Origin of the sequence: Microvirgula aerodenitrificans DSM 15089, from assembly GCF_000620105.1 — a bacterium.
Taxonomy (GTDB): Bacteria; Pseudomonadota; Gammaproteobacteria; order Burkholderiales; family Aquaspirillaceae; genus Microvirgula; species Microvirgula aerodenitrificans.
Genome location: NZ_JHVK01000005.1, coordinates 228,166 through 285,379 on the forward strand (window position 1 = coordinate 228,166; position 57,214 = coordinate 285,379).

Below are 57,214 nucleotides of genomic sequence, written 5' to 3' on the forward strand. Positions count from 1 at the left end.
TTTCCAGGAAATCCGCTGCGCCCATCTTCAGCGCGGCCACGGCCAGCGGCACGTCGGCGTGCCCGGTCAGAAACAGCACCGGCGGACAGCGGCCACCGGTCGTCAGCCGTTCGAACAGCACCAGGCCGCTGATGCCGGACAGACGCATGTCCAGCACCAGACAGCCGGCGGCGGCAACTACCTCCGGGCAGGCCAGCACGGCTTCGCCGGACTCGAAGGCGCGGACCCGGAAGCCATTGCCCTCGAACAGCCAGCTCAGCGCATCGCGCACCGCGTCATCGTCATCGACCAGCAGCACTTCGCGCTGCTGGCCGGCCTCACTTGCTTTCATCGGAAGCCTCCGTCCGGGGCGGCGCCGGCTGTGGCGCGACCGCCAGTTCACCGATTACGCGTACTTCTCGCTGCGGGAACGGCATTTCGATGCCGTTGGCCTTGAACTTGCGCCAGATGCCGAGGTTGATCGCCGACTTCGGACCGAACGAACCGTTTTCCGGGTCACCGATCCAGTAGCCGACCGTCAGCGTGATGCTGCTGTCGCCAAACGCGATCACATAGGCACCCGGCCCCGGGTCCTTCATCACTCGCGGTGCTTCCTGTGCGGCCTCGATCATCAACTGCATCGCCAGTTCCAGGTCGGTGTCGTAGGCCACGCCAACATCCTGGCTGACCCAGATCGCCCGATCGGAATACGAGGTATTGACGACGGTGTTCGCAATCATGGTGTCGTTCGGAATCAGCGCTTCGGTGCCGTCGGACTGGCGCAGGACCAGATAGCGCGAGGTGATCTCGCGGATCACGCCGGTCCGGTTGTCGACCACGATGCGGTCACCGATGCGCACCGACCGTTCCAGCAGGATGATAAAGCCGGACACGTAGTTGCTGGCGATCTTCTGCAGGCCGAAACCGAGGCCGACGCCCAGCGCCCCGCTGAATACCGACAGCACGGTCAGGTCGATGCCGACAATCGGCAGCGCGATCAGCACCGCGGCCACCATCAGGCCGGTGCGGATGATCTTGCTGATGACGATGCGGAAGCTCAGATCGAGATGGGACAGCTTCATCATCCGGCTGTCGATGATCCGGCTGACCCACAGCGCGACGAACACCACCACCGACACCCAGATCAGCGCATTGACGATCATGAACAGCGTCAGCCGGTTCTTGCCGATATGGAAGCTGACCGAATCCAGCCACTCGAACAGCGCGCCATCGAAGCCGAGCATGTAGGAAATAAAGCCGACCCAGAGAATGGCCGACAGCGTGTGTTCGGTGCCCTGCTCGATCTTGCCCTTCGGCAGCACGCTGCGCACCACCGCCGTCGCCACGCGGATCACCATCATCCAGAACAGCAGCACGGTGCCGATCAGCAGCACGCCGAAATGCGGCTGCTGGAACAGGCGGATATTGATCACGGCCGCCGCCGCGCACAGCAGTCCGGCCGACAGTGGCAGCACGATGCGCTGGCACAGATACGGCAGCAGCCGTTCCAGCCGCTGCGGGTTGCCGGCCAGCGCGCGCTTGCGCGTCCAGCGCGACACCAGCACGCCGAGATAGACGAAAGCCAGCACCAGCGCCAGTTCGGCCAGCCCGCGCGGTCGGGTCAGCAGGGCGACGATCAGGTCGAATTTGTCTGCCTGCGCCTCCATCAACCGGTCGATGGGCGCAGCGTACTGGCTGAGGGGATCGGGGGTGGGCATGCGGGGACAGGGGCTCCGTCAGGAATATCGTGTGAAAACAGGGAAAATGCGGCGCGCGGGGCCCCCGCGCGGCCGGTTCAGTCAGCGACGGCCGGCCGGAGCTGGCCGTCGTCGAGCCGGTAGATGCGGTCGGCGCGGGCGGCCAGTTCCATGTCGTGGGTGACGATGATCAGCGCCGTGCCGAGCCCCTGATTCAGCTCCAGCATCAGCGAGTACACACTTTCCGCGGTATGGCGGTCAAGGTTGCCGGTCGGTTCATCGGCCAGCAGGCAGGCCGGATGGGTGACCAGCGCCCGGGCAATGGCCGCGCGCTGGCGCTCGCCGCCGGACAGCTCGCCGGGACGGTGCGTCAGCCGGTGTCCGAGTCCGACCCGTTCCAGCATCGCGGCCGCCCGCTGCTCGGCCTCGGCCTGGTTCAGGCGCCGGATCAGCAGTGGCATGGCGACATTCTCCAGTGCGGAGAATTCGGGCAGCAGGTGGTGGAACTGGTAGACGAAGCCCAGCGACCGGTTGCGCACCACACCGCGCTCGCGTTCGCCAAGGGTGGCCAGATCCTGCCCGGCCACGCTGACGCGGCCGGTGGTCGGCGAATCCAGTCCGCCAAGCAGATGCAGCAGGGTCGACTTGCCGGAGCCGGAACTGCCGACAATGGCGATGCGCTCGCCGGCCGCCACATCGAGATCGATCCGGGTCAGCACCGGCGTTTCCAGCCCGGTATAGGTCTTGCCGAGTCCTTCGGCGCGCAGGACGGGTTCACTCATAGCGCAGGGCCTCCGCCGGTTGCATGCGCGCGGCGCGCCAGCTCGGGTACAGCGTGGCGAAGAAGGCCAGCAGCAGCGCGATGATGGCAATGGTCGACACATCGGCAAACTGCACGTCGCTGGGCAGATGGTCGATCATGTAGACGTCACTGGACAGCAACTTGGTACCGAGCACGGCTTCGATCACCGGCACGATCCGGTCCAGGTTCAGCGCGATCAGCACACCGCCGGCGACGCCGGACACGGTGCCGATCACCCCCGACAGCGCCCCCTGCAGCATGAAGATGCGCATGATCGACCCCGGACTGGCACCCAGCGTGCGCAGAATGGCGATATCGGCGCGCTTGTCGGTCACCACCATCACCAGGGTCGAGACCAGGTTGAAGGCGGCCACGGCGACGATCAGCGTCAGGATGATGGTCATCATGCGTTTCTCGATCTGCACCGCGCGGAAGTAGCTCGCGTTCATGTCGGTCCAGTCGGTCAGCACGACATTGTCCGGCACGCGCGCATACAGGTCGTGCTTGACCTGCGGCGCCTGCATCAGCTCGGTCAGCTTGACCCGGACGCCGGATACATTGCCGCCGAGACGGAACAGCCGTTGCGCGTCGGACAGGTCGATCATGGCAAAGCCGGAGTCGTATTCGAACATGCCGACCTTGAACAGGCCGGCCACGGTAAAGGTCTTCAGGCGCGGCAGCATGCCGGCCGGCGTGAACTGCCCTTCCGGCGTAATCAGGTTGACCTTGTCGCCAACGCCGACACCGAGGGCGCGCGCCATTTCCACCCCCATGACGATGCCGAAGCCACCCGGCTTGAGGTCGGTCAGCTTGCCGACCACCATGTGCTCGCCGACATCGACCACGCCAGGCTCCTGCGCCGGATCGATGCCGCGGATCAGCGCGCCGCGCACGCTGCCGGCCGACGACAGCAGGCCCTGGGCGTTGACGAACGGCGCCGTGGCGACCACGCGCGGATCACCAGCCAGTGCCTTCTGCACCAAGCCCCAGTCAGCCAGCTGGCCATTGACGCCGCTGGCTTCCAGGTGCGAGGCCACGCCGAGCATCTTGGTGCGGATTTCCTTCTGGAAACCGTTCATGACCGACAGCACGATAATCAGCGCCGCGACCCCGAGGGCAATGCCGATGACCGAGACCAGCGAAATGAAGGAGATGAAGCTTTCCTGCCGTTTGGCGCGCACGTAGCGCAGGGCAATCAGGGTTTCGAAGCTCATCGGGCGCTTTGATACGGGTTGACCAGCGCGCGCATCATGTCGGCCAGGAAATCGCGCACCTGGTTTTCATCGCAGCCCATCAGGACCGCGTCTTCGAACGCATCCTGGGCAACCTGGCGCAGCTCGGTCAGATTTTCGTTCATGACCTTGATCTTTTCCACGCAGGCGACCGGCTGGCCGTCCGGGGCAAGCCAGACGGGGAAAACGGGACCGCTGTCATTCATCACGAGGCTTTCTTGCTGTCGCCGTGGCCGGAAGCATGCTTGCCGGTCGCGGCATGGGACTTGGACTTCTTGTCGGCCGAGTCTGCGCCGGACTTCTTATCGTCGCCTTTCCTGGCCGATTTTTTGTCCGACTTGCCGTCGTCGGCCTTGCTGCACTCGGCTTCGGCCTGCTTGCGCTGCTTCGCGCTCAGGCCCTTCTTCGGCGGCGGGCAGGTCGGGCCGTCATCGGCCTTGCCGTGCTTGCCGGCCTTCTTCCCGGCTTTCTTGTCCGCTTCCTCGGCCTTGCTGCACTCGGCCTCGGCCTGCTTGCGCTGTTTCGCGCTCAGGCCCTTCTTCGGCGGCGGGCAGGTCGGGCCGTCATCGGCCTTGCCGTGCTTGCCGGCCTTCTTCCCGGCTTTCTTGTCCGCTTCCTCGGCCTTGCTGCACTCGGCCTCGGCCTGCTTGCGCTGTTTCGCGCTCAGGCCCTTCTTCGGCGGCGGGCAGGTCGGGCCGTCATCGGCCTTGCCGTGCTTGCCGGCCTTCTTCTCGGCCTTCTTGTCCGCTTCCTCGGCCTTGCTGCACTCGGCCTCGGCCTGCTTGCGCTGTTTTGCGCTCAGGCCCTTCTTTGGCGGCGGGCAGGTCGGACCATCGTCGGCCTTGCTGTTCTTGCCGGCCTTTTTCCCGGCCTTCGTGTCCGCTTCCTCGGCCTTGCGGCATTCGGCCTCGGCCTGCTTGCGCTGTTTTGCGCTCAGGCCCTTCTTTGGCGGCGGGCAGGTCGGGCCATCGTCGGCCTTGCTGTTCTTGCCGGCCTTTTTCCCGGCCTTCTTGTCCGCTTCCTCGGCCTTGCGGCATTCGGCTTCGGCCTGCTTGCGCTGTTTTGCGCTCAGGCCCTTCTTCGGCGGCGGGCAGGTCGGGCCGTCGTCGGTCTTGCTGTTCTTGCCGGCCTTTTTGCTGCTGTCCTCGACTGCCGACGACGCGATGACGATGTCCGGGCTCTTGCGCAGCCGGGTCCTGACCGGCGGCGGCGTCTCGCCGTCACCGGAGAAGCGGGCGATGGCATCACCGCCGCTGTCGCGCTTCTTCGACGAGCCCAGATCATCCAGCAGCTCGGCACTGGACACATTGCCCGCCCCACGCGCCACGCGCCGGGCGCCGTTGTAGCGGCTGGCCCAGTAGCCCGAGCTCATGTTGACGATTTCGATATTCTTGCCGGTACGCGGCGCATGGATGAACTTGTTGTTGCCGATGTACAGCCCGACGTGCGAGTTTGCAAACCCGCGCGTGTTGAAGAACACCATGTCGCCCGGGCGCAGTTCGTCGCGGCCGACCGACACGCCGAGGCGTGCCTGTTCCGCCGCAGTGCGCGGCATGTTGACGCCGGCGGACTTCTCGAAGATGTAGCGGATAAAACCGGAGCAATCGAAACCCTGGGTCGGCGAATTGCCGCCAAAGCGGTACGCTATGCCCATCAGGCTCATTGCCTGGAGGATCAGATCCCCCATCGCGTCCTCGCCCGGCGCGGACAAACGTGGCTCCTGGCGGTTCTGTGCGGCGGTGTTGCTCGCCCGCGCGGGCTCCGCAAGGGCAACGACGGAGCACGCCAACAGCAGGACGGCGGCGGTTCGGGCAATCAATTTCATGGGGGCCGAATGTAATCGACCCACCCCGCGCTGTAAAGACAACAGCCCGTGCTTATATACTTGGACGTCCTTCGACGGGTACCCGAAAACGCATGCTCAAAGAAACCTTCGTCGCCATGCGCGACCTGCCGCGCATGAAAGAAATCTCGGCCATTCTCATCCGGCATGGCCTGGGAGAATTCGCGCAGCGGCTGAAGCTGCCGCGCGTGGTCGAGAAGGGAATCGAGTGGCTGCATGTGCCGATGCCGTCCCCTGACGACTACATTCCGACCCCGGTCCGCCTGCGTCGCTCGCTGGAAGATCTCGGGCCGACTTTCATCAAGCTCGGCCAGATCCTCGCCACCCGGGTCGATGTGTTCCCGCCGGACTGGATCGCCGAATTCGAAAAGCTGCAGAGCGATGCGCCGGCGCTGCCGGAAGGCGATGTGACGCGGCTGGTGTCAGCGGCGCTCGGCATGCCGGTGGCCGAAGCATTTGCCGAATTCGACCCGCATCCGATCGGCGCGGCGTCGATCGCCCAGGTCCACCGCGCCATGCTGATGGACGGTACCCCGGTCGCAGTCAAGCTGCGCCGGCCGGGCATCGTCGACAAGATCGACGCCGACCTGCGCATCCTCGGTCACCTGGCGCGACTGATCGAACTGGAGTTCCCCGACATCCGCCGCTACCAGCCCGGCGAGATCGTCAATCAGTTCGCCAAGGCGCTGAAGCGCGAACTCAACCTGGCCGGCGAGGCGCGCAACATGGAGCGCTTCGCCCAGCATTTCGCCGGCGACCCGCATATCGTGGTGCCGAAGGTGTACTGGGCGCTGACCAACCCGACCATCAATGTGCAGGATTTCGTCGACGGCATTCCGGCCATGCGTCTGGACCTGGCCGAGGCGGCCGGGCTGGACCGCAAGCTGCTGGCACGACGCGGCGCCGACGCGGTGCTGAAAATGATCCTGCTCGACGGGCTGTTCCATGCCGACCCCCACCCCGGCAACGTGTTCTTTCTGGCGGAAAACCGCATCGTTTTCATCGATTTCGGCATGGTCGGGCGCTTGTCGCGCGATCGCCGCGACCAGCTGGCCGACCTGCTGTCGGCGCTGTCGCGCCGCGATGAACGCGGCGTCTACGACGTGCTGATCGACTGGACCGGCAGCGCCCAGGTCGACGACGACGGGCTGAAGGCCGATATCGCCGAGTTCCTGTTCCAGTACGACGGCCTGTCGCTGTCCGAACTGGACCTGACCCAGCTGATCAACGACATCATGGCCCTGATGCGCGAGCACTCGATCGTGCTGCCGGCCGACCTGTCGATGCTGTTCAAGGCGCTGATCACGCTGGAAGGCTTTGCGCGCCAGCTCGATCCCGATTTCAAGCTGGTCGCCCACCTGACGCCGTTCGTCCGCCACATCATTCTGGCGCGCTACACGCCGAAGGCCATCGCCGACAAGAGCGTGCGCGGGCTGCTGGACATGGTCGGCATGGTCGCCGATCTGCCGCGCGACATTTCGCGCCTGCTCGGCACCGCCCGGCGCGGCAAGCTGCGGCTGGATATCGACGTCAAGCGGCTGGACAGCTTCGGTCACCAGATCGACAAGAGTGCGAACCGGCTGACCATGGGCATCGTGACCGGTTGCCTGATCATCGGCTCCAGCATCGTCATGACCGTCAATGCCGGCCCGACGCTGTTCGGCCTGCCGGTGTTCGGCTTTTTCGGTTTCATGATCGCGTTTTTCAACAGCATCTGGCTGATCCTGTCCATCTGGCGGGCCGGCAAGGACCATGTATGACCCTGCGCACGCCCATCCTGACCTGGCTGACGGCCCTGCTGCTGGCCCAGGCCGCCATCGCCGCCCCGTCGCTGCGGACGCTGAAGCTGAAGCAGCAACGGGGTGAGGACGTGGCCGCCGCGCTGGAACCGCTGCTGGAGCCCGGCGAGCGCGTGGCCGGCCTGCCCGATGCAGTGGTGATCAGCGCCGAACCGATCCGCCAGGCCGAACTCGCCCGGCTGGTGGCCCAGCTCGACAGCCGGCGCCGGCAATGGCGGCTGGAAGTCGACACCTCGGCGCTGCTGCCGCGCCGGCACGCCGCCCCTGCCCGGCCGAACACCGGCCGGGTCGACATCGGCGTGTGGCGTCCCGGCGGCCATGGCCGGCCGGGTGTCGGGGTCGACATCGATGCCGGCGAGATTCCGCTTGGCAGTCGCCCGGCGGTCCCGGCCGACGACGGGCAGTGGCTGGTGGTGGCCGAAGGCGGCAAGGCCCGGGTCGATACCGGCCCGCTGCGGCCCGCCCACTGGGTGCTCGCCTACCCTGACGGCCGCTATTCGCCGCGCCAGCCGTGGCAGACCAGCGGCGGCGGTTTCTGGCTGCAGGCGCGCGCCGACGGCGACGAGGTGGTCCTGACGCTGGCCGTCAGCCCGGGCCAGTTACCGGCCGGCCGCAATGGCAATACGAGCAGTACCCGGGTGCGCGGACGGCCCGATGCCTGGCTGACGATCGCCAGCGTAGTGCACGAGGCCGACGGCAGCGACACCCTGGTGCTGGGTCAGGGTGGCAGCCGCTACGCGTCGACCGCCATGGTCCGCGTCCGCCTCACCCGCCCCTGAAGCTGCCCAGCGCTGGCCCCAGCCGGTATAATCCGTTTTTGTCCACGCAATCCGCCCGCTATGGCGCACCAAACCCAATGGAAACCGAACGCGACCGTTGCCGCGATTGTCGAACGCGACGGCCGCTTCCTGCTGGTCGAGGAACAGACCTCGGCCGGCTTGATGCTCAACCAGCCGGCCGGTCACTGGGAACAGGGCGAAACACTGCTCGCCGCCACCCGCCGCGAAGCCTATGAGGAAACCGGCTGGCATGTCGAGCCGACCGCGCTGGTCGGCATCTACGCTGCGCCGAAGCGCGACGAGCCCGAGCTGGTCTACTTGCGCTTCGCCTTTGTCTGCACCGCCCTCGACCATGATGCCGACGCCGTGCTGGATGACGGCATCGTCCGCCCGCTGTGGCTGACGGCTGAGGAAATCGCCGCCAGCGTCGACCGGCAGCGCAGTTCGCTGGTGTACCGCTGTGTGCAGGATTACCTGGCCGGACGCCGCTACCCGCTCGACCTGCTGACCCACACAGGTTTTCCCCCGGACCGCTGATGCCGTCCGTTCAGGGCCCCGCCCCCGACACCGCTCCCCGCTGGAGAACGCATGCCGCCGACCCGTGCCCTGCTGCCCGTGCTGCTGATGGTCCTGAATGCAGCCCTGCCTGCCGTTGCGTCCGCCGACGAGGCGTTGCCGCTGTGCTACGGCTACGGCTGCCGTGTCGACACCCGCTTTGCCGTCAGCACACCGCAGCAGGCGGAAGTGGCGCAGCTGTTTGCCCACGTCGCGACACCGGACGACGAACGCCGCGCCGTCTCGCAGGCCATCGGCCTGCTGGAACGGATCGCCGGCGAGCAGACGCCGATCCGGGACGACAAGGGCGGCAATTTCAGCGACGGGACGTCGCCGGGGCGGCGCGACTGCGTCGACCACAGCACCACCAATGCCGAATGGCTGCTGTGGCTGCGCGACAAGGGCTGGCTGCGGCTGCACACGCCGGCCGGCAAGGCCTGGCGCGCGCCATGGATAGTGGATCTGCACTACACCGCGGTAATGACCGATGCCGGTGGCCGGCAATGGGCGGTGGACAGCTGGTTTTTCGATAACGGACACGATGCGGCCGTGGTGCCGCTGGATGTCTGGATGAAAGGATATTCCCCGTCATGACGGAGAAAAAACGCATCGTCGTCGGCCTGTCCGGCGGCGTCGACTCGTCGGTGACCGCTCACCTGCTCAAGCAGCAAGGGCATGAAGTCATCGGCGTGTTCATGCAAAATTGGGAAGACGACAACGACGACGACTACTGCTCGATCAAGCAGGACTCGCTCGACGCCATGAGCGTGGCCGACCGGCTGGGCATCGACATGGAGATCGTCAACTTCGCCGCCGAGTACAAGGACCGCGTGTTCCAGTACTTCCTCGACGAGTATGCCGCCGGCCGCACGCCGAACCCGGACGTGCTGTGCAATGCCGAGATCAAGTTCAAGGCCTTTCTCGACTACGCCATGACCCTCGGCGCCGACTGTATCGCCACCGGCCACTACGCGCGCAAGCTGGAGCGCGACGGCCGGCATTACCTGCTCAAGGGCGTCGACCCGGGCAAGGACCAGAGCTATTTCCTGTACCGGCTGTCGCCGGCGCAGCTGTCGAAGTCGCTGTTCCCGCTCGGCGGGCTGCACAAGACCGAGGTCCGCCGCATCGCCGCCGGGATCGGCCTGCCGAATGCGGCCAAGAAGGACTCGACCGGCATCTGCTTTATCGGCGAACGCCCGTTCCGCGCCTTCCTGCAGCGCTACCTGCCGACCCAGCCCGGCCCGATGGTCACGCCGGAAGGCCGCACGGTCGGCGAACATCAGGGGCTGATGTACTACACCCTCGGCCAGCGCAAGGGCCTGAATATCGGCGGCGACAAGGCCGGCAATGGCGAGCCGTGGTTTGTCGCCGGCAAGGACATGGCCAGCAATACCCTGATCGTGGTCCAGGGCCACGGCCACCCGCTGCTGCTGAAACCGGTACTGGAAGCCTCGCAACTGAGCTGGACGCTCGGCGAGGCGCCGGCCGATGGCGACTATGCGGCCAAGAACCGCTACCGGATGAGTGATGCCGCCTGTCGCCTCGACACGCTGTCGCCGGAACGCATCCGGCTGACTTTCACCGACCCGCAATGGGCGGTGACGCCGGGCCAGTCGGCCGTCCTGTACGACGGCGACATCTGTCTCGGCGGCGGCGTCATCGTCTGAGCATTCAGCGCCGCGCCAGCACCACGCCGGCCGCCACCACGGCCATGCCGGCGATGGCCAGCGGCGTCAGCCGTTCGCCGAACAGGGCAAAGGCCATCAGTGCGGTGGTCGGTGGTGTCAGATAGAACAGGCTGGCGACGCCGACCGACTCGCCATGGCGGATCAGCCAGTTCAGCAGGCTGATCGCGCCGATCGACAGCACCAGCACCAGCCAGCCAAGCGCAAAGGCGAACGATCCGTTCCAGACGATGTGCATGGACTCGAACCATGGCGCGACAGCACCGGTCGCCAGCGCACAGGCGGTGAACTGCACCACGCCGCCGGTGCGCCAGTCGAAGTGCGGCACGAAGCGCTTCTGGTACAGCGTACCCAGGGTGATGCCGAACAGCGCGGCCACGACCGGCAGCAGCAGCGGCAGCATGTCGTGGCCGATGCTCAGCCGTGGCCAGACCGTCATCGTCACCCCGGCCAGACTCAGCAGCAGACCGGCCCACTGCCGCCGGCCGACCGGAGCCCGGAACCAGGCCGCCACCAGCACGGCGGTCAGAATGGGCTGCAGGCCCACCACCAGTGCCGTCAGCCCCGGCGACAATCCACGGGAAATGGCACTGAACACGCCGGCCAGATAGACCGCATGCACCAGCAGGCCGGTGACGGCCAGATGGGCGACCATGCGCCGGCTGTCCGGCCACGGCGCGCGCATGAGTAGCGCCAGCACGGTCAGCAGCAAGGCGGTACAGCCATAGCGCACCAGCAGGAACGTCAGCGGTTCGGCATAGGGCAGGCCGAACCTGGCGCCGATAAAGCCGGTACTCCACAGAATGACGAACAGAACGGGCCACAGCGGGCGCAACGCGGCAGAGGACATGACACAGGACCGGCAATGACGGCCGGCCATGGTAATGACATTGACCACAGACGGCGAGTGGCGAATCCCCTGCCCCGCAGCCATTTGCCTGCAGGGGATGCAGCGCCGGCCCCACCGTCGCCGCCGGCATGGTCTCGTTCGACATCCCGCTGGCACTCCCCGCCGCTTCCGGACCAGTGGGGAAAATGCCTACTGCCTGTCAATGGGGCTGAGGTCCGCCCAATATTCCATTTCCAGACTGTATTCCACAGCAGAACTTCCAGGCAATGAATGACGGGCCGGCCCGTAACCCAGGCCGACCCGTCATGATCCTGCAGCCATCAATCAGCTCACGCGCATGCCCGGCTTGGCGCCTCTGTCGACATCGAGCAGGAACAGCCCCTGCGAGTCGTCATTGCCGCTGGCGCAGACAATCATCCCCTCGGACACGCCGAAGCGCATCTTGCGCGGTGCAAGGTTGGCGACGACGATGACCTGGCGGCCGATCAGTTTTTCCGGCTCCGGATAGGCGCTGCGGATGCCGGAGAAGATCTGCCGGGTTTCAAAGCCGAGATCGACCTTGAAGCGCAGCAGCTTGTCGGAACCCTCAACCAGACCGGCTTCCAGCACCGTGCCGACCCGCAGATCGAGTTTGGCGAAGTCGGCGATGCCGATGGTGTCGTCCAGCGGCTCGACGCCGAGGCTGGCCGGCGTCACGGCGGCAGGCGTGCTCTGCTTGTTCGCCTCGACCAGCTTTTCGATCAGCACCGGTTCGACGCGCTGCATCAGATGCTGGTACGGCTTGACTGCATGACCCAGCAGCAGCGTCTGCGCATCGTTCCAGTTCAGCGGTGCGACATCGAGGAAGGCCTCGATATCGGTCGCCAGCTTCGGCAGTACCGGTTTCAGGTAAATCGCCAGGATGCGGAAGGCATTGATCAGCACGGTGCACACATCGTGCAGGCGCGCTTCCTCCCCTTCCTGACGGGCCAGCTCCCACGGCTTGTTCGCGTCGACATAGACATTGACCGCATCGGCCAGCGCCATGATGTCGCGCAGCGCACGGCCATATTCGCGGGCCTCGTAGGCGGCGGCAATGCCGTCAGCCTGGGCGCGCAGGGTATCGAGCAGCGGGAGGTCGGCAATCTGTGCGGACAGGCGGCCCTCGAAGCGCCTGGTCAGGAAACCGGCGGCGCGGCTGGCGATATTGATGAACTTGCCAACCAGGTCGGCATTCACCCGGGCGACGAAGTCGTCCAGGCTCAGGTCGATGTCCTCAATGCGGCTGTTGAGCTTGGCGGCGATGTAATAGCGCATCCACTCCGGGTTCAGCCCGCAGTCGAGGTAGCTGCGCGCGGTGATGAAGGTGCCGCGCGACTTCGACATCTTCTGGCCGTCGACGGTCAGGAAGCCGTGCGCGAACACGCCGGTCGGCGCGCGATAGCCGGCGAACTTCAGCGTGGCCGGCCAGAACAGCGCGTGGAAATACAGGATGTCCTTGCCGATGAAGTGGTACAGCTCGGCGTCGGAATCGGCGTTGAAATAGCTGTCGAAGTCGATGCCGGTGCGGTCGCACAGGTTCTTGAACGACGCCATGTAGCCGATCGGCGCGTCGAGCCACACATAGAAGTACTTGCCCGGCGCATCCGGAATCTCGAAGCCGAAGTACGGCGCATCGCGCGAGATGTCCCAGTCCTGCAGACCGCCTTCGATCCACTCGTTCATCTTGTTCAGCGCTTCCGGCTGCAGGTGCGGCTGTGACACGCCGTCGGCGCGCAGCGTGCTGCCGGTGGTCCATTCACGCAGGAAGTCGGTGCATTCGCCGAGGCGGAAGAAGAAGTGCTCGCTGCTGCGCAGCACCGGCGTCGCGCCGGACACGGCCGAGTACGGATTTTTCAGTTCGGTCGGGCTGTAGGTCGCGCCGCAGACTTCGCAGTTGTCGCCGTACTGGTCCCTGGCCGCGCACTTCGGACACTCGCCCTTGACGAAGCGGTCCGGCAGGAACATCTGCTTTTCCGGGTCGTACAGCTGCTCGATGGTGCGGCTGACGATCTTGTCGTTGGCACTGAGCTTGCGGTAGATCTGCTCGGAGAACTGCTTGTTCTCCGGCGAATTGGTCGAATAGTAGTTGTCATAACCGATATGGAAGCCGCTGAAATCGGCCAGGTGCTCGGTCTTGACCCGCTCGATCAGCTGTTCCGGCGTTACGCCCTGCTTTTCCGCCGCCAGCATGACCGGCGTGCCGTGGGTGTCGTCGGCACAGACATAGTGGCATTCATGCCCGCGCATCTTCTGGAAACGCACCCACACGTCGGTCTGGATGTGCTCGACCATATGGCCGAGGTGGATGGCCCCGTTGGCGTAAGGGAGGGCACTCGTCACCAAAATTTTGCGTTGCGTCATCAGGATGTCTCTTCTGGAATCTCAAGCGAACGATTATAGCGACAAAGCACGCCGTACCGGGGAGCCGGGATGGCGCGCAGCCGTGGTCTACGACTGGCTGACGAGGGCCGGCTCGCCGGATTCGCGAGCGCGGGCGGCCATCGCGCGCTGCAGCACGCCGCGCGACAGCCACAGGTACAGCGCGGTCGAACAGGCTGACAGCGCGGCATAACCGACCTCGCCCCACTGCAGATAGGCGAACTTCAGCCCCTCGATGCCGAACACGTACACCACCATCGACAGCATGCCGACCGAGGCGGCGACCGTGCCCTTGGCGATCGGACTGGCGGTCAGCGCAAAACGGTACAGCACCGCAAAGCACAGCCCCTCGCCCAGCGAGGTCAGGCTGATGCCGGCAATGATCCAGAACCACGGCACGCTGGTCAGCAGACAGCCGGCCAGCATCAGCGTCGCGCCGAGCATTTGCGGCAGACGGCCGACCACGACCGAACGGCCGAGTTGCCAGCGGTCGGAAACCCGGACCAGGATCAGGTTGCCGGCAATCAGCGCGCCGAACACCGGGATCTGCCACAGCCCGTATTCCAGCGTGCTCATGCCGCCGTCCTCGATCAGGAACACCGGCGACAGCGCGATCCAGCCGAGCAGCGGCAGCGCCATGAACGGCATGCACAGCGAGGCGGTGATAAAGCCGCGGTCGGTCAGCACCGCACGGTAGTCGCGGCCGATCTGTGACAGCGGCAGCGGGCCGCTGCCGGGCTGTACCGTCTCCGGCATGAAATACCACAGGCCCAGCCAGCCGAGTGCGGCGATGGCGGCAATCAGCACGAAAATCGAGCGCCACGGCCAGATTTCGATCAGCACCGCCCCGGCCACCGGCCCCAGCAGCGGCGCGATCAGCGCCACATTGGCCATCAGCGCCGTGACCTTGATCGCCGTATTCTCGTCAAAGGCTTCCTGCACGGCGGCATAGCCGACTGCGGCGATAAAGCACAGGCCGACGCCCTGCAGCACGCGCATCGCAATAAAGGATTCGATGCCGCCGACCCACAGCATGGCCAGACAGCTGAGCACGAACAGCGCCACGCCGGCGAGCATCACCGGCCGGCGGCCGATACGGTCCGACAGCGGCCCGAGCAGCCACGGCACGGTGATGCCGCCCAGCAGGAAGGCGGTCATCGACGTGGCGACCCACGAAATGTCGACGCCGAACTCGGCCACCACGTGCAGCATGCCGGGCTGGATCATGTCGTTGGCGATATAGACCGCAAATTCGAACAGCACCAGCGCCAGCGGGAAGCACAGGACGGACAGGGTCAGGGTAGTGATTTTCTTCTGCATGGTTTTCAGCCAGTTGCGACGCCCCCGGCATGCGGCCTCCTGATCGGAAGGCCGGGCGGAGCGGGCCCGTGCGGCAGCCAGGCAGCGGCAGGGGCGGTTCTGTACGGGGAAGGAAGGCCGGCGCGCAGCGGGCCTGTTCCGGGAGATATCGAGCCTGACGGCCGCGCGTGACGCGACCATGATGGCGACAAGAAGCGGCGATCCGGGCAGGAGAAGGGCCGGGCTCGCGGCGGCGTCACGGCCTGGACGGGAGTTGTTCCGGGCGGACGTAGCGGGCGATTATACCAGCGGGCACGCAAGCGAACGTTCAGATACGGGACATGTCCGTTCAGTAACCGCCGCGTTCATCCACCGGCAGCGGGCTGGCCGGCACGGCCGGCGGCGAGTCGCTCCGCTCCGACGGGCGGCGCAGACGCCGTCCGTCGCGCTCGACCCGGCGTGGATTGCGTTCGACCCGGCGGTCGACCTGACGCCCGTTGCGTGCCGCGCCATCGTCCGGCACAGCCGCGTCGCCATCGCCGGGCATGCCCTGCACCAGCGGCGCGGGCTGCGGCACCAGCGGCAGCACCAGACCGTTGGCGTCGACGGTGGCGGCCAGCGTCGACAGCATCACTGCCAGCAGACGTGGCATCAGGGCATCCCCGTTTCATTCGCACTGTTTTCATCATGGCCGACCGGCCGTCCCGTCGCCAGTGTACGCTGCCGCCCCCTCTGCCCTCCAGCCCGCGCGAACCGGCGTGCAGCGTAGACGCTGGCGCGATAAACCGAGTAAAGTGCTCGGGTATTCGTATCATCCGCCCGGAATTCACACCATGCTGTCCAAACTGACCCAGCTGTTCAAATCCGCCGACGCGCCCGCCGCCGACCACAGTGGCGAAGCCGAGCTGCTCGATGCCGTCCAGGCCCTGGTCGATCCCGACACCGGCAAGACCTATGCCGAGGCAAAGGCGATCAGGAATGTTCGCCAGTCCGCATCGGCCATCGGCCTCGACATCGTGCTCGCCTACCCGGCGCAAAGCCGCCATGACGCGATCCGCGCCCAGTTCGCCGAGGCACTGGCCACGCTGGCCGGCACGCGCCAGATCGACATCGCCGTGTCCAGCCAGATCACCGGCCACGCCGTGCAGCGCGGCATCCCGCTGCTGCCGGGCGTCAAGAACGTCATCGCCGTCGCCAGCGGCAAGGGTGGCGTCGGCAAGTCGACCACCACCGTCAATCTGGCGCTGGCGCTGGCGGCCGAAGGCGCGCGGGTCGGCATTCTCGACGCCGACATCTACGGCCCGTCCCAGCCGCTGATGATGGGGCTGCAGGGCCAGCGTCCCGCGTCCCCGGACAACAAGTCGCTCGTCCCGGTCGAGAACTATGGCGTGCAGACAATGTCGATGGGCTATCTGGTCGATGACGACCAGGCCATGGTCTGGCGCGGCCCGATGGTCACCCAGGCGCTGATGCAACTGCTGAACGACACCCGCTGGGACGCGCTCGACTACCTGCTGATCGACCTGCCCCCGGGCACCGGCGACGTACAGCTGACGCTGTCGCAGAAGATCCCGGTCACCGGCGCGGTCATCGTCACCACGCCGCAGGACATCGCGCTGCTCGATGCCAAAAAGGGACTGCGCATGTTCGAGAAGGTCGGCGTGCCGGTACTCGGCATCGTCGAGAACATGTCGGTCCACATCTGCTCGAACTGCGGCCATGTCGAAGCGATTTTCGGCGAAGGCGGCGGGCAGAAAATGGCCGAGCAGTACCACGTCGAGCTGATCGGCCAGTTGCCGCTCGACCTGTCGATCCGCCTCGCGGTCGACGAAGGCCGCCCGAGCGTGATCGCCGATCCTGACGGCACGATCGCCGCCATTTACAAGCAGATCGCCCGCCGCGTCGCGGTCAAGGTCGGGGAAAAGGCGCGCGACTACAGCTCGCGACTGCCGAAGATCGTGGTCCAGAACACCTGACCCGCGCAGCGAACATGCGCGCTGTCGCATGTTCGCTCTTGCCGCCGGTCCGCTGCTTCGGCAGAATCGGCGGACTCATTCCGTTGTGGCGCCATGTACCGTTTCCTTTCTCTCGTTGTCGCCGTTGCCCTGTCGCTGCCGGTTCAAGCCGGCTCATGCGATCGTGTCGCGCGCGAAATCAACGCCAAGCTCGCCACACCGGTCAATGTCACCCAGTTCGCCGGTGTGCTGACCGCGCTGGGCGGCACCGGCCAGTTGCCGAACCGCTACGTCTCCAAGCAGACGGCGCGCGATGCCGGCTGGCGTCCGGGCCGCAAGCTGTGGTCCGTACCCGGCCTGCAGGGCAAATCCATCGGCGGCGACCGTTTCGGCAACCGGGAACACCGTTTGCCACCGGCCGACTGGCATGAAGCCGACCTGGACTACCAGGGCGGAAAGCGCAACGGCAAGCGGCTGGTCTATGCCGGCAACGGCCTGCGCTATGTCACCGTCGATCATTACCAAACCTTCACCGAGATCCCGCCATGTCGCTGACCTGCGAGCTGAAAAATGTCCGTTCGACCCAAGACTTCTACACCCAGCTTGCCCGCGGCCTGCAGCTGCCGGCGCACTTCGGCAAGAATCTCGACGCCCTGTTCGACGCACTGACCGGTGACGTGAAGGGCCCGGCCACGGTGTTCTGGCACGAGTCGATCGCCGCCCGCAACGAAATGGGCGAGGAACACTTCGAGGAAATCATCGGCGCGCTGTACGAGGCCGCCGGCGAACGCGACGACCTGCAGATCTGGCTGGGTCTGTAAGCACCGCAACAGCCAAAAAAACAGGGCATCACCTGATCGGTGATGCCCTTGTTCACGTTTGCGGGTCACTCAGCCGGATTTGCCCCCCCGCCGCGCCGCCCCCCCGACCGGCAGCCCGGTGATGATGGAAACTGTCCTCCGTCCCCTTTGCACTGCGCGAACCGAACGCGTACTGGCTCTCCAGCCACATCACATTGATGATCCCCAGCGCCAGCCTAAGTCTCCGAAATACCACATCATTCTAACCTCTGGTAAATCAGCGCAGCTGATTCAGGGCATGATGCCCTGACTGCGCTAGAGCCACGTCCCGTTGTTTGCACACCACCATCCAGACAACTGACGAAGAGACTTTGGGGATAGCTTGCAGCACTGAAGTTGACAGTCAGAAAAGCGTGGCAGACTATGCATTTCATCGAATGATTTTCATTATCAATGATAGTCGCTATGTACTTATCATGCTTTGCCCCTGTCATTACTTTCGCTGCTGGTTGCATAGGCTCCCCCGCATTTGCAGAGCTCCAACTCGCGGTAGAAGGGTTCATGACGGAGAAAAATAAGACTAGGCTTGACATCTCAATGGCGTACGCCAACGTGGAACGCTCAAGCGTGGCTACTGGCGAACCCATCATCATTCAAGTCGGCCCAACCTCTTTCATCGGATTGCCTACTGCCATCGGCGAACGAATTACCAATAGCGACACACTGGTGGCGACAGTCGGTTTGCGTTACGGACTGACAGGCAGGGCTGAGACCTATGTGCGTAGCAGTTACCTCAGTTCCTGGCGTCGTAGCAGCGATAGCTCAGGCGTACGCAACGACAGGGGTAGCCGCTTTACTGACGCCTGGGCCGGAATCAGCTATCAACTCAAGCAAGACAACGATTCGCCAGCACTGATCGCTTTCTCTGAAACGGCGCTGCGCGAGAAACATCATAAAGGTAGCGTCTCATTCAAGTCTGCACTCTATTGACATAGAGAAAGTGTTCTATCAGGATGCCCTACCCATGCAGCTGGCCCCTTTATCCAATAGGGAAATGGCAGAAACAGAAGGAGCCTTTGGGCCTTGGGGGGCACTCGGAGGCGCAGCCGTCGGCGGCATTTTCTATACAGGTCAAGCTATCGGCAGTGGTGAGTGGAATTGGGGCTCATTTGGCACGACTGTTGGCATGGGAGCTCTGACAGGCTTAACGGGAGGAGCCGCTACAAGTTACTTCATTCCACGCATTGCTTTTGGCGCAGGCATTTATGCCGGGCGTAATGGCTGGTAAACCATAGAGAAAAAGAACCATGCTGTTGCCTCTCCGGCAAAGCGTGGTTCATGCACAATATGAAACTTGCGGGTTATTTTCTGGCATTAATTTTGTCAACCATTATTTTATTATTATTTTTTGGAGCCAGCATGACGGCAACAATACCTTTGACAGGCGCATTAATTCTCCATGCAGGCTTTCAAGTGTGGGCCCGCCACAATGGTCATTGGAAATTTTATCCCAACGCAGCAGCCATTTCAAAACGGATGCCAATCTGGCTTTATGAGTGGGTCTCTGCCGTTGGGCTTCTTTTAGTCGTCAGCCTTGCGGCACGCGTATTTTCCTGATGAAAAAAATCATCGTACTTATACACAGGCCAGCCAAACTATATAAGTTTTCTCTAATAGCACAAACCATTCCGGCGCTACTGATACCTGCCTGTCTCGCCGCCGAATTGCCAATTCCCATAATGCCCGACTGGAACGCATGGCCAGTCACCCACAGCATAACGCTTGTGACACCGATCAAAAATTGGAAAACTTTACGCGACTCACGCATCGTCAAACAGAGTTTAGACTATTCTTGTGGCGCTGCATCACTAGCCACGCTTCTGAACGAGTACTACGGTCAGCGCGTGACGGAACAAGCCATATTGATAGCCATGGCAAAAGGCAACGGGCGAGCCAGCTTTGAGGACATGGCCTTGGTTTTACCTCAATTTGGCTTCAAGGCTCAGGGGTTCACTGCAAGTTGGAAGCAGTTGATCAAATTGCGTATTCCGGTAATTGTCTATCTCAAGTATCGCAAGACAGACCATTTCTCCCTAGTTCGCGGCATCGGTGCCAACACAATATGGCTGGCGGACTCGTCTTTGGGCAACCGCACTTACAGCCGCGAACAATTTCTACCCATGTGGACGAGTCACAGCGGCGACGAAAAGCACGCCCAACTGCGTGGAAAATTCCTGGCCGTGCTGCCTGCCTTGGCCGATATCTCGGCGCAGAGTGATTTTTTTGACAGCGCACCGGTCCGGCAAACGAAATCCGCCGTATTGCAGCAGGCTTTTCGACCAGTTCCTTGATAACAAGCAAACTTCTCTCTAGAGAATCATTCTTCCCCGGTCACTCAGCCGGATTTGCCCCCCCGCCGCGCCGCCCCTCGACCGGCAGCCCGGTGATGACGGAAACTGTCCTCCGTCCCCTTTGCACTGCGCGAGCCGAACGCGTACTGGCTCTCCAGCCACATCACATTGATGATCCCCAGCGCCAGCGCCAGCCCGAGTCCCAACAGCCAGGCGAAATACCACATCGTTGCGTCCTCCGGTAATCAGTAACTGTGCGTATCGTTTTTCAGGCGCTCGACCGTCACCGGTCCGCGCATGACCCGATACACCCAACTGGTGTACAGCATGATCAGCGGCACGAAGATCACCGCCACCCCGAGCATCACGCCCAGCGTCTTGTGACTGGACACCGCATCCCACAGCGTCAGGCTCGATACGGCATCAAGGCTGGACGGCAGCACGAACGGGAACAGGGCTGCGCCGGCGGTCAGGATCACCCCGGTGCAGGCCAGTCCGCTGGCCACCACCGTCAGCCGGGGCGCCCGTCCGGCCAGCGCCACGGCGGCGAAGGCGCCAAGGACGCCCAGCAGCGGCAGCGCCCACAGTGACGGCCACGCCGCATAGTTGGCCAGCCAAGCGCCGCCGGTGATCGTCACCGCCTTGCCGAGCGGCTCCAGCGCCTCGTTCAGCGCGCCGATGGCTGTCAGGTGCCAGCCCGGCAGCCGGGCGGTCCACAGCCCGCCCAGCGCGAACAGCACCAGGGTCAGCAGGCCGAACACCCGGGTCGCGAACACGGCACGCCCGCCGACCGTGCTGCCGCCGGTCTTGCTGGCCAGAAAGGCCGCGCCATGCAGGGTCAGCATTGCCACCGACAGCACGCCGCAAAACAGGCCGAACGGGTTCAGCAGGTCGAAGAAGCTGCCGGCGTAACGCACGTGCATGCTGCTGTCGAAGGCGAACGGCAGGCCGATGAACAGGTTGCCGATGGCGACACCGAAGACCAGTGCCGGCACGGCGCCGCCGACGAACAGCGCCCAGTCCCAGTTGTTGCGCCAGCGCGCGCTCGGCAGCTTGCTGCGGTAGTCGAAGCCGACCGGGCGCAGGAACAGCGCAAACAGCGTCAGCATCAGCGCGACATACAGCACCGAGAACGCCGCCGCGTACACCAGCGGCCAGGCGGCGAACAGCGCACCGCCAAAGGTGATCAGCCAGGTCTGGTTGCCCTCCCAGGTCGGACCGACACTGTTGATGACCAGGCGGCGCTCGTCGTCGTTGCGGCCGATGAACGGCAGCAGCACGGCGACGCCGATGTCGAAGCCGCCGGTGACGGCAAAGCCGATCAGCAGCACGGCCATCAGACCCCACCAGATGAGTTTCAGCGTTTCATAGTCGAACATGGTCCGGTTCCCCTCAGGACTGTTGCGGCACGGTGACGTCCGGCGTTTCGCCGTGATAGCGGCCGGTATGCAGGCTGGCCGGTCCCAGCCGGATGTACTTCAGCATCAGGTACATCTCGATCACGAACAGCAGGCTGTAGATGCCCACCAGCCCGATCAGGCTGAAGTGAAGCTGGCCCGGGTCCAGTTGCGATGCCGACAGATGGGTCGGCAGCACGCCGGAAATGGTCCATGGCTGACGTCCGTACTCGGCCACGATCCAGCCCAGCTCGATCGCCACCCACGGCAGCGGGATCGCCAGCACGCACAACTTCAGGAACCAGCGCTGCGGGGCGAGGCGGCGGCGCACCAGCAGCCAGCAGGCGGTGGCGAAGATGGCAAGGAACAGCATGCCGAGCCCGACCATGATGCGGAAGCTCCAGAACAGCGGCGCGACGTTCGGAATGGTGTCGCTGGCGGCGGCACGGATCTGCGCCGGGGTCGCGTCGACCACGTTCGGCGTGTATTTCTTCAGCAGCAGGCCGAAACCGAGGTCGGCCTTGTGCTGCTCGAAGCGCTCGCGCACCGCCGGCGTGGTGTCGCCGGCCTTCAGCGCGGTCAGTGCCTCGTAGGCGATCATGCCGCTGCGAATGCGCACTTCGTGTTCGCGCTTCAGGTCCTTGATGCCGGTCACCCGGGTGTCGGTCGAGCGCGTGGCGATCAGCCCGAGCAGGTAAGGAATTTTCACCGCGTAATCGGTGCGTTCCTCGGCCTGGTTCGGCCAGCCGATGGCGGTAAAGGCCGCCGGTGCCGGTTCGGTGTTCCACTCGGCCTCGATCGCTGCCAGCTTGACCTTCTGCACCTCGCCGGTGGTGTAGCCGGACTCGTCACCGAGCACGATCACCGACAGGATGGACGCCAGCCCGAAGCCTGCCGCCACCGCGAACGAGCGCAGTGCGAAGCCGGTGTCGCGCGCCTTCAGCAGGTACAGACTGGACACGCCGAGCACGAACATCGCCGCCGCCACATAGCCGGCCGCCACGGTGTGCACGAACTTGACCTGGGCCACCGGGTTGAAGAACACCTCGCCCAGGCTGACCAGCTCCATGCGCATGGTGTGATAGTTGAACTCGGCCCCGACCGGATTCTGCATCCACGCATTGGCGATCAGGATCCACAGTGCCGACAGGTTGGAGCCGAAGGCGACCAGGAAGGTCACCAGCAGGTGCTTGTTCTTCGACAGCCGGTCCCAGCCGAAGAAGAACAGGCCGACAAAGGTCGATTCGAGGAAGAAGGCCATCATCCCCTCGACCGCCAGCGGTACGCCGAAGATGTCGCCCACATAGTGCGAGTAGTACGCCCAGTTGGTGCCGAACTGGAATTCCAGCGTGATGCCGGTCGTCACCCCCATGGCGAAGTTGATGCCGAACAGCTTGCCCCAGAAGCGGGTCATGTCCTTGTAGACCTGCTGGCCGGTCATCACGTACACCGACTCACAGATCACCAGGATCCAGCTCAGCCCCAGCGTCAGCGGTACGAACAAAAAATGAAACAGGGCAGTCAGCGCGAACTGCAGGCGTGACAGCTCCACTACCTCGGACACGGGCAGCATGGTTCTCTCCGTTTGCGGTCAATTCTTGTGGACAGGCGGGGCATCGCGACCGGGGGTGCCAAGCAGTTGCTGCTCGATCGCGGACTCGGGGACGGTCATGTGCCGGGCCAGCGGTTCGGAGAACCACAGCACTTTCGCGCCCCACAACAACAACAGCTTCACCGTCAGCACCACCGAGATTTCAAGCCACAGCGGCATGCCGCGCCGGGTCCGGCGCTGCAGGATGGACGGTGTCATGGTCTTTACTCCCGGCTTCCCGGACGCAGCCGGTCAGCGAATTCCAGCACCTTGTGCACCTTGCTGCCGAGCCGCATCAGGCTGGCCAGCGTGTCCGGTGACAAGCGCTGCACGTCGTCGAACCAGCCGGTCGCCAGTTCGATCAGTTCATGCATGTCGCGCATCCGCTCCTGGGCATGGCGCTCCTGCTCGTCACAGGGATCGGCCATCAGCGTATCGCGCAGCAGCGACAGGGTCGGGTCGATCTCGCGCCGGCGTTTTTCCTCGATCAGCGTGCGGAAGATCTCCCAGGTGTCGTCCGGGGTGGTGAAGTAGTCGCGCCGGTCGCCGGGATGGTGCGCCATGCGAACCAGTCGCCAGGACTGCAGTTCTTTCAGCCCCATGCTGACATTGGAGCGCGACATGCCAAGCTCGTTCACGATGTCGTCGGCATTCAGCGGCTTTTCGGACAGGAACAGCAACGCATACATCTGCCCCACGGTGCGGTTCACGCCCCAGCGGCTGCCCATCTCGCCGAAGTGCAGCACGAAGCGTTCGATCAATGGCGTCATGTCACGCGTTCCTGTTCTTTCAGAAATTTGTGAAATCATCGCCACTTTTTTGACGCAGGTCAATCTTAAGGTCAAGCAAATTTACTTGTCAGTCCCCCGGCGCACGCACTTCCCGCTCCGGTTCCTCACGCGGTGATGCTACATTGGACACATCCCGCCATGACAACAAACCGGCGCGGCCAAAGGTCGCAGCACGGATAAACGAGGAGACACGGGTGGAAGAAACGGAACTGAACCCTCCCGGACCGGCGCCGTTGTGCCAGTCCCTGCAGCACGGTCTGCTGGAGCTGTTCGAGCAGCAATTCGTCGGCGCCCTGCTGGTCGACCGCGAGGCGCGCGTGCAATGGATCACGGCGCGCTACGCAGCCCTGCTCGGGCTCGACGATCCGGCCGGGGCGCTGAACCGGCCGGTGGAAGACATCCTGCCGCACAGCCGCATGCGCGAGGTGGTGCAGAGCGGCGAACCGATCGTGCTCGACTTCATGAACTACAAGCAGCACCACTTCGTGGTCAGCCGCTTTCCGCTGCAGGACGGCGACGGCCAGGTGGTCGGCGCATTCGGCATCCTGCTGTCCGAACGCTGGCAGCCGCTGAAACCGCTGGTCGACAAGCTTTCACAGCTGCAGGAAACCCTGGACCGGGTCCGCCGCGACAACGCCGGCAGCCGCCGTGCGCGCTACGGCTTCGACGACATCATCGGCGCCGGTGCCGCCTGCCGCGACATGCAGCGCCTGGGCCAGCGTGCGGCCGCGCTCGATACCACCGTGCTGCTGCTCGGCGAGACCGGCACCGGCAAGGAGTTGCTGGCCAATGCCATCCATGCCGCGTCGCCGCGCCGGCAGAAGCCCTTTGTCGGCCTGAACGTCGCCGCGGTGCCGGAAACGCTGCTGGAAGCGGAATTCTTCGGCGCCGTCGCCGGTGCCTATACCGGTGCCGAGCGCAAGGGCCGCGACGGCAAGTTCAAACTCGCAGACGGCGGCACGCTGTTTCTCGACGAAATTGGCGACATGTCGCTGCCGATGCAGGCCAAATTGCTGCGCGTACTGCAGGAGCAGGAAATCGAACCGCTCGGCTCGAACCGCCTGCTGCATATCGATGTGCGGGTCATTGCCGCAACCAGTCGCGACCTGCGCGCGCTGGTCGATGCCGGCCTGTTCCGCGCCGACCTGTTCTACCGCCTGAACGTGCTGCCGATCCGGCTGCCGCCGCTGCGCGAGCGGTCGGAAGACCTGCCGGCGCTGGTCGATTCACTGCTGGCGCAGATTGCCGACCGCACCGGCCTGCCGCAGCGTAAGCCGGGTGCCGCCGCACTGGCACTGCTTGCCGCCTATCCGTGGCCGGGCAATATCCGCGAACTGCGCAATGTGCTGGAACAGGCGGTAATGCTGTCCGATGGCGTGGCGCTGGACGCCCCGGTCCTGCAGCGCATCCTGCCGGTGGCCGCGACAGTCGACCCGCCGCCGCTGGCCGGCGGCGGCACCCTGGCACAGCGGCTGGCCGAAACCGAACGGCGCGTGATCAGCGAGACGCTGGCGCTGGCCGGCGGCAACAAGACCGAGGCCGCGCGGGCGCTCGGCATCTCGCGGGCAACGCTGTACGAAAAACTGGCCGATCCGCGCCTGTTTCCGGCGCAGACCGGCCCGTCGCTGGCCGGGCTGGTGCGCTAGAAGTCTTTCTTCAGCAGCCGCCCGGCTTCGCCGATGAAGCCGCGGCGGAACGCCAGCACGCAGATGACGAAAATCGCGCCGATGATCACCGTCACCCACGAGCCGAGCGACGCCAGTTCGTTGTGCAGCGCGCGCACGGTGAACGCGCCGACCACCGGACCGAGAATGGTACCCATGCCGCCGAGCAGGGTCATCAGCACCACTTCGCCGGACATGTGCCAGCTGACATCGGTCAGCGACGCCAGCCGGAACACGATGGCCTTGGTCGCCCCGGCGGTGCCGGCCAGCGAGGCCGACTGCACGAACACCAGCAGCTTGTAGCGCTCCACCCGGTAGCCGAGCGACAGTGCCCGCGCCTCGTTTTCGCGGATCGCCTTCAGCGTCTGGCCGAACGGCGAGTACACCGTGCGGTAGATCAGCCACATGCCGGCCAGGAATACCGCATAGACGAACAGGTACAGCGTCAGCGGCACGTCCTGCCCCCCGACCGACACCGTGTGCACCAGATCGAACAGGCCGAACACCCTGCCCTGCGGAATCCCCTGCAGGCCGTCCTCACCGCCGGTCTGCGGCGCCTGCACGCAGAGGAAGAACACGATCTGCGCCAGCGCCAGCGTCACCATGGCGAAGTAGATGCCCTGGCGACGGATCGCCACCGCACCGATCAGCAGGCCGAGCAGCGCGCAGCAGGCGGTGGCGGCGAGGATGCCGAGTTCCGGGCTCAGCCCCCATTCCTTCAGCAGGTAGCCGCAAATGTAGGCGCCGCTGCCAAAAAACGCCGCGTGGCCAAATGACAGCAGGCCGCCAAAGCCGAGCAGCAGGTTGAACGCGGCGGCGAACAGCCCGAAGCACAGCAGTTCCATCATGAAAATCGGGTAGACCGCAAACGGGGCGATCAGCCCGGCGACAACCAGCACCGCCCACAGTGCCGGATGGCGGATATCGAGCGGGAACATGTCAGGCCTCCTTGCCGAACAGACCGGCCGGGCGGTACAGCAGCACCAGCGCCATGATGATGAAGATCACCGTATTGGACAGCGGCGGGTACACGACCTTGGTCAGGCCCTCGATGATGCCGAGGCCGAAACCGGTCACGATTGCCCCCATGATCGAACCCATGCCGCCAATCACCACCACGGCGAAGACGACGATGATCAGGTCCGCGCCCATCTTCGGGCTGACCGAGTAGATCGGCGCCGCCACCACGCCGGCCAGCGCCGCCAGCGCCACACCGAAGAAGTAGGTGAACGAGATCAGCACCGGCACGTTGACGCCGAAGGCACGGACCAGATCCGGTCGCTCGGTCGCCGCGCGCAGGTAGGCACCGATCCTGGTACGTTCAATCATGAACCAGGTGCCGACGCAGACCGAAATCGACAGCACGATGGAGAACAGCCGGTAGGCCGGGAACAGCATGAAGCCAAGGTTCACTGCGCCGGACAGGCTTTCCGGCTTGGCGTTGTACGGCTCGCCGGACACGTTGAAGCCGAGCGCGACAAACACGCCTTCCAGCATCAGCGCGACACCGAAGGTGAACAGCAGCCCGTACAGCGGGTCAACCCGGTACAGCCGCGACAGCATGAAGCGCTCGATCACCAGCCCGAGCAGCCCGACCACGGCCGGCGCCACCACCAGCGCCCACCAGAAGCTCAGTTGCGCATCCGGGTTGCCGGTCCACTGGCCGAGATAGTCGGCGCCGATCAGCGCCACCATCGCGCCGAGCATGTACAGCGCACCATGCGAGAAATTGACGATATTCAGCATGCCGAATATCACGGCCAGCCCCAGGCTCAGCAACGCATAGAACGCGCCGTTGTTGAGTCCAAGCATCAGCTGCGACAACACAGCCTGTGCGGTGATCTCCATCTGTCACCTCCATTGGTATGTTCTGTCGGCCGGACGGGGCGCCCTGTCCCCGTCCGCCCCTGCTGCCGGTGGTCAGGACTTCTTGACCAGCGGGCACTCGCTGCGCGACAGCGGCATGAACGCCTGCGCCCCCGGGATGGTCTGCATCACCTTCAGCATGTCCCATTTGTTCTTCGAGTCGGCCGGCTTCTTGACCTCGACCAGATACATGTCGTGGACCATGCGGCCGTCCTCGCGGATCTTGCCGTTCCGGGCAAAGAAGTCGTTGATCGGGGTGGTGCGCATCTTGGCCATCACCGCGCCGGCTTCGACCGTCCCGGCGGCCTTGACCGCCTTCAGATAGTGCATGGTCGACGAGTAATCCCCGGCCTGGACCATGGTCGGCATGGCGCCGGTCTTCTTGTAGTAGCGCTGGGAGAAGGCGCGGGTATCGTTGTTCAGATCCCAGTAGAAGGCCGTGGTGTACTTCATGCCCTGGGCGGTGGCCAGGCCCAGGCTGGCGATGTCCGAATCGAATACCAGCATGCCGACCACGGTCTGCTTCGGCATGATGCCGAACTCGCGCGCCTGCTTGACCGCATTGGTGAAGTCGGCCCCGGCATTGGCCAGAGCCACCACATTGGCGCCCGAGCCCTGCGCCTGCAGCAGGTAGGACGAGAAGTCCGAGGTCGACAGCGGATGGCGCACCGTGCCGACCACCTTGCCGCCCATCTCGCGCACCACGTCGCTGGTGTCCTTTTCCAGCGACTGGCCGAAGGCATAGTCGGCGGTCAGGAAGAACCAGTTTCTGGCACCGGTCTTCATCATCGCCCGACCGGTACCGTTGGCCAGCGCGAAGGTGTCGTAGGTGTAATGGACCCCGTACGGCGAACATTCCTTGTTGGTCAGCGCGGTCGAACCGGAGCCGTTGTTGATGACGATGCGCTTCTTCTCCGTGCCGAGCTTCTGCACGCCGATGCCGACCGACGAGTTCAGCAGGTCGACGACCATGTCCACGCCCTGGGTGTCGAACCATTCGCGCGCCTTGGCCACGCCGATATCGGCCTTGTTCTGGTGGTCGGCCGACACGACCTTGATCGGCTTGCCGAGCACCTGGCCGCCGAAATCGTCGACCGCCATCTGCACGGCCGTGACCGCGCCCTTGCCACCGATGGCCGAGTACACGCCGGACATGTCGGTCAGCACGCCGATCTTGACGCCGTTGGCGTCGGCCTGCGCCTGGCCGGCAATGGCACCGAGGGTGGCCAGCAGCGCGAGTTGGTGTTGTCTTCTCATCTTGGAGTTTCTCCTGGGTATGGGATGGGTTGCCTACACGCCGAGATAGCGGTTCAGCAGCTCGGTCTTTTCGCCGAGTTGGTCACGACTCACGCATTCCGCCACCCGGCCGTGTTCGATCACGTAGTGGCGATCGGCCAGTGACGCCGCGAAACGGAAATTCTGTTCAACCAGCACGACGGTATAGCCGCGCGCCTTCAGCTCGGTCAGCACCCGGCCCAGCGTCTGCACGATCACCGGCGCCAGTCCCTCGGTGATTTCGTCCAGCAGCAGCAGGTTGGCGCCGGTGCGCAGGATGCGCGCCATCGCCAGCATCTGCTGCTCGCCGCCGGACAGCCGCATGCCCGGACTCTTGCGCCGTTCGAGCAGGTTCGGGAACATCCCGTAGATCTCGTCCAGCCGCATGCCGTCCGAGCGCACCTGCGGCGGCAGCATCAGGTTTTCCTCGACCGACAGATTGGCGAAGATCCCGCGCTCCTCCGGGCACCAGCCGACACCGAGGTGGGCGATGCGGTGGGTCGGCATGTTGATGACCTCGCGGCCATTGACCATGATCGAGCCGCTGCACCGGCCGGTCAGGCCCAGGATGGCCTTCAGCGTGGTGGTACGGCCGGCGCCGTTGCGACCGAGCAGCGTCACCAGTTCGCCACGCGCCACGCTCAGGTCGATGCCGTGCAGGATGTGCGATTCGCCATAGAAGGCGTGCAGCCCGGTCACCCGCAGCATTTCGGTCGCCGCCGGCCCGTGCGGGCTGGCCACGACAGTGTCTTCAGGCATGAGCATGGTCGGCCTCCCCTTCAGTCTGCGTGCCCAGATAGGCTTCCATCACCAGCGGATTGGTCGACACGCTGGCGTAGTCGCCCTCGGCCAGCGTCTGCCCGCGCGCCAGCACGGTGATGCGGTCGGCCAGCGATGCCACCACGTGCAGATTGTGTTCGACCATCAGGATGGTGCGGCCGGCCGATACCCGCTTGATCAGCTGGGCGATCCGGTCGACATCCTCCACCCCCATGCCCTGGGTCGGCTCGTCGAGCAGCATCAGTTCCGGCTCCAGTGCCAGCGTGGTGGCAATTTCCAGCGCGCGCTTGCGGCCGTAGGCCAGCTCGACCACCAGCACGTCGGCGAACTCGGCCAGACCGACCGAATCGAGCAGCGCCATCGCCTGGTCGTTCAGCCGGTCCAGCGTGCGATCGCTGGTCCAGAAGCGGAACGACACGCCGAGTTTGCGCATCAGCGCGATGCGGACGTTTTCCAGCGCAGTCATGTGCGGAAATACCGCCGAGATCTGGAACGAGCGGATCACGCCCTTCAGCGCGATGTCCGCCGGCTTTGCCGCCGTGATGTCGTCACCGTTGAACAGGATCCGGCCGGCAGTCGGCGCATGAAACCTGGTCAGCAGGTTGAACACCGTGGTCTTGCCGGCGCCGTTCGGTCCGATCAGCGCATGGATGTGACCGCGCCTGACTTTCAGATCGACGTCGCTGACCGCGCGAAATCCCATGAAGGTCTTGGTCAGTCCGCGCGTTTCGAGAATGATGTCGTTCACGCCTCCCCCTCTCCGTGGCGGTTGGCTGCCTCACGCAGCAGAAATTTCTGAATCTTGCCGGTGCTGGTCTTCGGCAGCGGGCCGAACACGAACACCTTCGGCACCTTGTAGCCGGCCAGCCGCTCGCGGCAGAACGCCAGCAGTTCGGCGGCATCCGGCGCCGGCACGCCGGGGCGCAGCGCGACGAAGGCGCACGGCACCTCGCCCCAGCGCGGGTCCGCGCGGGCAACCACGGCGCACTCGAGCACGGCCGGATGCTGGTACAGCACCGCCTCGACTTCGAGGCTGGCGATGTTCTCGCCACCGGAAATGATGATGTCCTTGGCACGGTCCTTCAGTTCGAGGTAGCCATCGGGGTGGATCACGCCGAGGTCGCCGGAGTGGAACCAGCCGCCGGCAAACGCCTGCGCGGTCGCCTCCGGCGCGTTCAGATAGCCCTTCATCACGATATTGCCGCGGAACATCACCTCGCCGACGCTGCGGCCGTCGGCGATGACTTCCTGCAGGGTGTCCGGGTTGCGCACCGTGACCGCCTCCAGCACCGGATAGCGCACGCCCTGGCGGCGCAGCACGTCGCCCTGCGCGGCATCGTCCAGCTCGTCGAACTGCGGCTGCCATTCGCAGACCGTCGCCGGGCCATAGGTCTCGGTCAGCCCGTACAGGTGCAGCACCTTGAAGCCGATCGCCTCGGCGGCACGGATGACCGGCACCGGCACCGGCGCGGCGGCCGCATTGAAATGCACCGTGCGCGGAAACGGCAGCCGCTCTTCCGCCGCCGCATTGACGAACAGGTTCAGCACCACGGCAGCGCCGCACATCAGGTTGACGTCGTGCTCGGCGATCAGCCGGAACATGGCGCCGGCCTCGACCCGGCGCAGGCAGACGTGAGTACCGCCGATCGCGGCCAGGCTCCAGACAAAGCACCAGCCGTTGCAGTGGAACATCGGCAACGACCACAGCTTGACCGTATCGGCGGTCAGACCGGCAACGATGATGTTGCCGAGCGCATTCAGATAGGCGCCACGATGGTGGTAGACCACGCCCTTCGGGCTGCCGGTGGTGCCGGAGGTGTAGTTCAGCGCGATGGCGTCCCATTCGTCGGCCAGCGGCGGCGGCGTGAAGCCGGCATCGCCTTCGCGCAGCAGCGCGCTGTACTCCGGCCCCGGCAGCCGCTCGCCGTTGTCGCACTCGCTGTCAACGATGGTGATCAGCAGCGGTGTGTGCCGGGCCAGGGCCAGTGCGGCGCGCGCCAGCGGCACGAACTCGCTGTCGACCAGCCAGGCTTTGGCATCGCCATGGTCGAGCTGGAAGGCCAGCGTCGCCGCATCCAGCCGGTAGTTCATGGTGTTCAGCACCGCGCCGAGCATCGGCACACCAAAATGCGCCTCGATCATTTCCGGGATGTTCGGCGCCAGCACCGCCACCGTGTCGCCGGCGACGATGCCGCGCCACGCCAGCGCGGCGGCCAGCTGCCGGCTGCGCCGCTCGACCTCGCGCCAGCTGTAGCGCCGCTCGCCATGGATGACGGCCACCTTGTCCGGATGAACCTGGGCGGCACGGGCCAGGAACGTGACCGGTGACAACGGCACGTAGTTGGCCGCATTGCGGTCCAGTCCTTGCCGGTACGGTTCTGGCCGTTGGCGTTGTGCGGGCATGGCAGGTGGTCTCCGGTGGTTCCCTGACCCCCTTTAGCGCAACCCGCGTGCCATGCGTGTCCAAGCCATTGTTTTTTCAATGATTTATATCATGACCTGGCAAAAACGGATGGGTTTCCGCTGCCGGAGACGGGCCGGCGTGTCTGCCTGGCCGGACATGCGGCAATGCAGCAACATGAAATGTATTAATAAACAGTCACTTGAGCATGACCGATGTGCAAGACACGGCGTCGACATCGCCGGAACACGCCCGCGTTCTTTGCCTGCCGGCCTGCGCCGGCATAAGCTGGGGGCGATTCTCAATCAGGTTCCTGCCATGCCCATGCTGACTGCGCTGTACCGCTATCCGGTCAAATCCGCCCACGGCGATGCGCTGACCCGCTGCCGCGTCGACGCCCGCGGCCTGCCCGACGATCGCAGCTGGATGGTCGCCGATCCCGACGGCCGCTTCATCACCGGCCGCGAGTGCCCGCAACTGGTCACGGTAGCGGCGACGGTCGACGAGGCCGGCCTCCATGTAGCGGCCCCCGGCCGCGAGCCGCTGACGGTTTCCCGCGCGGCCTTCACCGAGCCGCATCCGGCCGTGGTGTGGCGGGATGGTTTCGAGGCCTGGCATGGCCCGCACGCCGCCGATGACTGGTTTTCCGACTTTCTCGACCGTCCGGTCCGCCTGATGCATACCGGTGACACCCGGCGCCGGGTCAGTGCTTTCCCGGACATTCCGCTGTCGTTCGCCGACGGTTTCCCGCTGCTGCTGATCGGCGACGCATCGCGCCGGCAGCTGGAACACTGGGTCGGCCGACCACTGGAAATGGCACGCTTTCGCCCGAACCTGGTCATCGACGGCGCCGACGCCTTTGCCGAGGACGGCTGGAAGCGGCTGCGCATCGGCGAGGTCGAGCTGGAGCTGGTCAGGCCGTGCGAGCGCTGCGTATTCACTACCATCGATCCTGACACCGGCGTCAGGTCGGCCGATGGCGAACCGCTACGCACGCTGGCCCGCTACCGCCGTGGCGAACGCGGCGTGCTGTTCGGCCAGAATGCGCTTGTGCGCCGTGGCGGGATGCTGACGGTCGGCAGCGCGGTCGAGGTTCTGGAAGCGGCCTGAGCGGCCGCGTCAGATCCGTTCCAGATTGAAAATCTGCCGCAGATAAGCCAGAAACACCGGGTCGTCGCACATCAGCTTGTTTGCGGTATCGGACAGCTTGGCGACCGGGCGGTCGTTGCAGCGCACCAGCTTCATCACGATCTGCAGTGGCTCGATGCCGAGGTCGTTGGTCAGATTGGTGCCGATGCCGAAGCTGACCTGGGTGCGGGTGGCGAAATGACCGTACAGCGCGATGGCGCGGTCGATGTCGAGGCTGTCGCTGAAGGTCAGCATCTTGGTTGCCGGATCGATGCGCAGCTTGTGGTAGTGCTCGATCATCTTCTCGCCCCACACCACCGGATCCCCGCTGTCGTGGCGCAGGCCATCGAACAGCTTGGCGAAATACAGGTCGAAATCGGCCAGGAACGCATCCATGCCAACCACGTCGGTCAGCGCAATGCCGAGGTCGCCGCGGTACTCCTGCACCCAGCTTTCCAGCGCCGCCTTCTGGAACTGGCGCAGGTTCACGTCCAGCGCCTGGAAGGCCTGCAGGAACTCGTGCGCCATGGTGCCGATCGGCGTCAGGCCGAGCCGGCGGGCCAGGTCCATATTGCTGGTGCCGCGGAACACGTCGGGCACGCCGGCGTGCAGTACCTTGACCACTTCTTCCAGCCAGTCGCGCGAGAAGCGGCGGCGGGTGCCGAAGTCGGCCAGCAGGAGCGGCGGCGCATTGGCCGGCAGGCTGGTCTGGAAGGCGCGGATCTTGTCGACCTTGGCGCCGATCCGGCGCCGGCCTTCTTCCAGCGTCGCCTCATGACCGCCGGCAATGCCCTGGCGGCGGATCAGTTCATCGAAATACAGCTCGTTGACGATGGCCAGCACGTAGATCTCGAACATCATCGCCTGGACCATCGGCCCGCGCGCATGGATGTCGAGCCGGCCATCGGCGCGCGGCGTCACCGAAATGAAACGGCGGTTCAGATGGAACAGTTCTAGGTAGTCGACGTAGTCCGGCTTCAGATAGCGCAGGCTGCGCAGATAGGCGATTTCGTCCGGGGTGAAACGCAGTTCGCACAGCGCATCGAGCTGGCGGTTGACCGCCGGCAGCAGCTCGGCCATCGGAAACGCCGGCGTGTTGCGGCAGCGGAACTGGTATTCGGCCTGCACGCCGGGGAACTGGTGCAGGACCACTTGCTGCATCGTCAGCTTGTAGAGATCGGTGTCGAGCAGCGAGCGAATGATGGGGTCGGACATGGGATGGCGTCGGCAATGAAGGGAACCGCCACCGCCCGTCGGGCGTCAGCGGACCGTAACGGTACCACCTCCGCCGCCGGCGTGCCGTGCCGAGCGTGGTACCGGGACGATACTGCTGCGTTTTCAGACGATGCCATGCCGGTTTTCAGCATTGCCTGCTGGCCGATTCCTTGCAAATCAGCGAAAGTGATGACGCATCCATCAGACGGGGATGCCAGCGACCGTCGCATGTTCATCGCATGCGCCATCAACGGGGGCCGGATGGCGTAACCGGTATTTTCAGGTGGAAGTTACCCAAGTTGACCGCCTTGCTCACGCAAGGCGGCCTTTTTTCGCCGGCTACTAGTTCAGCTTGAAACCGCCGTCATTGACCTGGTCGCGCAGCACGAACTTCTGGATCTTCCCGGTGCTGGTCTTCGGCAGCGGACCGAACACGAACATCCGGGGCGCCTTGTAATGCGCCAGCCGTTCACGGCAGAACTGGGTCAGTTCGATCGGCGTCGGTTCCGGCGCGCCCATCTTCAGCGTGATGTAGGCGCACGGGATCTCGCCCCACTTGTCGTCCTTCTTGGCCACCACCGCGCACTCGAGCACCGACGGATGCTGGTACAGCACCGCCTCGACCTCGATCGACGAGATATTCTCGCCGCCGGAGATGATCACGTCCTTGCTGCGGTCCTTCAGCTCGATATAGCCGTCCGGATGCAGCACGCCGATATCGCCGGTATGGAACCAGCCGCCGGCAAAGGCCGCGTCGGTCGCCGACGGGTTCTTCAGATAGCCCTTCATGACGATATTGCCGCGGAACATGACTTCACCCAGCGTCTGGCCGTCGGCCGGCACCCGGGCCATCGTTTCCGGATTCAGCACGCTGGCGGCTTCCTGCACGTGGTAGCGCATGCCCTGGCGCTTGAGGATCTCGCCCTGCTCGTCATCGCCCAGCGCGTTGAATTCGTCCTTCCACACGCAGGCAGTCGCCGGCCCGTAGGTCTCGGTCAGGCCGTAGACGTGGGTGACCTTGAAGCCGATCGCCTCGGCGGCACGGATGATCGGTACCGGTACCGGCGCGGCGGCGGCAATGAAACGCACCGTGCGCGGGAAATCGCGCCGGTCGGTTTCGGCCGCATTGATGAACATCGACAGCACCACGGCGGCGCCGCACATGTAGTTGACGTTGTGCTCGCTGATCGCCTTGTACATCGCCCCCGCCTCGACCCGGCGCAGGCAGACGCTGGTGCCGCCGACGGCGGCGATCGACCAGTTGAAGCACCAGCCGTTGCAGTGGAACATCGGCAGCGACCACAGCTTGACCGTGTCCGGCGTCATCTGCGTCGCCACCACATTGCCGAGCGCGTTCAGGTAGGCGCCGCGATGGTGGTAGACCACGCCCTTCGGGTTGCCGGTGGTACCGGACGTGTAGTTCAGCGTGATCGCGTCCCACTCGTCCTCGAGGGCCGGCCACTCATAGTCGGGATCGCCCTCGTTCAGCAGCGCCTCGTAGGTCAGGCTGCCAAGGCGGTCACCGGTATCGTATTCGCTGTCGGCGATGTCGATGATCAGCGGCTTGCGCTGCGAACGGGCCAGCGCATCGCGCGCCAGGCCGGCGAACTCGCTGTCGACCAGGAACACGCTGGCTTCGCCGTGTTCGAGCTGGAACGCCAGCGTGGCGGCATCCAGACGGAAGTTCATGGTGTTGAGGATCGCACCGAGCATCGGCACGCCGTAATGTGCTTCGACCATTTCCGGGATGTTCGGCGCCAGAATGGCGACCGTGGCGCCCTTGCAGACACCGCGCTGCGCCAGTGCCGACGCCAGCCGGCGGCTGCGCGCATACACCTGCGACCAGGTCAGACAGCGCTGGCCGTGGATGACCGCCGGCTTGTCCGGATACAGCTCGGCACTGCGGGCGACGAAGCTGACCGGACTCAGCGGCACATAGTTGGCGGGGGTCTTGTCCAGGCCGATCGAATACGGGTTGTGGGGAGTGCTTGCCATAGATCGTTTCTCCTTGCGGGCATCGCCATGCGCCATCGACTCGCGACGGTCGCCGGCCTGCCCTTTTTATGCGGGAACGCCGGTCACGGCGGCCTGGCGGCCGGACGCGACATGCCCGGTGTCTTCGGGCTCCCGACAGCATGCTGTATGTATGCGGATCGTCGTGGCGATCCATATGGCTTGAGGCGGACGCATCCGCCCACACTCCCCGTGCGCGCCTTGTAGTCCTGCTGTCGGACAAACTGATTATGCAATGTGGAATGGGCGGCGGATAGCCCCTGCCGGCCCGGCGGCGAAAAAAACCCGTATCTAAGTAGGGGTTAAGGATCGGGCAGCAGGAAAAAAGCAGCGGGTCTGCAAGACCGCTGCTTTTTTCTGCCGGCCTCTCCGTGCCAGCCTCACCAGACGGAGTCGTGCCGCCCTCAGGCCGTCCCACCCACCGTCAGTCCGCCATCGATGCGCAGCGTCGGCTGGCCGACGCCGACCGGCACGCTCTGGCCTTCCTTGCCGCAGACGCCGACACCGGCATCCAGCGCCATGTCGTTGCCGATCATCGACACGTAGTTCAGCACTTCCGGGCCGGAGCCGATCAGGGTCGCGCCCTTGACCGGATAGGCGAGCTTGCCGTTCTCGATCATCCACGCTTCGCTGGCGGAGAACACGAACTTGCCGCTGGTGATGTCGACCTGGCCGCCGCCGAAGTTGGCCGCGTACAGCCCGTGCTCGACCGAGGCGATGATTTCTTCCGGCGCGCGCTCGCCGGCCAGCATGTAGGTGTTGGTCATGCGCGGCATCGGGATGTGCGCATAGCTTTCGCGACGCGCATTGCCGGTCGATTCCACCCCCATCAGCCGTGCATTGAGGCTGTCCTGCATGTAGCCGGTCAGGATGCCATCCTCGATCAGCGTGGTACATGCGGTCGGCGTGCCCTCGTCGTCGATGTTCAGCGAGCCGCGGCGCAGCGCCAGCGTACCGTCGTCGACCACGGTCACGCCCCGGGCGGCAACGCGTTCGCCGATGCGGCCGGCGAATGCCGACGTGCCCTTGCGGTTGAAGTCGCCTTCCAGTCCGTGGCCGATCGCCTCGTGCAGCAGCACGCCGGGCCAGCCCGAGCCGAGCACCACGGTCATCTGCCCGGCCGGAGCCGGTCGCGCATCGAGGTTGACCAGTGCCTGGTCGACCGCTTCCTTCGCGTAGCGATGCAGCATCTCTTCGCTGAAATAGCTGAAGTCGAGCCGGCCGCCGCCGCCGCTGGAGCCCTGCTCGCGGCGCCCGTCCTGCTCGACGATGACCGAGATCGACAACCGCACCAGCGGCCGCACGTCGGCAGCATGGGTGCCGTCACGACGGGCGATGTAGACCACGTCGTATTCTGCGGCCAGCCCGGCCATCACCTGGCTGATGCGCGGGTCGAGTGCGCGGGCGATGCGTTCCAGCCGTTCCAGCAGCGCGACCTTGGCCGCCGAGTCCAGACTGGCGATCGGGTCCATCGGCGCGAACAGCGCGTGGCCCCCGACACGGCGGACCGCCTGCACGCGGCCGTCACCACCGGCGCGACCGATGGCGCGGGTTGCATCGGCGGCGGCGAGCAGCGCCGGCAGCGAGATTTCATCCGAGTAGGCAAAAGCGGTTTTCTCGCCGCTGACCGCCCGCACGCCGACCCCTTCGTCGATGGAGAAGCTGCCGGCCTTGACGATGCCCTCGTCGAGACTCCAGCCTTCCTGACGGGTGTACTGGAAATACAGGTCGGCATAGTCGATCTGGTGTTCACCCAGCCGGGCGAACACCCGGTCCAGCTGTTCCGGGTTCAGCCCGTTGCGGGCAAGCAGCAGTTCATCGGCAATGTCGAGATGTTGGACGTTCATGGCAGCTTTCGCAAAATCGGGTGACGTCGCCCACAGGGGTGACGATGAAATGGGGATGATTCGGGCAGGTTCCAGTGGCAGCGGCGCGGCGTCACAGCACCCGGTGCCTCAGCGCCGGCAGGCGGGTGCGCACCGATGCCATGTAGGCCGGGTCGAGGTCGGCGGTAATCACGCCCTCGCCCTGCGCCAGTTCGGCCAGTACCTTGCCCCACGGATCGACGATCATGCTGTGACCGTGGGTCTTGCGTCCGCTCGGGTGGGTGCCGCCCTGGGCGCTGGCGATCGCATAGCACTGGTTCTCGATCGCGCGGGCGCGGATCAGCGGCTCCCAGTGCGCCTCGCCGGTCACGGCGGTAAAGGCGGCCGGCAGCGCGAAGGCGGCGATCTCGCCGAAGCCCCGGTACAGCTCGGGGAAGCGCAGGTCGTAGCAGACGCTGAGGCCGACCCGGCCGATGACGGTATCGACCACCACTGGCGTACTGCCGGGATCGATGGTGTCGGATTCGCTGTAGCGCTCGCCCAGCCCGGAAAAACCGAACAGGTGGATCTTGTCGTAACGCGCACGGCAGACACCGGCCGGATCGAAAACCAGTGTGGTGTTGCGCACCTTGTCGGCCACGTCGGCGCGCAGCGGCAGGGTGCCGGCAATCAGCCATACGCCGGCATCGCGCGCGATGGCGGCGGTGGCGGCCTGCAGCGGCCCGTCGCCGGGGGTCTCGGCGATCGCCAGCTTGTCGCGATCGCTCATGCCCATCAGCACAAAGTATTCCGGCAGCACCACCAGCCTGGCGCCGCGGGCCGCGGCGTCGAGCACCAGCGTGCGGGCGGTGGCGAGGTTGGCATCCGGATCGGTACCGGACACCATCTGGACCGCAGCAACCGTTATCGGTGTGTTCATCTGTGTCCCTTTCCTTTGCCCTTGCCGTTACCGCTGCTGCCGTCGGTACGGGCGGGTGACGACTTGTCGGCCTTGCTGACCTGCGGATCGGTCAGGCTGCCGGTGACCAGGTAGTCGACCGAGAACAGCTTGCCCAGCGGGTCCTGCAGCAGTTTCTGCGCCGCCAGCGCACCGACGCCGATCACCGGGTTCAGCATGGCGGCACCGGCGGCGATGGCCACCCCTTCGGACAGGTGCGGTTCGACCCTCACCCGGATCAGTTGCGAGTCCTGGCGCAGATTGGCCGTGCCGGCGAAGGTGATGGTCGCAGCCGGACTTCTGGCCTTGAGTTCGGAAATCTCGGCAATGCCCTGATCAATGCCGATGCTGCCACGGACCGAGTCGAACGCATAGCCTTCGCCGAAGATATCGCGGAAATCGAATCGCACCCGCCGGCCGATCGACTGCAGGGTGGTCAGGCCGATCAGCCGCCCGACGCCGGGGTCGAGTTTGGTGAACAGCACGTTCTCGGCGTCGAGGTCGAGCTTGCCGGACAGGCTGGCGCTGTCCGGGTCGACCAGCGCGCCATGCCAGCGCAGCTGGCCATTGAGTTTGCCCTTGCCGCCGCGCACCATTTCCGGCGCCCCGACCCGGGTCAGGAAGCGACCGAGATTGCCGCTGTCCATCTGCACGTCGAGGCGGGAATTCAGCGCCTCGCCATCGCGGCGCTGCACGCCGGACAACTGCAGCTGCCCGTCCGGCGACGACAGGCTCAGCCGGTCAAGCCACCAGATGTCCTTGCCCTGCCGCTCGGCATTGATGCCGAGCCGGCCGACGTCACGGTCATGCCAGTTCAGCCGTTCCACCTGCACGTCCAGCCCCGGCAACCGTTCCAGCGCCCGGTTGTCGGCAGCGGTATTCTGCGCCGCGTCGGTCTTGCTGCGCGGCAGTGGCAGCGTCAGCTGCGACAGCCGGACCTGGACTTTTTCTCCCCGGCCATCGAAGGCAAAGGCGCCGGCCGCCTCGCGGGCGTCAAGACGTCCGCTCCAGCCGCCATCGCGCGGCGACATGCTGATCCGGACCGCATTCAGCTGCCGGCCGAAGGCCAGCAGCTCGTCGGTGCGCAACGCCAGCGTAACCGGGAAGGCCTGCCCGCCGCCATCCGTGCTGTTGCTGCCGCCGCCGAACAGTGCCAGCCACGGCGCCAGGTCGATGCGCCGGTTGGCGACATACACCGTCAGACCGCGCGCCGGGACCGGGCCGTTGCCGTCGCCGACCCGCACGCTGCCGCGCACCAGATCGCTGCCCTTCAGCCAGATATTGGCCGAGGCCTCGCCGCCAAGCCGGATGTTCAGCCGGTCCAGCTTGCCGTCGGGGCGCATGTCGATCGCCAGCGGCAGCGTCTCGCTGGCCCGTTTGGCAAACGGCGCCGGCAGATCGGAGGTCACGTCCTCCAGCCGGCTGACCACCTTGATGCTTTCCAGTGTCTTGCCGATCGTGACCGTCGCCGTATACGGCGCCATGCCGCCGACGTGCGGCACCAGCAGCGGAAAATAGGTCGCCAGCGCCGCGCGCGAATCGGCGCGGCCGGTCGCGACGAAGCGCATGGTGCCGTTGGCCTGGGTGTCCGCGTTGAGGCGGCCAAAGCCACCGAGCGCCTGCAGCGCAATGCCGCGTGCGCTGACGCCATGTTCGGTAAAGCCGAGCACGCCCGTGACCTGCTCCAGCGGCGGCACGCCGCCGCCGAGTGTGACCCGGTTGTGGTTGAAGGTGAAGTTGCCGGCCACGCGGGTCGCTTCGGCCTGGAGCAGCGGAATGTCCAGCTTCAGCCCCAGCTTGCCGCGTCCGTCGATGCCCATCGTGTCCGCCAGATTGTCGAGCCGCGCGTTCAGCGGGCTGTTGCGCAGGAACCTGACGAACTCCATCCCGGCACCGTCGACCTGGCCATCGATCAGCAGATGCGGTTCATTCGCACCAAGATCGGGAATGCTGACCCGGGTATTGCTGACGGCGGCGGCACCGATCCGGCCGCGCTGCGCGGTAATCAGCATGCCGGCATTCTCGAAACGCAGATCGGCGTCGATTTCGCTGACCATCGGCCAGGCACGATCGTATTCAAGCCCGACCCGGCTGGCCCGCGTGGTGACCAGGAAGCGGCCACCGCCGTGCTCGAACGGAAACTTGTCCAGATTGCCTTCCAGCAACAGGCTGGCATCACGTGCCGTGCCGCTCTTCAGCGCGGCCGCCAGCCAGTTGCGCGTGTCGCGACCGACCACCAGCGGCAGGTACTGCGGCACCCGGCTGGCAGCGACGGCCGGAATGCTGGCGGTCAGATCGATCAGCCCGGTCCGGCTCTGCGCCGGCAGCCACTGGTAACGGCCGGATATCGTCGCGTCCAGATCGGCATTGGTCAGTGCGACCTTTTTCAGCCGCACATCCACATTGTCGCCGCTGCGCGTCCAGCGGACATCGGCATTCAGGCGGCTCAGGTGCAGCGGTTCGGCAAACACGTGCGGCAGCGTCAGCGTGGTACCGCTGTTGTCCTCGATATCCAGCGAGCCGCCCTTCTGGTCGAATTCAATGTCGCCGTCGACACCGGCCATGCCCGGCAGTGTATTCAGCGGCTGCCAGCCGAGGCCGGCAAAGCGCCCCTTCAGCGCATAGGACGTCGGGGCCTTCAGTTCGCCGCGCCAGCTGGCTTCGACATGGTCGACAAAGCCGACCGGGTCCAGCGCATTCCACGACGCGTTCTCGCCCAGCGGCAGCACGCGCAGCAGCGGACGCAGCGCGCCGAGATCGGCGCGCGACACCGACAGCTTGCCCTCGCCGTTGCGGCCGGGTCGCCATTCCGCCTGCAGGGCCGCATTGTCGAACAGCATGCCAGTACTGGTTTGTGCCAGCAGCTTGCGCGCCGCCAGGGTGTGGCGATTGCCGCGGCCGGTTTTCAGCTCGATCTCGCCGGACAGGCGCGGGACCGAGACCGGGTCACGGTGCGCGTCCGGCCGCAGCAGCACATTGCGCAGATCGAACGCGGCGTTGCCGGCGGTCAGCTCGCCGGCGGCGAATTCGCCGCTCAGCCGCGCCCGGCCTTCGCCGGACGGCAGATGCGCCATCCACGGCAGATAGCGCTGCCATGGCGCAAAGCGCGCGCCGCCGATATCGAGCGAGAAGCTGCCGCGCCAGGTGTCGGTCCAGCGGGTGATATCGTCGCCCGACCACGACAGCTCGGCATCGAATCGCGAGAACCAGTCGGCCGGCGGCGTGGCCGACAGCGTCAGCGTATGCGTCAGCAGGCCGCGTCGCAGCACCAGTCGGCCATTGCGCAGATCGAGCGCGGCCAGCCCGGCCAGATCGTCGCGCCAGTGGATGCCGGCCTGGTTGATGCGGATTTCATGCTGGCGCAGCAGCCAGTTGATCAGATGGCCGTCATGACTGCCCTGACCGAACTGCAGCCCGTTCAGGAACAGGCGGCCCTGGCCGTCGCGATAGAGGTCGAGCAGCGGCCGGTTCAGTTCAATAAGGTGAAAGCGCGGTTCGAGGTGGATCAGGCTGGTCCACGATGGCTGCGCCTGCATCTGGTCCAGCGTCAGTGCCCGGCCATCGACCGGATTCTCGATCCGCACCCGGTCCAGGGTCAGGGTCAGCACCACGCCGTCGACACGGCCGCCGAGCGCACCGATGCGCACCCGCTGCCCCACGGCATCGGTCAGGGCCGCCTCGATGCGCGGCTTGAACGCATCCAGGTTGGGCAGCAGGTATTGGGTCATCCACAGCCATACCGCGGTCATCAGCACAGCAATGACCGCAGCAAGCAGTGCCAGCACGCGCGCAGTGCGCTTGAGCAGGGCACCCACCGGCCATGAGGGCAGCGAGAAACGGGAGGCGTTCAAAATCTTCTGGACGGTAGAATGGACGACGAGTCGCCCAATACGACAAAGGTCCGCAATTATGCCAGTAAACACGCTTGCCCATGCCCTTGCCCACAGTGCCTGGTTACGAAGAACGCTCGCCGCCGACCCCGAACTGGCTGCCGAACTGCCTGCGCGGCTGCATGCGCCGTTCACCCGGGCGGAAATGAGCGAACGCTATGCGGCGTTCGCGGTGGCCGACGAAGCGATGCTGAAGACTGCACTGCGCCGGTTGCGCCGCGCGCTGCTGGCCCGGCTGATTGCACGCGACATGGAGGGACTGGCCACGCTGGACGAGGTCATGGCGACGATTTCGGACTTCGCGCTGTTTGCGGTCGATACGGCGCTGGCGGCACTGAAGCCGGAACTGGCGCGCTATGGCCGGCCGATCGGCGACGAGTCCGGCCGCGAGCAGGAAATGATCGTGATCGGCATGGGCAAGCTCGGCGGCGACGAACTGAATGTCAGCTCCGACATCGACCTGATCTTCATCTACCCGGAATCCGGCGAGACCGACGGCGATCGCAAGATCAGCAACCACGAGTACTTCACCCTGCTCGGCAAGAAGCTGATTGCCGCCCTGTCCGAGCTGACCGCCGACGGCTTCGTGTTCCGCGTCGACATGCGGCTGCGCCCGTATGGCGATTCCGGACCGCTGGTGATGAGCTATGCGGCGCTGGAAAACTACCTCCTGACCCAGGGCCGCGAATGGGAACGCTATGCGTGGATCAAGGCGCGGGTGATGACCGGCGACGATGCCGTGCTCGCCGACCTCGCCCGTCCGTTCGTCTATCGCAAGTATCTCGATTACAACGCCTATGGCGCAATGCGCGAGCTGTACAAGCAGATCCAGCGCGAAGTCGCGCGCCGCGACCTGATCGACAATATCAAGCTCGGCCAGGGCGGCATCCGCGAGATCGAATTCATTGCCCAGGTATTCCAGCTGATCCGGGGCGGGCGCGAGAAAAGCCTGCAGACCCGCTCGACGCGCGAGGCGCTGGCACGGCTCGGCGACATGCGCCTGCTGGAGCCGGAAGCGGTCACCGAGCTGGCCGACAGCTATGACTTCCTGCGCCGGCTCGAACACCGGCTGATGTACCTGGACGACCAGCAGACGCAGACCCTGCCGGTCGATCCGGCACAGCGGGCGTGCATCGCCACCAGCATGGACTGTGCCGACTGGGACGCGTTCGTCGCCCGGCTGAACCGGGTGCGCGCCACCGTGCACCGCCATTTCGAGCAGGTATTCTTCCTGCCGACCGAGGAACATGTCAGCCACCCGCTGTCCGGCCTGTGGGCCGATATCCAGGAAGACGGTGCAGCAGCGCAGCTCGGCGAGCTCGGCTATGACGATGCCCCCCAGGTGATGCGCAGTCTGGCCGCCTTCGCCAATTCGCAGCGCTATCGCGACCTGCCGACCAAGAACCGCCAGCGCATCGATGCCCTGATTCCGGCGCTGATCGAGGTCGCCGCCGGCTGCGACGGCCCGGACACCACGCTGACGCGCATTCTCGGCCTGATCGAGGCCATCAGCCGCCGCTCCAGCTATATCGCGCTGTTGACCGAGTACCCGCAGACGCTGAAACGGCTGGCCTCGCTGTACTCGGCCAGCCCGTGGGTATCCAACTACCTGACCAAGCATCCGATCCTGCTCGACGAGCTGCTCGACGCGCGGGTGCTGTATGCCGAACCGGACTGGCCGCAACTGGCGGCCGGACTGGCGCACCAGCTCGACGAGGCGCGCGGCGACGTCGAGGCGCAAATGGATATCCTGCGCCACTTCCAGCACGCGCAGCAGTTCCGGCTGGTGGCGCAGGATCTGGCCGGCATGTGGCCGCTGGAAGCGCTGTCGGACCAGGTCTCGCTGCTGGCCGACACCGTGCTGGCCGCCTGCGTGCGGGCCGCGTGGCTCGATATCGGCAAGCGCCACGTCGAGGTGCCGAAATTCGCCGTTATCGGCTACGGCAAGCTGGGCGGCAAGGAACTCGGCTACGGCTCCGACCTCGACCTGATCTTCCTGTACGACGATCCGCACCCGGATGCGCCGGACCTGTACGCGCGGCTGGCGCGCAAGCTGTCGACCTGGCTGACCGCCGCCACCCCGGCCGGCATCCTGTACGACATCGACCTGCGCCTGCGCCCGGACGGTGCAGCCGGGCTGCTGGTCAGCACCGTCGACGCCTTCGCCAACTACCAGCGCGGCAAGGCGTGGCTGTGGGAACACCAGGCGCTGACGCGCGCCCGCTTCGTCGCCGGGGATGCGGCGGTCGGCGACCGCTTCGAGAAAACCCGTTTCGACGTGCTGACTATGACCCGCGACCCGGGCTCGCTGCGGGCCGAAGTGCTGGCCATGCGTGAGCGGATGCGCGAATCCCACCCGCCGCGCGACGACGACATCAAGCACGCGCACGGCGGCATTGTCGACGTCGAGTTCATCGTCCAGTACCTGGTGCTCGGCCATGCGTGGCGCTTCCCGGAGCTGACCGGCAACCTCGGCAATATCGCCCTGCTCGGCCTGGCCGCCAATGCCGGCCTGATCGACCACGAGCTGGCGAAACAGGCTCAGGATGCCTACCGCCACTACCGGCGCCTGCAGCACGCGCTGCGGCTGCAGGAAGGCCGCAAGGTCATGCCCGATGCGGCACTGCTGGTGCACTACGCCCAGGTAACGCGGCTGTGGGAGCAGGTGATGCAGCCCGGCCCCGGCGACTGACTGCCGGTCGCCGGCGACTCAGAGCCGGAAAGCGGCGATCGCGTCGCGCAGGTCGTCGGCGAGCTTTTCCATGTCCTGCGCCGAGTGTGCCAGCGCCTGCAGCGCGCCGTTGTTCTCGACGTCCATGCTGGCCAGATGCTCGACGTTGCCGGCGATCTGCCCGGTCGCGCTGCACTGCTCGGTCAGCGCGGCCGAGATGTCGGCCACTGCGCCGACCACGGTCAGGGTCGCCTCGCGCACGCCGGCCATGCTGGCGCCGGCGGCATTCGCCAGCTCGACGCAATCGCTGACCTGGCGGTTACCGCTTTCCATTTCTTCCATCGCCCGCCGGGTGCGGGTCTGGATGTCGCCGATCATGCGTCCGATCTCGGCCGCCGAACTGGACGTGCGCTCGGCCAGCTTGCGCACCTCGTCCGCCACCACGGCAAAGCCGCGGCCGGCCTCGCCGGCCCGCGCCGCCTCGATCGCTGCATTCAGCGCCAGCAGATTGGTCTGGTCGGCAATGTCGCCGATCACGCCGATAATGCGGGAAATTTCCTCCGAACTGCCCGACAGCTCGGCAATGGTGCCGGCCGAGCGACTGACCGAATCGGCGCTGGTACGCATGCCCGCAACCGTGCGTTCGACCACATTGCCGCTGTCGACGGTCTGCTGACCGGCATCGCCGGCCTTCTGGTGGGCGAGGCCGGCATTGTTGGCCACTGCCGCCGCGCTGGCATTGATCTGCTGCAGCGCCAGGGCCAGGTCGGCGGTGATGTCACTCTGCCGGGTGACCCGGCCGGACACATCGGACGAGGTCGCCGCCAGCCGGGCGGCATTGTCCGCCACCCGCCCCGCCAGTCCATTGATGGTGCCGACCATCCGCTTCAGTGACGACTGCATGTCGGCAATGGCGCCCAGCAGGCTGTCCGGCCGCGCCGGCGGCACGATGGCCCCCAAGTTGCCGCCGGCGATATCGTGGGCGATGGAGATCGCCAGCTCCGGCTCGCCGCCAAGCGGCACCAGCACCATCCGGTTCAGCTGCCAGTACAGCAGTATCGCCAGCAGCACGGCCAGCAGCAGGCCGACGCCGACCACCGGCAGCACGATATCCAGTTTCATGGCCCGTGCCTGCTCGAGCGGAAACGCCATCAGCACCGAATAGCTCCACGGCGCAAAGTCCCGCTTCGACACCTGCCAGCCATCACTGTTCTGCTGGATCGCCCTGACCGTGCCCTCGTCGCTGCTGGAAGAATGGAAGCGGATGCGGTCACGGTCATCGATCAGCGCGACCACGCCATGATCGAGAATGCCGGCGGCGGCGATCGCATCGCCCAGCACTTTCAGGTCGGCCTTGTAACCGACATACCAGGCGCCGATGACCTCGCCGGCCGCATTGTGGATCGGCTCGTAGCCGGTGATGAACGGATTGCCGAGAATGTCGACCTGGCCATAGAAAGCCTTGCCCTGCTTCAGATCGGCAATGGCACGCCCCTTCGGGTCGAGCAGCGTGCCGATGGCCCGGCTGCCGTCGGGCTTTTTCACATTGGTGGAGATGCGGACGAAATCGTCGCCCCGGCGGACGAACAGGGTGGCGGTCCCGCCCATGATGCCGGTCACGCCATCGACCAGCTCGAAACGGCTGGCCTGCCCTGCCGCACCAAGCTGCAGGTCGGGGACGGACTGGCCGGATACGGTCACCACCGGGCCGGCGGCAGCCGGGCCGAGGGCCTGACCACGCATCATCAGCAGCCGCATCGAGGCCTTGACCTCGGCCATCATCAACTGGTCGATGACCGTCAGTGAGTCGATGACCGTCTGTCCCTGCCTGGCGGTTTCCTGCTGGATGGCGCCATCGATGCGTTTCGATTCCAGATAGGCCATGGCGCCGGCAGTGATCGCCAGCAGCAGGCAGGCCAGGCCGAGAACGGGGAGCAGAACGCGGGTTCTGAAGCTGAGTCGGGACATGTTGATTCCTGGGGGGTGACAGACGCAGTGCTGCCGTTACTTGAGACGCACTTCCAGCACGAGAAACCCCCGGCCAGACATAGCCATAGTCGCTATCGACTAATTATCAACTAACTTTATGACAAAAACCGGTCTCCGCAGCACGGGCGAAACCGCTACACTCGCGCCCTGCCCGGGCACCCCGCCCATCCCCCCGAACGGAGATCCCCATGGCTGGAGCCAGCCTGCTTGCCCTGCTTGACGATATTGCTTCCATTCTTGATGACGTCGCCGTCATGACCAAGGTTGCCGCCAAGAAAACCGCCGGCGTGCTTGGCGACGACCTGGCCCTGAACGCCGAACAGGTTTCCGGTGTCCGCAGCGAGCGGGAATTGCCGGTGGTCTGGGCGGTGGCCGTCGGTTCGCTGAAGAACAAGGCGATCCTGGTGCCGGCCGCCCTGGCGATCAGCGCCTTCGCCCCGTGGGCCGTCACACCGCTGCTGATGCTCGGCGGACTGTACCTGTGCTTGGAAGGAGTGGAAAAACTGGCACACAAATGGCTGCACAGCGCGGACGACACGGCCCGCCAGCATGCCGAGCAGCTTGCCGCCGTGGCTGATGAGCAGGTCGACCTCGCCGCCTTCGAGGCCGACAAGATCAAGGGCGCCATCCGCACCGACTTCGTGCTGTCGGCGGAAATCATCGTCATTGCGCTCGGCACCGTGGCCGACAAGCCGCTGACCAGCCAGTTGAGCGTGCTGGTGGCGATTGCGCTGGTCATGACCGTCGGCGTCTACGGCCTGGTGGCCGCCATCGTCAAGATGGACGACCTCGGCCAGCACCTGCTGGACAAGACCGGCGCCGTGGCCCGGGCGATCGGTCGCGGCCTGCTGCTGGCCGCGCCGAAACTGATGAAAGCGCTGACGGTGATCGGCACCGTGGCCATGTTCATGGTCGGTGGCGGCATCCTGACCCACGGCATCGGCCCGCTGCACCACGCCATTGCCGAAGCCGGCACCACGGTCGCTGCCGTCGCCGGCATCGGTCCGCTGCTCGGCATCGGCGTACCGCTGCTGCTCGATGTCGTCACCGGCATCGTCGCCGGTGGTCTGACCCTGCTGGTCGTCGAAGCGTTCGGCAAGCTCCGCGCCCGCCTGTCCGCAGCCTGAGTCAGTCCCTGCGCCAGCGCGGCCAGGCCGCATGCGTGACGGCGCGCAACAGCCATTCGGCCGGCCCGTAACCGTGCCGCGTCAGCCACCAGGCGCTGACGCGGAGCTGGATGGCGAACAGCGCAAGGGCGATCAGCAGTGTCTGCCACGGCGCCAGCCGGCCGATCAGTCCCAGCCCGTAACCGGTGAACAGCAAGGCGCAGACCAGCGACTGCAGCAGGTAATTCGACAGCGCCATGCGGCCGGCCGGTGCCAGCGCCGCGGCCAGTGCACCGCCAGCAGCGCTGCGGAACCCGCGCAGCGCCAGCCCGACATAGGCGCCGGTCAGCAGGGGGGCGCTGAGCAGGCCGACCGCCATGCCCAGCACCCCGAGCGCCGATGCCCGACAGAACACGGCCGCATACGCATAGACCACCGCACCGGCCAGGCCGAGCGGCAGACCGATGGCGACCAGTCGCCCGGCCGGCACCTGCCGCGCCCCGTCGGCCAGCAGCCGGCGCCGGCCGGCTGCCAGCCCGAACAGGAACATGGCCAGTGTGCCCGGCGCCTGCAGCAGCACCAGCCCGGGCCACACGACGCCGGTCAGGTCCTGCCAGCGCCAGGCGATGATCGTGGCCGGCGTCCCGCGGTAGGCGGCCAGTGCCTGCCCGGCCTGCTGCTGCACCAGCGCCGGATCGACGCCATCGCCGAACACCAGCATCAAGCCGCCCAGGGCGCCCCAGACCAGCCCCGACACGATAATGCAGGCCACGCCGAAGCGGACCGCCCCGGCCGGCGTCCAGTTTCGCCAGGCAAGCAGCAGCAGGCCGAGCAGCGCATACAGCAGCAGAATGTCGCCCACGTACAGCAGCAGCGCATGCAGCAGGCCGAGCAGCGCCAGCCCGGCCAGCCGGCGGCAGAAGCGCGGCACGAAGGCGCGACCGGCACGCTGCGCCGAGTCGATCTGCAGGGTGAAGCTGTAGCCGAACAGGAATGAGAACAGCAGATAGAACTTGGTCTCGAACAGCAGGGCCACGGCCAGTTGCACCGCGCGGTCCAGCGGCCGGTCGAAGACCGGGTCCGGCATGCCGCTGCCGTAATAGCTGGAAGCGAACACGCCGATATTGACGACCAGAATGCCCAGCAGGGCGAAGCCGCGCAGCGCGTCGACTTCGGCCAGCCGCGGCGGCGGGGAAGGTATTGGCATCATGTCGCAGGTCCGGTCATGCGGGCTCACGCCGCTTCGCCGCGCAGGAAGTGAAGAATCGAGGCTCGCAGCCGCGCGCGGGCGACCCCGGCATCGAAAGCCGGGTCGATGACGGCACGGTCGAAGTAACCGTCCAGCAGCATCAGGACCCAGTCCACGGCGGCAGCGATATCCAGGCCGGCCGCCAGTTGTCCCTGCGCCTGCGCCCACTCCAGCAACCCGGCCAGCGCCGTGCGCCGGACGGCCTCGTTGCGTGCCGCACACGCCATCATCGCCGGATTGCGCACCGCCTCGGCCACCACTTCCAGCGTGATCCGGACCTGGATCGGATCGGTCGCCAGCGCCAGCGAGGCGTCGATGCGCGCCATCAGCGCCGCGATGGCGTCGGTTTCCCCGTCTGCCCGCGCAAAACGGGCGGCGGTCTCGCGGCCATCCTCGTCAACGATGGCGGCGATGATGTCATCCTTGCCGGCAAAGTAATGGAAGACATTGCCGGGGCTCATGCCCGCTTCGGCGCAGATTTCCGCGGTCCGGGTCTGATGAAAACCACGTCGGGCAAAACACAGGACTGCGGCGTCGAGAATCTGTCTTCGTCTGGCCTCGTGCTTTTCCGGATCGACTGTGCGCATGGCGGTTCCCGCTGGATAATTAATAGATTGACTGGTCGATCAATTAAACACCCGGACCGGCTGACCGTCAAGCCGGCCGGGCCGGCCATCCTGCTCCCGCGCAATCTGGTCTACGGTAATACCAGGGGGCCGCCCTTCCACCGCGCGCCCCCTTCCCCCGCTCCGGAAAGACCACCATGACCATCAATCTGCTGGGCACCCTGTCACAGGCACTGGACGGCCATTTCGCCGACATGGCCGCCACCGCGGTGGCGGATACGCAGGGCAGCACCCGGCGTGCCATCGACGCCGTCGTCCCGGTGCTGCTGGGCGGGCTGGTGCGACTGGGGACCGGCCCCGCGGGCGCGGGCGCTGTCATCGACCTGCTGCAGCGCACCGACCCCGGTCCCGGCACCAGCGAACTGCCGCAGGGTATCGATACCGGCACCCTGATGACGACCGGGCGCACCCTGCTGTCGTCGCTGTTCGGCGAGCGGCTTGGCGCTATCACCGAAGCTCTCGCCGCACGGCACAGTCTCGCCACCTCGACCGTAGGCGGCGTGCTGGCGCTGGCGGCGCCGCTGCTGTCCGGCAAGCTGAAGGCCCTGATTGCCGAACGGCAACTGGATGCGGCCGGGCTCGGCCAGTTGCTGGCCGAACAGAAACCGTCGCTTGCCGGCGCGCTGCCGGCCGGCCTGCCCGGCCTCCTGGGCCTCGATGGCCTGACGGCCAGCGCCGGCACCACCGCAGCCGATGCCAGTGAGCGCATCCACGCCATCGCGCCCGATCTTCCGCCGGACAGCCCGCCGCCGACACTGCTGCGCCGCTGGCTGCCATGGATCATTGTCCTGCTGGTGCTGCTGATGGCACTGACCCAGTTGCGCCAGTGCGGAACCGGCACGACAGCCATCGGCATCGTACCCCCGCCCGCGGCACCGGCACAGCCGCCTGCCGCCCCGGCCAGCACCATGCCGCAGGCCGCCGCCCGCCCCGCCCCGGTCCGGCTCTACTTCGATGTCGCCTCGGTCAGCGTGCCGGATGACAGCGAGCTGCAACTGCAGGCCGTCATCGACTACGCCACGGCCCACCCGGATGCCCGGATCGCGATTTCCGGCTTCCACGACAAGACCGGCAACAGCGACCGGAATGCGGCGCTGGCCAGGGATCGCGCCAAATCGGTCAAGGCGGTTCTGGTGCTGGCCGGCATCGCGGAAGAACGTATCGATCTGGAAAAACCGCTCGAATCGACCGGCTACACCAGCGACAGGGAAGCCCGCCGCGTCGAAGTCACCGTCAGGTAGGCGGTCTTTCATTGCGCTGGCGCAATGAGCCCCCACCCGGGCAAGGCGTACCGTCATGGTGGTCCCCGCGCCGGCCCCGGCCGGCGACAGCGGGCCCGGACGGGAGAACGCATGCGCATTGAATCGGTCAGATCCCGCCTGCTGGCGTTTTTCAACCGGGCATTGCCGGTTCGCCATTTCCGGCGCCGGATCGTGGCTGACCGGATGCATGCCGACGCCAGCCTGCCGCAGGATATCGACACCTCGCTGCGCCGTGCCGCACACGCGCACCACAGGCGCTGCTCCTGCAGCTGGACAGCCGCCCGGACGGACTGGATCAGGCGGCTGTCGACGACCGGCTGCGCCGCTACGGCAGCAACGATATCGGCACCGAGGCGCCCATGCCGGGCTGGCTGCGGCTGTGGCACTGCTACACCAATCCGTTCAACCTGCTGCTGACCCTGCTGGCACTGGTCTCGTGGCTGACGTCCGACCTGAAAGCGGCAACGGTGATCGGTGCCATGGTCGCGCTGTCCACCGGTCTGCGTTTTATTCAGGAAGGGCACTCCCACCGCGCCGCAGACCAGTTGAAGGCCATGGTCGGCAATACCGCCACCGTACTGCGCCGGCAGGTCGACGCCAGCATCGCCAGCCTGAACGAGATCCCGATCTCCGGGCTGGTGCCGGGCGATATCGTGCACCTGTCGGCCGGGGACATGGTGCCGGCCGACCTGCGCGTGCTGTCGGCCAAGGACCTGTTTGTCGCCCAGGCGGCCCTGACCGGCGAATCGCTGCCGGTGGAAAAATTCGCCACCGCCACCAACGCCGACTACGGCCCGCTAGAATGGCCGGACCTGTGCTTCATGGGCACCAATGTCATCAGTGGCACGGCGACGGCCCTCGTGCTCGGCACCGGCCGCGGCAGCTATTTCGGCGCCCTGGCCGAACGTGTCACCCGCGCCGATCCCGAGCCGACCCAGTTCCAGGCCGGGGTAAACCGCGTCAGCTGGGTGCTGATCCGCTTCATGCTGGTCATGGCGCCGGTCGTGCTGCTGATCAACGGTTTCACCAAGGGTGACTGGATCGAGGCCACGCTGTTCGCGCTGTCGGTGGCGGTCGGGCTGACCCCGGAGATGCTGCCGATGATCGTGACCTCCACCCTGGCCAGGGGGGCGGTGCGGATGGGACGCAAAAAGGTCATCGTCAAACGGCTGGATGCCATCCAGGACTTCGGCGCCATGGACATCCTGTGCACCGACAAGACCGGGACACTGACCCAGGACCGGATCGTGCTCGAACGCTATACCGATGCGGCCGGTACGACCGACGACACGGTGCTGGAACTGGCCTACCTGAACAGCCACTTCCAGACCGGGCTGAAGAACCTGCTCGACGTGGCCGTGCTCGAGCATGCCGAGATCCACCATCTGCTGAACCCGGTGCTCAATTACCGCAAGGTCGACGAGATTCCGTTCGATTTTGCCCGCCGGCGCATGTCGGTCGTGGTCAGCGAACGCGATGACCATCACGAGCTGATCTGCAAGGGCGCACTGGACCAGATTATCGCCGTCTGCAGCCATGTCCGCCGCGGCCAGGCCACCGAAGCGCTGACGCCCGCCGTGCTGGCCGACATCGCCCGCGTCACCGACGGCTGGAACGCCGAGGGGTTGCGGGTGGTTGCGGTCGCCTGCAAGGATCTGCCGCCGCAGCGCGACAGCTATGGCCTGGCCGACGAGGCCGGCCTGACCCTGGTCGGCTACATTGCCTTTCTCGATCCGCCGAAGGAAACCACCGCACCGGCGCTGGCCATGCTGGCGGCCAGCGGCGTGACGGTCAAGGTGCTGACCGGCGACAACGACCTCGTGGCACTGAAGGTCTGTCACGATGTCGGGCTGGCGGTTGGCGGTGTCCTGCTCGGCCACGAGATCGACGCGCTCGACGATGATGCCCTCACCCGCCGTGCTGCCGACTGTACCGTCTTCGCCCGGCTGGCGCCGGCGCACAAGGAACGGCTGGTGCGGCTCATGCGCGCCGATGGCCATGTGGTCGGCTTTCTCGGCGACGGCATCAACGACGCACCGGCCCTGCGCGCGGCCGATGTCGGCATTTCGGTCGATTCGGCGGTCGACATCGCCCGCGAGGCCGCCGACCTGATCCTGCTGGAGAAAAGCCTGATGGTGCTCGGGGAAGGCGTGCTCGAAGGCCGCCGGACCTTCGCCAACATGCTGAAGTACATCAAGATGACCGCGAGCTCGAACTTCGGCAATGTCTTCAGCGTGCTGATCGCCAGCAGCCTGTTACCGTTTCTGCCGATGCTGCCGATGCACTTGCTGGTGCAGAACCTGCTGTATGACATGGCGCAGACCACCATTCCGTTCGACAACGTGGACGAGGCTTCGCTGCGCCAGCCGCAGCAGTGGAAACCGGACGAACTGCCGCGCTTCATGCTGTGCTTCGGCCCGCTGAGTTCGGTCTTCGACCTCGCCACCTATGCACTGATGTGGTTCGTGTTCCATGCCGACAGCGTCGACCGGCAAACCCTGTTCCAGTCCGGCTGGTTCGTCGAGGGGCTGCTGTCGCAGACCCTGATCGTCCACCTGATCCGCACCCGCCGGCTGCCGTTCCTGCAAAGCCACGCCAGCTGGCCGCTGCTGCTGATGACGGCCCTGATTGCCGTCATCGCCATCGCCCTGCCGATGTCGCCGGTCATCAATACCTACTTCAAGCTGACGGCGCTGCCGCTGGCGTACTTCCCGTGGCTGCTGGCCCTGCTGCTCGGCTACGGCCTGCTGGTGCAGGGGGTGAAAGGGGTCTACGCCCGCCGCTACGGCTGGCAGTGAGCGGGCGGCGGTGAACGCCGCAACCAGACCGGTATTGTCCGCCGCATCGCCGTGCATGGCCGGAACGCGAGCCATGGCCACGGAAAGGCGCTCGACCCTGTGCGGCAAATGTGCCCGGAGCGGCTGTTTGCGGGATTTTGACGGGGGTTTCGCTGCCGTTGGCAATGCGAGTTTCCAGAGACAGGGATCGCTTTTATGCTAACCGGAATTCATGAGCAATTGCTCGCATTTATCCGGAACCTGTCATGACCTTCTCCCTTCCCCGCCGCCAGCCACAAATCGTGGCCCAGGTTGTTGCCGCCCGGACCGTCACCCCGCACATGCGTCGCCTGACCCTGGGCGGGCCGACGCTGCATACGCTGCTGTCGACCGACGGCATCGACGCCCCGGCCGCCTGGGTCAAGATTTTCCCGCCCGGACGCGAAGGCCGTGCCTATACCGTGCGCCACGTGGACCGCGCCGCCGGCACGCTGGATATCGACTTCGTGCTGCATGGTGATGAGCGCCATGACGACGGTTCGGTATCGGCCTGGGCACGGCAGGCCGCCATCGGTGCCGGTCTCGGCATTGCCGGCCCGCGCCACGGCGGGTTTGCCCTGCAGGCCGATGCCCGCTGGCTGTGGCTGGCCGCCGACGCCAGCGCGCTGCCGGCCATTCAGCGCATTCTGGAAACCCTGCCCGCCGATCTCGATGTGCACGTACTGGCGCTGGTCACCGACGCACGCGAACGCCAGCCGCTGCCGACCCGGGCCCGCCTGCAGGAAACCTGGCTGTATGCCGATGCGCCAGGTGCCGACATCGACGCCCTGCAGGCCGACGTCTTCGACCGCGCACGACGGCTCGGCCATGACGGCCAGGTGTGGATCGCCGGGGAGTCCGGTCTGGTCAGGCACTGGCGCAGCCTGTGGTCGCCGCTGACGCCGGCGCAGTTGAGCGCCAAAGGTTACTGGAAACACGGAGAGCGCGATCACCGCGACCGGGAGGGCTGAAATCATCCCGCCGCCACGGACGGTGTCATCCGGAGGGCGAGCGCCGACGCCACCGTGGCCGCCGTCGCTCGCCGCCATGAGTCTGGCCGGGCGGACCTTGCATCCGCCCGGGGGGCACGCTTATGCCCCGGCTTCGAGATCCGCGATCAGGACCTTCAGGAAACGCGCAGCCTCAATGCCGGTGGCCGCGCGGTGGTCGAAGGTCAGCGACATCGGCAACAGCCGGTGCACCGCCACCTGGTCACCGACGGCCACTGGCTGCTTGCGCGCCCGGCCGGCGCCGACAATGGCGACGGTCGGCGGCACGATGACCGGGCTCGCGTAACGACCGGCCACCATGCCGAAGTTCGACAGGGTGATGGTATTGCCGCGCAGATCCTCCGGTGCGACCGCGCGGTTGCCGACATCGACCTTCATCTGTTCGATCGCCGCCCGCAGATCGTCCTTGTCGCGGCCACCGACATCGCGCAGCACCGGCACGAACAGCGCATCGGCCATGTCCAGCGCGATGCCCAGATCGACCTGGGCCAGCTTGCGGATGCCGAGCGCCTTGGCGTCGTACCACGCATTCAGTACCGGCACCGCCCTGCAGGCAGCGACGATGGCGCGGATCAGCCGCCAGGTGGTGTCCTCGCCGGCCGCCCAGCCGTGGATGTCGGCATCCTCGGTCAGGGTGACGGCGGCGACTTCCTCGTGCGCCCGCGCCATGATCTGCGCCATGGCCCGGCGCGGACCGCGCAGGGTTTCCATCGGCGTGACGCTGGCCAGAATCTTCGACACCCGTTCGACATCACTGGCGAGAATGGTGCCGTCCGGACCGCTGGGCGTGACAATGGCCAGATCGATGCCGAGCTTGGACGCCAGCGCCCGTACCGCCGGCATCGCCCTGACGCCACGACCGGCGGCCGCCTGTGCCGGCTCGATATCTTCGCGCACCGACTCACTGACCGCCTTGACGTCGCCGACCACGGTGCCGCTGTCGCCGGCCTCGCCGTCGTCGATATCGATCAGCGCCGACGCCAGCGGCACGATGTCGCCGGCCTTGACGTGCAGGCGGGCCACACGGCCGGCAAACGGTGACGGTACATCGACGATGGCCTTGGCGGTTTCCACCGACAGCAACGGCTGGTCGACCACCACGTGGTCGCCCTCGCCGACATGCCAGCTGACGATTTCGGCTTCTTGCAACCCCTCGCCGAGATCGGGCAGATGGAAGGTTTTCATGATTTTCCCCTTGTAGGTATGCAGCAGCGCGGCAAGGCCGCTCAGAAAGACATCGTCCGCGACACGGCGGCCAGGATGCGTTCCACGCTGGGCAGGTATTCGTCCTCGCGCCGCGCCAGCGGCAGCGGAATATCGAAGCCGGTCACCCGTTCCACCGGCGCCAGCAGGCTCATCAGTCCGCGTTCGGCCAGCTGGGCGGCGATGTCGGCGCCGACGCCGCCGGTGCGTGCCGCCTCGTGCACGATCACGCAGCGACCGGTGCGCGCCACCGAGGCAAGGATGGTGTCGATGTCCAGCGGCTTGACCGTCGCCACGTCGATGACCTCGGCGCTGATGCCCTGCCCGGCCAGCCGGTCGGCCGCCTGCAGCGTCTCGCGCACCGCCGCGCCCCAGCTGACCAGGGTCACGTCGCTGCCTTCGCGCAGCGTGAAGCAGGCGCCGAGTGGCAGCGCCGTGCCGTCATCGCTGACCGGCTCCTTAAGCAGCCGGTACAAGCGGGT

The 57,214-nt window shown here is 65.8% G+C and carries 50 protein-coding genes (2 of these 50 running past the window's edge); 19 read left to right on the forward strand and 31 right to left on the reverse strand.

The genetic code is table 11. The features are described 5' to 3' along the window. The 6 genes from Q352_RS0108010 to Q352_RS22765 form a co-directional block, all read right to left on the reverse strand. Positions 1–331, reverse strand: the 5' portion of a protein-coding gene (locus Q352_RS0108010) for a response regulator transcription factor (RefSeq protein ID WP_028498903.1). It extends 302 nt beyond the left edge of the window; the window shows 331 of its 633 coding nt (coding positions 1–331); it begins with the start codon at positions 329–331; its stop codon lies off the left edge, out of view. After that, positions 318–1,697: a mechanosensitive ion channel family protein gene (locus Q352_RS20265; RefSeq protein ID WP_051528772.1), complete on the reverse strand. Its 1,380-nt coding sequence runs from the start codon at positions 1,695–1,697 to the stop codon at positions 318–320. Before Q352_RS20265 ends, Q352_RS0108010 begins: the two co-directional genes overlap by 14 nt. 77 nt (positions 1,698–1,774) lie before the next feature. Continuing rightward, a complete protein-coding gene (gene lolD / locus Q352_RS0108020; RefSeq protein WP_028498904.1) occupies positions 1,775–2,458 on the reverse strand; it encodes a lipoprotein-releasing ABC transporter ATP-binding protein LolD in 684 nt (227 codons plus the stop codon). Continuing rightward, entirely contained in the window at positions 2,451–3,692 is a 1,242-nt protein-coding gene (locus Q352_RS0108025) for a lipoprotein-releasing ABC transporter permease subunit (protein ID WP_028498905.1), read from the reverse strand. The genes lolD and Q352_RS0108025 overlap by 8 nt, the downstream gene beginning before the upstream one ends. After that, positions 3,689–3,916: a hypothetical protein gene (locus Q352_RS0108030; RefSeq protein WP_028498906.1), complete on the reverse strand. Its 228-nt coding sequence runs from the start codon at positions 3,914–3,916 to the stop codon at positions 3,689–3,691. Before Q352_RS0108030 ends, Q352_RS0108025 begins: the two co-directional genes overlap by 4 nt. Continuing rightward, positions 3,916–5,421, reverse strand: coding sequence for a C40 family peptidase (locus Q352_RS22765; RefSeq protein ID WP_244879565.1), 1,506 nt, complete (start codon positions 5,419–5,421; stop codon positions 3,916–3,918). The genes Q352_RS0108030 and Q352_RS22765 overlap by 1 nt, the downstream gene beginning before the upstream one ends. A gap of 206 nt (positions 5,422–5,627) precedes the next feature. Between Q352_RS22765 and Q352_RS0108040 the strand changes: the two genes are divergently transcribed. From Q352_RS0108040 to mnmA, 5 genes are read left to right on the forward strand one after another with little or no spacing between them, the layout of a single operon-like run. Next, positions 5,628–7,313, forward strand: coding sequence for an ABC1 kinase family protein (locus tag Q352_RS0108040; protein WP_028498907.1), 1,686 nt, complete (start codon positions 5,628–5,630; stop codon positions 7,311–7,313). After that, positions 7,310–8,131, forward strand: coding sequence for a secretin N-terminal domain-containing protein (locus Q352_RS0108045; RefSeq protein ID WP_028498908.1), 822 nt, complete (start codon positions 7,310–7,312; stop codon positions 8,129–8,131). Before Q352_RS0108040 ends, Q352_RS0108045 begins: the two co-directional genes overlap by 4 nt. A 60-nt stretch (positions 8,132–8,191) precedes the next feature. After that, on the forward strand, positions 8,192–8,668 hold the full coding sequence (locus Q352_RS0108050) for an NUDIX hydrolase (protein ID WP_028498909.1): 477 nt from the start codon (positions 8,192–8,194) through the stop codon (positions 8,666–8,668). A gap of 51 nt (positions 8,669–8,719) precedes the next feature. Beyond that, the gene (locus Q352_RS0108055; RefSeq protein WP_244879566.1) at positions 8,720–9,280 is read left to right on the forward strand and encodes a hypothetical protein; all 561 of its coding nucleotides are present in this window, start codon (positions 8,720–8,722) and stop codon (positions 9,278–9,280) included. Further along, entirely contained in the window at positions 9,277–10,353 is a 1,077-nt protein-coding gene (gene mnmA, locus Q352_RS0108060; protein ID WP_028498911.1) for a tRNA 2-thiouridine(34) synthase MnmA, read from the forward strand. The genes Q352_RS0108055 and mnmA overlap by 4 nt, the downstream gene beginning before the upstream one ends. A gap of 4 nt (positions 10,354–10,357) precedes the next feature. Here the strand turns inward: mnmA and Q352_RS0108065 are convergent, their stop codons facing one another. From Q352_RS0108065 to Q352_RS0108080, 4 genes are all read right to left on the reverse strand, one after another. Beyond that, on the reverse strand, positions 10,358–11,221 hold the full coding sequence (locus Q352_RS0108065) for a DMT family transporter (RefSeq protein WP_028498912.1): 864 nt from the start codon (positions 11,219–11,221) through the stop codon (positions 10,358–10,360). Between the two features lie 324 nt (positions 11,222–11,545). After that, positions 11,546–13,603: a methionine--tRNA ligase gene (gene metG / locus Q352_RS0108070; protein WP_028498913.1), complete on the reverse strand. Its 2,058-nt coding sequence runs from the start codon at positions 13,601–13,603 to the stop codon at positions 11,546–11,548. A gap of 87 nt (positions 13,604–13,690) precedes the next feature. Further along, positions 13,691–14,941 carry an MFS transporter gene (locus Q352_RS0108075; RefSeq protein WP_036385639.1) on the reverse strand — a complete coding sequence of 417 codons (1,251 nt, stop codon included), beginning with the start codon at positions 14,939–14,941 and terminating at the stop codon, positions 13,691–13,693. A gap of 328 nt (positions 14,942–15,269) precedes the next feature. Next, positions 15,270–15,572: a hypothetical protein gene (locus Q352_RS0108080; RefSeq protein WP_028498915.1), complete on the reverse strand. Its 303-nt coding sequence runs from the start codon at positions 15,570–15,572 to the stop codon at positions 15,270–15,272. Positions 15,573–15,753: 181 nt separating this feature from the next. On the opposite strand from Q352_RS0108080, the gene apbC reads away from it, so the two are divergent. From apbC to Q352_RS20275, 7 genes are all read left to right on the forward strand, one after another. Next, entirely contained in the window at positions 15,754–16,896 is a 1,143-nt protein-coding gene (gene apbC, locus Q352_RS0108085) for an iron-sulfur cluster carrier protein ApbC (protein ID WP_084299963.1), read from the forward strand. A gap of 93 nt (positions 16,897–16,989) precedes the next feature. Continuing rightward, complete coding sequence (locus tag Q352_RS0108090) at positions 16,990–17,430, forward strand: ribonuclease domain-containing protein (RefSeq protein WP_028498917.1); 441 nt, start codon at positions 16,990–16,992, stop codon at positions 17,428–17,430. After that, positions 17,421–17,696, forward strand: coding sequence for a barstar family protein (locus Q352_RS0108095; RefSeq protein WP_028498918.1), 276 nt, complete (start codon positions 17,421–17,423; stop codon positions 17,694–17,696). The genes Q352_RS0108090 and Q352_RS0108095 overlap by 10 nt, the downstream gene beginning before the upstream one ends. A 540-nt stretch (positions 17,697–18,236) precedes the next feature. Further along, entirely contained in the window at positions 18,237–18,665 is a 429-nt protein-coding gene (locus tag Q352_RS0108105) for a hypothetical protein (RefSeq protein ID WP_156952493.1), read from the forward strand. 34 nt (positions 18,666–18,699) lie between these two features. Next, entirely contained in the window at positions 18,700–18,963 is a 264-nt protein-coding gene (locus Q352_RS23280) for a hypothetical protein (RefSeq protein WP_169735634.1), read from the forward strand. Positions 18,964–19,013: 50 nt separating this feature from the next. Continuing rightward, positions 19,014–19,292, forward strand: a complete 279-nt coding sequence (locus Q352_RS23285) for a hypothetical protein (RefSeq protein WP_156952495.1) — start codon at positions 19,014–19,016, stop codon at positions 19,290–19,292. Continuing rightward, a complete protein-coding gene (locus tag Q352_RS20275) occupies positions 19,292–20,026 on the forward strand; it encodes a C39 family peptidase (protein WP_244879567.1) in 735 nt (244 codons plus the stop codon). Before Q352_RS23285 ends, Q352_RS20275 begins: the two co-directional genes overlap by 1 nt. A 44-nt stretch (positions 20,027–20,070) precedes the next feature. Here Q352_RS20275 and cydX read toward each other — a convergent pair whose 3' ends face one another. From cydX to Q352_RS0108135, 5 genes are read right to left on the reverse strand one after another with little or no spacing between them, the layout of a single operon-like run. Continuing rightward, complete coding sequence (cydX, locus tag Q352_RS24425; RefSeq protein WP_028498921.1) at positions 20,071–20,253, reverse strand: cytochrome bd-I oxidase subunit CydX; 183 nt, start codon at positions 20,251–20,253, stop codon at positions 20,071–20,073. Between the two features lie 18 nt (positions 20,254–20,271). Beyond that, a complete protein-coding gene (gene cydB / locus Q352_RS0108120) occupies positions 20,272–21,405 on the reverse strand; it encodes a cytochrome d ubiquinol oxidase subunit II (protein ID WP_028498922.1) in 1,134 nt (377 codons plus the stop codon). A gap of 13 nt (positions 21,406–21,418) precedes the next feature. Beyond that, complete coding sequence (locus tag Q352_RS0108125) at positions 21,419–22,996, reverse strand: cytochrome ubiquinol oxidase subunit I (RefSeq protein WP_028498923.1); 1,578 nt, start codon at positions 22,994–22,996, stop codon at positions 21,419–21,421. An 18-nt stretch (positions 22,997–23,014) separates the two neighbouring features. Then, a complete protein-coding gene (gene cydP, locus Q352_RS0108130) occupies positions 23,015–23,233 on the reverse strand; it encodes a cytochrome oxidase putative small subunit CydP (protein WP_028498924.1) in 219 nt (72 codons plus the stop codon). A 5-nt stretch (positions 23,234–23,238) separates the two neighbouring features. Next, positions 23,239–23,784 (reverse strand): GbsR/MarR family transcriptional regulator, encoded by a 546-nt coding sequence (locus tag Q352_RS0108135; protein ID WP_028498925.1) that lies wholly within the window; start codon positions 23,782–23,784, stop codon positions 23,239–23,241. Positions 23,785–23,999: 215 nt separating this feature from the next. Here Q352_RS0108135 and Q352_RS20280 point away from each other — a divergent pair, with 215 nt between their 5' ends. After that, on the forward strand, positions 24,000–25,451 hold the full coding sequence (locus Q352_RS20280; protein ID WP_051528774.1) for a sigma-54 interaction domain-containing protein: 1,452 nt from the start codon (positions 24,000–24,002) through the stop codon (positions 25,449–25,451). Here Q352_RS20280 and Q352_RS0108145 read toward each other — a convergent pair. The 6 genes from Q352_RS0108145 to Q352_RS0108170 form a co-directional block, all read right to left on the reverse strand. Continuing rightward, entirely contained in the window at positions 25,448–26,407 is a 960-nt protein-coding gene (locus Q352_RS0108145; protein WP_028498926.1) for a branched-chain amino acid ABC transporter permease, read from the reverse strand. The two genes, Q352_RS20280 and Q352_RS0108145, sit on opposite strands and share 4 nt — an antisense overlap. 1 nt (position 26,408) lies before the next feature. Continuing rightward, positions 26,409–27,317: a branched-chain amino acid ABC transporter permease gene (locus Q352_RS0108150; RefSeq protein ID WP_036385643.1), complete on the reverse strand. Its 909-nt coding sequence runs from the start codon at positions 27,315–27,317 to the stop codon at positions 26,409–26,411. A 72-nt stretch (positions 27,318–27,389) separates the two neighbouring features. Then, positions 27,390–28,592, reverse strand: a complete 1,203-nt coding sequence (locus tag Q352_RS0108155; RefSeq protein WP_028498928.1) for an ABC transporter substrate-binding protein — start codon at positions 28,590–28,592, stop codon at positions 27,390–27,392. Between the two features lie 33 nt (positions 28,593–28,625). Next, on the reverse strand, positions 28,626–29,369 hold the full coding sequence (locus tag Q352_RS0108160) for an ABC transporter ATP-binding protein (RefSeq protein ID WP_051528782.1): 744 nt from the start codon (positions 29,367–29,369) through the stop codon (positions 28,626–28,628). Beyond that, complete coding sequence (locus Q352_RS0108165; RefSeq protein ID WP_028498930.1) at positions 29,362–30,138, reverse strand: ABC transporter ATP-binding protein; 777 nt, start codon at positions 30,136–30,138, stop codon at positions 29,362–29,364. Before Q352_RS0108165 ends, Q352_RS0108160 begins: the two co-directional genes overlap by 8 nt. After that, complete coding sequence (locus tag Q352_RS0108170) at positions 30,135–31,793, reverse strand: AMP-binding protein (RefSeq protein WP_051528775.1); 1,659 nt, start codon at positions 31,791–31,793, stop codon at positions 30,135–30,137. Before Q352_RS0108170 ends, Q352_RS0108165 begins: the two co-directional genes overlap by 4 nt. 316 nt (positions 31,794–32,109) lie before the next feature. Between Q352_RS0108170 and Q352_RS0108175 the strand changes: the two genes are divergently transcribed. Continuing rightward, positions 32,110–32,901, forward strand: a complete 792-nt coding sequence (locus Q352_RS0108175) for an MOSC domain-containing protein (RefSeq protein WP_028498932.1) — start codon at positions 32,110–32,112, stop codon at positions 32,899–32,901. Positions 32,902–32,910: 9 nt separating this feature from the next. Here Q352_RS0108175 and pncB read toward each other — a convergent pair whose 3' ends face one another. The 5 genes from pncB to Q352_RS0108200 all read right to left on the reverse strand — a co-directional run bounded on the left by pncB (position 32,911) and on the right by Q352_RS0108200 (position 42,761). Beyond that, entirely contained in the window at positions 32,911–34,134 is a 1,224-nt protein-coding gene (pncB, locus tag Q352_RS0108180) for a nicotinate phosphoribosyltransferase (protein WP_028498933.1), read from the reverse strand. Positions 34,135–34,476: 342 nt separating this feature from the next. After that, the gene (locus tag Q352_RS0108185) at positions 34,477–36,129 is read right to left on the reverse strand and encodes an acyl-CoA synthetase (protein ID WP_028498934.1); all 1,653 of its coding nucleotides are present in this window, start codon (positions 36,127–36,129) and stop codon (positions 34,477–34,479) included. Between the two features lie 422 nt (positions 36,130–36,551). Further along, a complete protein-coding gene (gene tldD, locus Q352_RS0108190) occupies positions 36,552–37,994 on the reverse strand; it encodes a metalloprotease TldD (protein ID WP_028498935.1) in 1,443 nt (480 codons plus the stop codon). A 91-nt stretch (positions 37,995–38,085) separates the two neighbouring features. Further along, positions 38,086–38,892, reverse strand: a complete 807-nt coding sequence (locus tag Q352_RS0108195; RefSeq protein WP_028498936.1) for a carbon-nitrogen hydrolase family protein — start codon at positions 38,890–38,892, stop codon at positions 38,086–38,088. Beyond that, positions 38,889–42,761 carry a YhdP family protein gene (locus Q352_RS0108200; RefSeq protein ID WP_028498937.1) on the reverse strand — a complete coding sequence of 1,291 codons (3,873 nt, stop codon included), beginning with the start codon at positions 42,759–42,761 and terminating at the stop codon, positions 38,889–38,891. The genes Q352_RS0108195 and Q352_RS0108200 overlap by 4 nt, the downstream gene beginning before the upstream one ends. Positions 42,762–42,819: 58 nt before the next feature. On the opposite strand from Q352_RS0108200, the gene glnE reads away from it, so the two are divergent. Continuing rightward, positions 42,820–45,492 carry a bifunctional [glutamate--ammonia ligase]-adenylyl-L-tyrosine phosphorylase/[glutamate--ammonia-ligase] adenylyltransferase gene (gene glnE / locus Q352_RS0108205; protein WP_028498938.1) on the forward strand — a complete coding sequence of 891 codons (2,673 nt, stop codon included), beginning with the start codon at positions 42,820–42,822 and terminating at the stop codon, positions 45,490–45,492. Between the two features lie 18 nt (positions 45,493–45,510). On the opposite strand, the gene Q352_RS20285 is transcribed toward glnE, so the two are convergent. After that, entirely contained in the window at positions 45,511–47,439 is a 1,929-nt protein-coding gene (locus Q352_RS20285) for a methyl-accepting chemotaxis protein (protein WP_051528776.1), read from the reverse strand. A gap of 209 nt (positions 47,440–47,648) precedes the next feature. On the opposite strand from Q352_RS20285, the gene Q352_RS0108215 reads away from it, so the two are divergent. Next, a complete protein-coding gene (locus tag Q352_RS0108215; RefSeq protein WP_028498939.1) occupies positions 47,649–48,587 on the forward strand; it encodes a DUF808 domain-containing protein in 939 nt (312 codons plus the stop codon). A gap of 1 nt (position 48,588) precedes the next feature. Here Q352_RS0108215 and Q352_RS0108220 read toward each other — a convergent pair whose 3' ends face one another. Beyond that, the gene (locus Q352_RS0108220; protein ID WP_211249607.1) at positions 48,589–49,776 is read right to left on the reverse strand and encodes a DUF418 domain-containing protein; all 1,188 of its coding nucleotides are present in this window, start codon (positions 49,774–49,776) and stop codon (positions 48,589–48,591) included. A 23-nt stretch (positions 49,777–49,799) separates the two neighbouring features. Continuing rightward, positions 49,800–50,402 carry a TetR/AcrR family transcriptional regulator gene (locus Q352_RS0108225; protein WP_028498941.1) on the reverse strand — a complete coding sequence of 201 codons (603 nt, stop codon included), beginning with the start codon at positions 50,400–50,402 and terminating at the stop codon, positions 49,800–49,802. 176 nt (positions 50,403–50,578) lie between these two features. Here Q352_RS0108225 and Q352_RS0108230 point away from each other — a divergent pair, with 176 nt between their 5' ends. From Q352_RS0108230 to Q352_RS0108240, 3 genes are all read left to right on the forward strand, one after another. Further along, the gene (locus Q352_RS0108230; RefSeq protein WP_028498942.1) at positions 50,579–51,682 is read left to right on the forward strand and encodes an OmpA family protein; all 1,104 of its coding nucleotides are present in this window, start codon (positions 50,579–50,581) and stop codon (positions 51,680–51,682) included. Between the two features lie 311 nt (positions 51,683–51,993). After that, entirely contained in the window at positions 51,994–54,501 is a 2,508-nt protein-coding gene (gene mgtA, locus Q352_RS20290; RefSeq protein ID WP_244879568.1) for a magnesium-translocating P-type ATPase, read from the forward strand. Positions 54,502–54,746: 245 nt separating this feature from the next. Further along, a complete protein-coding gene (locus Q352_RS0108240; RefSeq protein ID WP_028498943.1) occupies positions 54,747–55,490 on the forward strand; it encodes a siderophore-interacting protein in 744 nt (247 codons plus the stop codon). A 120-nt stretch (positions 55,491–55,610) separates the two neighbouring features. Here the strand turns inward: Q352_RS0108240 and Q352_RS0108245 are convergent, their stop codons facing one another. Further along, positions 55,611–56,714 (reverse strand): dihydrolipoamide acetyltransferase family protein, encoded by a 1,104-nt coding sequence (locus tag Q352_RS0108245; protein ID WP_028498944.1) that lies wholly within the window; start codon positions 56,712–56,714, stop codon positions 55,611–55,613. Positions 56,715–56,755: 41 nt separating this feature from the next. Next, on the reverse strand, positions 56,756–57,214 hold the final stretch of the coding sequence (locus Q352_RS0108250) for an alpha-ketoacid dehydrogenase subunit beta (RefSeq protein WP_028498945.1). It continues 519 nt past the right edge of the window; the window shows 459 of its 978 coding nt (coding positions 520–978); its start codon lies beyond the right edge, outside the window; the stop codon is at positions 56,756–56,758.

What these genes read in the sequence shown, in the direction of transcription:
- Q352_RS20265 (WP_051528772.1), bottom strand. Translation starts at nt 1,697, where the DNA reads ATGCCCACCCCCGATCCCCTCAGCCAGTACGCTGCGCCCATCGACCGG.
- lolD (WP_028498904.1), bottom strand. Translation starts at nt 2,458, where the DNA reads ATGAGTGAACCCGTCCTGCGCGCCGAAGGACTCGGCAAGACCTATACC.
- Q352_RS0108025 (WP_028498905.1), bottom strand. Translation starts at nt 3,692, where the DNA reads ATGAGCTTCGAAACCCTGATTGCCCTGCGCTACGTGCGCGCCAAACGG.
- Q352_RS0108030 (WP_028498906.1), bottom strand. Translation starts at nt 3,916, where the DNA reads ATGAATGACAGCGGTCCCGTTTTCCCCGTCTGGCTTGCCCCGGACGGC.
- Q352_RS0108040 (WP_028498907.1), top strand. Translation starts at nt 5,628, where the DNA reads ATGCTCAAAGAAACCTTCGTCGCCATGCGCGACCTGCCGCGCATGAAA.
- Q352_RS0108045 (WP_028498908.1), top strand. Translation starts at nt 7,310, where the DNA reads ATGACCCTGCGCACGCCCATCCTGACCTGGCTGACGGCCCTGCTGCTG.
- Q352_RS0108050 (WP_028498909.1), top strand. Translation starts at nt 8,192, where the DNA reads ATGGCGCACCAAACCCAATGGAAACCGAACGCGACCGTTGCCGCGATT.
- Q352_RS0108055 (WP_244879566.1), top strand. Translation starts at nt 8,720, where the DNA reads ATGCCGCCGACCCGTGCCCTGCTGCCCGTGCTGCTGATGGTCCTGAAT.
- mnmA (WP_028498911.1), top strand. Translation starts at nt 9,277, where the DNA reads ATGACGGAGAAAAAACGCATCGTCGTCGGCCTGTCCGGCGGCGTCGAC.
- Q352_RS0108065 (WP_028498912.1), bottom strand. Translation starts at nt 11,221, where the DNA reads ATGTCCTCTGCCGCGTTGCGCCCGCTGTGGCCCGTTCTGTTCGTCATT.
- metG (WP_028498913.1), bottom strand. Translation starts at nt 13,603, where the DNA reads ATGACGCAACGCAAAATTTTGGTGACGAGTGCCCTCCCTTACGCCAAC.
- Q352_RS0108075 (WP_036385639.1), bottom strand. Translation starts at nt 14,941, where the DNA reads ATGCAGAAGAAAATCACTACCCTGACCCTGTCCGTCCTGTGCTTCCCG.
- Q352_RS0108080 (WP_028498915.1), bottom strand. Translation starts at nt 15,572, where the DNA reads ATGCCACGTCTGCTGGCAGTGATGCTGTCGACGCTGGCCGCCACCGTC.
- apbC (WP_084299963.1), top strand. Translation starts at nt 15,754, where the DNA reads ATGCTGTCCAAACTGACCCAGCTGTTCAAATCCGCCGACGCGCCCGCC.
- Q352_RS0108090 (WP_028498917.1), top strand. Translation starts at nt 16,990, where the DNA reads ATGTACCGTTTCCTTTCTCTCGTTGTCGCCGTTGCCCTGTCGCTGCCG.
- Q352_RS0108095 (WP_028498918.1), top strand. Translation starts at nt 17,421, where the DNA reads ATGTCGCTGACCTGCGAGCTGAAAAATGTCCGTTCGACCCAAGACTTC.
- Q352_RS0108105 (WP_156952493.1), top strand. Translation starts at nt 18,237, where the DNA reads ATGACGGAGAAAAATAAGACTAGGCTTGACATCTCAATGGCGTACGCC.
- Q352_RS23280 (WP_169735634.1), top strand. Translation starts at nt 18,700, where the DNA reads ATGCAGCTGGCCCCTTTATCCAATAGGGAAATGGCAGAAACAGAAGGA.
- Q352_RS23285 (WP_156952495.1), top strand. Translation starts at nt 19,014, where the DNA reads ATGCACAATATGAAACTTGCGGGTTATTTTCTGGCATTAATTTTGTCA.
- Q352_RS20275 (WP_244879567.1), top strand. Translation starts at nt 19,292, where the DNA reads ATGAAAAAAATCATCGTACTTATACACAGGCCAGCCAAACTATATAAG.
- cydX (WP_028498921.1), bottom strand. Translation starts at nt 20,253, where the DNA reads ATGTGGTATTTCGCCTGGCTGTTGGGACTCGGGCTGGCGCTGGCGCTG.
- cydB (WP_028498922.1), bottom strand. Translation starts at nt 21,405, where the DNA reads ATGTTCGACTATGAAACGCTGAAACTCATCTGGTGGGGTCTGATGGCC.
- Q352_RS0108125 (WP_028498923.1), bottom strand. Translation starts at nt 22,996, where the DNA reads ATGCTGCCCGTGTCCGAGGTAGTGGAGCTGTCACGCCTGCAGTTCGCG.
- cydP (WP_028498924.1), bottom strand. Translation starts at nt 23,233, where the DNA reads ATGACACCGTCCATCCTGCAGCGCCGGACCCGGCGCGGCATGCCGCTG.
- Q352_RS0108135 (WP_028498925.1), bottom strand. Translation starts at nt 23,784, where the DNA reads ATGACGCCATTGATCGAACGCTTCGTGCTGCACTTCGGCGAGATGGGC.
- Q352_RS0108145 (WP_028498926.1), bottom strand. Translation starts at nt 26,407, where the DNA reads ATGTTCCCGCTCGATATCCGCCATCCGGCACTGTGGGCGGTGCTGGTT.
- Q352_RS0108150 (WP_036385643.1), bottom strand. Translation starts at nt 27,317, where the DNA reads ATGGAGATCACCGCACAGGCTGTGTTGTCGCAGCTGATGCTTGGACTC.
- Q352_RS0108155 (WP_028498928.1), bottom strand. Translation starts at nt 28,592, where the DNA reads ATGAGAAGACAACACCAACTCGCGCTGCTGGCCACCCTCGGTGCCATT.
- Q352_RS0108160 (WP_051528782.1), bottom strand. Translation starts at nt 29,369, where the DNA reads ATGCCTGAAGACACTGTCGTGGCCAGCCCGCACGGGCCGGCGGCGACC.
- Q352_RS0108170 (WP_051528775.1), bottom strand. Translation starts at nt 31,793, where the DNA reads ATGCCCGCACAACGCCAACGGCCAGAACCGTACCGGCAAGGACTGGAC.
- Q352_RS0108175 (WP_028498932.1), top strand. Translation starts at nt 32,110, where the DNA reads ATGCCCATGCTGACTGCGCTGTACCGCTATCCGGTCAAATCCGCCCAC.
- pncB (WP_028498933.1), bottom strand. Translation starts at nt 34,134, where the DNA reads ATGTCCGACCCCATCATTCGCTCGCTGCTCGACACCGATCTCTACAAG.
- Q352_RS0108185 (WP_028498934.1), bottom strand. Translation starts at nt 36,129, where the DNA reads ATGGCAAGCACTCCCCACAACCCGTATTCGATCGGCCTGGACAAGACC.
- tldD (WP_028498935.1), bottom strand. Translation starts at nt 37,994, where the DNA reads ATGAACGTCCAACATCTCGACATTGCCGATGAACTGCTGCTTGCCCGC.
- Q352_RS0108195 (WP_028498936.1), bottom strand. Translation starts at nt 38,892, where the DNA reads ATGAACACACCGATAACGGTTGCTGCGGTCCAGATGGTGTCCGGTACC.
- glnE (WP_028498938.1), top strand. Translation starts at nt 42,820, where the DNA reads ATGCCAGTAAACACGCTTGCCCATGCCCTTGCCCACAGTGCCTGGTTA.
- Q352_RS20285 (WP_051528776.1), bottom strand. Translation starts at nt 47,439, where the DNA reads ATGTCCCGACTCAGCTTCAGAACCCGCGTTCTGCTCCCCGTTCTCGGC.
- Q352_RS0108215 (WP_028498939.1), top strand. Translation starts at nt 47,649, where the DNA reads ATGGCTGGAGCCAGCCTGCTTGCCCTGCTTGACGATATTGCTTCCATT.
- Q352_RS0108220 (WP_211249607.1), bottom strand. Translation starts at nt 49,776, where the DNA reads ATGATGCCAATACCTTCCCCGCCGCCGCGGCTGGCCGAAGTCGACGCG.
- Q352_RS0108225 (WP_028498941.1), bottom strand. Translation starts at nt 50,402, where the DNA reads ATGCGCACAGTCGATCCGGAAAAGCACGAGGCCAGACGAAGACAGATT.
- Q352_RS0108230 (WP_028498942.1), top strand. Translation starts at nt 50,579, where the DNA reads ATGACCATCAATCTGCTGGGCACCCTGTCACAGGCACTGGACGGCCAT.
- Q352_RS0108240 (WP_028498943.1), top strand. Translation starts at nt 54,747, where the DNA reads ATGACCTTCTCCCTTCCCCGCCGCCAGCCACAAATCGTGGCCCAGGTT.
- Q352_RS0108245 (WP_028498944.1), bottom strand. Translation starts at nt 56,714, where the DNA reads ATGAAAACCTTCCATCTGCCCGATCTCGGCGAGGGGTTGCAAGAAGCC.